The sequence below is a fragment of the Azospirillum soli genome (genome assembly GCF_017876165.1).
GTDB lineage: Bacteria > Pseudomonadota > Alphaproteobacteria > Azospirillales > Azospirillaceae > Azospirillum > Azospirillum soli.
The window spans coordinates 1-55,923 of sequence record NZ_JAGINQ010000025.1; the positions used below are offsets into that span (position 1 = coordinate 1).

General features: G+C 67.4%; 56 protein-coding genes and 1 tRNA gene. 17 read left to right on the top strand and 40 right to left on the bottom strand.

What is annotated here, in order from left to right:
• Positions 1-308: 308 nt before the first annotated feature.
• The 14 genes from J2852_RS26380 to J2852_RS26445 all read right to left on the bottom strand — a co-directional run bounded on the left by J2852_RS26380 (position 309) and on the right by J2852_RS26445 (position 9,080).
• The gene (locus J2852_RS26380; RefSeq protein ID WP_209881450.1) at positions 309-617 is read right to left on the bottom strand and encodes a hypothetical protein; all 309 of its coding nucleotides are present in this window, start codon (positions 615-617) and stop codon (positions 309-311) included.
• Positions 604-897, bottom strand: a complete 294-nt coding sequence (locus J2852_RS26385; RefSeq protein WP_209881451.1) for a hypothetical protein — start codon at positions 895-897, stop codon at positions 604-606. Before J2852_RS26385 ends, J2852_RS26380 begins: the two co-directional genes overlap by 14 nt.
• A gap of 9 nt (positions 898-906) precedes the next feature.
• Entirely contained in the window at positions 907-1,161 is a 255-nt protein-coding gene (locus J2852_RS26390) for a terminase TerL endonuclease subunit (protein WP_209881453.1), read from the bottom strand.
• Positions 1,158-2,426, bottom strand: coding sequence for a terminase large subunit (locus tag J2852_RS26395; protein WP_209881455.1), 1,269 nt, complete (start codon positions 2,424-2,426; stop codon positions 1,158-1,160). Before J2852_RS26395 ends, J2852_RS26390 begins: the two co-directional genes overlap by 4 nt.
• Positions 2,427-2,495: 69 nt before the next feature.
• Positions 2,496-2,900: a phage terminase small subunit P27 family gene (locus J2852_RS26400; RefSeq protein ID WP_209881457.1), complete on the bottom strand. Its 405-nt coding sequence runs from the start codon at positions 2,898-2,900 to the stop codon at positions 2,496-2,498.
• A 526-nt stretch (positions 2,901-3,426) separates the two neighbouring features.
• Entirely contained in the window at positions 3,427-3,849 is a 423-nt protein-coding gene (locus J2852_RS26405) for a hypothetical protein (protein WP_209881459.1), read from the bottom strand.
• A 14-nt stretch (positions 3,850-3,863) separates the two neighbouring features.
• On the bottom strand, positions 3,864-5,078 hold the full coding sequence (locus J2852_RS26410; RefSeq protein ID WP_209881461.1) for a phage major capsid protein: 1,215 nt from the start codon (positions 5,076-5,078) through the stop codon (positions 3,864-3,866).
• A gap of 32 nt (positions 5,079-5,110) precedes the next feature.
• A complete protein-coding gene (locus tag J2852_RS26415; RefSeq protein WP_209881463.1) occupies positions 5,111-5,647 on the bottom strand; it encodes an HK97 family phage prohead protease in 537 nt (178 codons plus the stop codon).
• On the bottom strand, positions 5,628-6,896 hold the full coding sequence (locus tag J2852_RS26420; protein ID WP_209881464.1) for a phage portal protein: 1,269 nt from the start codon (positions 6,894-6,896) through the stop codon (positions 5,628-5,630). The genes J2852_RS26415 and J2852_RS26420 overlap by 20 nt, the downstream gene beginning before the upstream one ends.
• 77 nt (positions 6,897-6,973) lie before the next feature.
• Positions 6,974-7,231 (bottom strand): hypothetical protein, encoded by a 258-nt coding sequence (locus J2852_RS26425; protein WP_209881466.1) that lies wholly within the window; start codon positions 7,229-7,231, stop codon positions 6,974-6,976.
• A gap of 186 nt (positions 7,232-7,417) precedes the next feature.
• A complete protein-coding gene (locus J2852_RS26430) occupies positions 7,418-8,077 on the bottom strand; it encodes a hypothetical protein (protein WP_209881468.1) in 660 nt (219 codons plus the stop codon).
• A complete protein-coding gene (locus J2852_RS26435) occupies positions 7,980-8,315 on the bottom strand; it encodes a hypothetical protein (RefSeq protein WP_209881469.1) in 336 nt (111 codons plus the stop codon). Before J2852_RS26435 ends, J2852_RS26430 begins: the two co-directional genes overlap by 98 nt.
• Before the next feature lie 64 nt (positions 8,316-8,379).
• Complete coding sequence (locus tag J2852_RS26440) at positions 8,380-8,826, bottom strand: GntR family transcriptional regulator (RefSeq protein ID WP_209881471.1); 447 nt, start codon at positions 8,824-8,826, stop codon at positions 8,380-8,382.
• The gene (locus J2852_RS26445; protein WP_209881473.1) at positions 8,823-9,080 is read right to left on the bottom strand and encodes a helix-turn-helix transcriptional regulator; all 258 of its coding nucleotides are present in this window, start codon (positions 9,078-9,080) and stop codon (positions 8,823-8,825) included. The genes J2852_RS26440 and J2852_RS26445 overlap by 4 nt, the downstream gene beginning before the upstream one ends.
• 102 nt (positions 9,081-9,182) lie before the next feature.
• Here J2852_RS26445 and J2852_RS26450 point away from each other — a divergent pair, with 102 nt between their 5' ends.
• Positions 9,183-9,737: a MerR family transcriptional regulator gene (locus tag J2852_RS26450; protein ID WP_209881475.1), complete on the top strand. Its 555-nt coding sequence runs from the start codon at positions 9,183-9,185 to the stop codon at positions 9,735-9,737.
• A 290-nt stretch (positions 9,738-10,027) separates the two neighbouring features.
• On the opposite strand, the gene J2852_RS26455 is transcribed toward J2852_RS26450, so the two are convergent.
• The 4 genes from J2852_RS26455 to J2852_RS26470 form a co-directional block, all read right to left on the bottom strand.
• Positions 10,028-10,103, bottom strand: a tRNA-Lys gene (locus tag J2852_RS26455).
• 177 nt (positions 10,104-10,280) lie between these two features.
• The gene (gene coaD / locus J2852_RS26460; RefSeq protein WP_209881477.1) at positions 10,281-10,820 is read right to left on the bottom strand and encodes a pantetheine-phosphate adenylyltransferase; all 540 of its coding nucleotides are present in this window, start codon (positions 10,818-10,820) and stop codon (positions 10,281-10,283) included.
• 23 nt (positions 10,821-10,843) lie between these two features.
• Positions 10,844-13,657, bottom strand: coding sequence for a DNA gyrase subunit A (gyrA, locus tag J2852_RS26465; protein ID WP_209881480.1), 2,814 nt, complete (start codon positions 13,655-13,657; stop codon positions 10,844-10,846).
• A gap of 144 nt (positions 13,658-13,801) precedes the next feature.
• Positions 13,802-15,157, bottom strand: coding sequence for an MATE family efflux transporter (locus J2852_RS26470; protein ID WP_209881482.1), 1,356 nt, complete (start codon positions 15,155-15,157; stop codon positions 13,802-13,804).
• A gap of 177 nt (positions 15,158-15,334) precedes the next feature.
• Between J2852_RS26470 and J2852_RS26475 the strand changes: the two genes are divergently transcribed.
• The 5 genes from J2852_RS26475 (at position 15,335) to J2852_RS26495 (ending at position 17,991) form a co-directional block, all read left to right on the top strand.
• Entirely contained in the window at positions 15,335-15,487 is a 153-nt protein-coding gene (locus tag J2852_RS26475; RefSeq protein WP_209881484.1) for an entericidin A/B family lipoprotein, read from the top strand.
• A gap of 17 nt (positions 15,488-15,504) precedes the next feature.
• On the top strand, positions 15,505-15,705 hold the full coding sequence (locus J2852_RS26480) for a hypothetical protein (protein WP_209881486.1): 201 nt from the start codon (positions 15,505-15,507) through the stop codon (positions 15,703-15,705).
• Positions 15,706-15,838: 133 nt separating this feature from the next.
• Positions 15,839-16,663 carry an FkbM family methyltransferase gene (locus tag J2852_RS26485; protein WP_209881488.1) on the top strand — a complete coding sequence of 275 codons (825 nt, stop codon included), beginning with the start codon at positions 15,839-15,841 and terminating at the stop codon, positions 16,661-16,663.
• A gap of 164 nt (positions 16,664-16,827) precedes the next feature.
• On the top strand, positions 16,828-17,457 hold the full coding sequence (locus J2852_RS26490; protein ID WP_209881490.1) for a calcium-binding protein: 630 nt from the start codon (positions 16,828-16,830) through the stop codon (positions 17,455-17,457).
• Between the two features lie 96 nt (positions 17,458-17,553).
• The gene (locus tag J2852_RS26495; protein WP_209881492.1) at positions 17,554-17,991 is read left to right on the top strand and encodes a PRC-barrel domain-containing protein; all 438 of its coding nucleotides are present in this window, start codon (positions 17,554-17,556) and stop codon (positions 17,989-17,991) included.
• 63 nt (positions 17,992-18,054) lie between these two features.
• Here the strand turns inward: J2852_RS26495 and J2852_RS26500 are convergent, their stop codons facing one another.
• From J2852_RS26500 to J2852_RS26540, 9 genes are all read right to left on the bottom strand, one after another.
• Positions 18,055-18,564, bottom strand: a complete 510-nt coding sequence (locus J2852_RS26500; RefSeq protein ID WP_209881494.1) for a histidine phosphatase family protein — start codon at positions 18,562-18,564, stop codon at positions 18,055-18,057.
• A complete protein-coding gene (gene gph, locus J2852_RS26505) occupies positions 18,558-19,253 on the bottom strand; it encodes a phosphoglycolate phosphatase (RefSeq protein WP_209881496.1) in 696 nt (231 codons plus the stop codon). Before gph ends, J2852_RS26500 begins: the two co-directional genes overlap by 7 nt.
• A gap of 13 nt (positions 19,254-19,266) precedes the next feature.
• On the bottom strand, positions 19,267-20,385 hold the full coding sequence (locus J2852_RS26510) for an ABC transporter ATP-binding protein (protein WP_246500000.1): 1,119 nt from the start codon (positions 20,383-20,385) through the stop codon (positions 19,267-19,269).
• Between the two features lie 14 nt (positions 20,386-20,399).
• Positions 20,400-22,112 (bottom strand): ABC transporter permease, encoded by a 1,713-nt coding sequence (locus tag J2852_RS26515; protein WP_209881500.1) that lies wholly within the window; start codon positions 22,110-22,112, stop codon positions 20,400-20,402.
• A 79-nt stretch (positions 22,113-22,191) separates the two neighbouring features.
• Entirely contained in the window at positions 22,192-23,538 is a 1,347-nt protein-coding gene (locus tag J2852_RS26520; RefSeq protein WP_209881502.1) for an ABC transporter substrate-binding protein, read from the bottom strand.
• A gap of 389 nt (positions 23,539-23,927) precedes the next feature.
• Positions 23,928-25,271, bottom strand: coding sequence for a sigma-54-dependent transcriptional regulator (locus J2852_RS26525; RefSeq protein WP_209881504.1), 1,344 nt, complete (start codon positions 25,269-25,271; stop codon positions 23,928-23,930).
• Positions 25,272-25,291: 20 nt separating this feature from the next.
• A complete protein-coding gene (locus J2852_RS26530) occupies positions 25,292-27,748 on the bottom strand; it encodes an ATP-binding protein (protein ID WP_343206826.1) in 2,457 nt (818 codons plus the stop codon).
• Positions 27,745-29,151: an ABC transporter substrate-binding protein gene (locus J2852_RS26535; protein WP_209881506.1), complete on the bottom strand. Its 1,407-nt coding sequence runs from the start codon at positions 29,149-29,151 to the stop codon at positions 27,745-27,747. Before J2852_RS26535 ends, J2852_RS26530 begins: the two co-directional genes overlap by 4 nt.
• 158 nt (positions 29,152-29,309) lie before the next feature.
• Entirely contained in the window at positions 29,310-29,792 is a 483-nt protein-coding gene (locus J2852_RS26540) for a single-stranded DNA-binding protein (protein ID WP_209881508.1), read from the bottom strand.
• A 362-nt stretch (positions 29,793-30,154) separates the two neighbouring features.
• Here J2852_RS26540 and uvrA point away from each other — a divergent pair, with 362 nt between their 5' ends.
• The 5 genes from uvrA to J2852_RS26565 all read left to right on the top strand — a co-directional run bounded on the left by uvrA (position 30,155) and on the right by J2852_RS26565 (position 37,678).
• Positions 30,155-33,007, top strand: a complete 2,853-nt coding sequence (gene uvrA / locus J2852_RS26545) for an excinuclease ABC subunit UvrA (RefSeq protein ID WP_209881510.1) — start codon at positions 30,155-30,157, stop codon at positions 33,005-33,007.
• Between the two features lie 135 nt (positions 33,008-33,142).
• Positions 33,143-33,349 carry a hypothetical protein gene (locus J2852_RS26550; RefSeq protein ID WP_209881512.1) on the top strand — a complete coding sequence of 69 codons (207 nt, stop codon included), beginning with the start codon at positions 33,143-33,145 and terminating at the stop codon, positions 33,347-33,349.
• A gap of 189 nt (positions 33,350-33,538) precedes the next feature.
• Complete coding sequence (locus J2852_RS26555; RefSeq protein ID WP_209881514.1) at positions 33,539-34,015, top strand: SRPBCC family protein; 477 nt, start codon at positions 33,539-33,541, stop codon at positions 34,013-34,015.
• Between the two features lie 101 nt (positions 34,016-34,116).
• Complete coding sequence (gene trmFO / locus J2852_RS26560; protein ID WP_209881515.1) at positions 34,117-35,475, top strand: methylenetetrahydrofolate--tRNA-(uracil(54)-C(5))-methyltransferase (FADH(2)-oxidizing) TrmFO; 1,359 nt, start codon at positions 34,117-34,119, stop codon at positions 35,473-35,475.
• Between the two features lie 130 nt (positions 35,476-35,605).
• Complete coding sequence (locus J2852_RS26565) at positions 35,606-37,678, top strand: methyl-accepting chemotaxis protein (RefSeq protein WP_246500001.1); 2,073 nt, start codon at positions 35,606-35,608, stop codon at positions 37,676-37,678.
• Between the two features lie 101 nt (positions 37,679-37,779).
• On the opposite strand, the gene J2852_RS26570 is transcribed toward J2852_RS26565, so the two are convergent.
• Together J2852_RS26570 and J2852_RS26575 are read right to left on the bottom strand one after the other, a co-directional pair.
• Positions 37,780-39,108, bottom strand: a complete 1,329-nt coding sequence (locus tag J2852_RS26570; RefSeq protein WP_209881519.1) for a hypothetical protein — start codon at positions 39,106-39,108, stop codon at positions 37,780-37,782.
• A 392-nt stretch (positions 39,109-39,500) separates the two neighbouring features.
• Positions 39,501-40,355, bottom strand: coding sequence for a phytoene/squalene synthase family protein (locus J2852_RS26575; protein ID WP_209881521.1), 855 nt, complete (start codon positions 40,353-40,355; stop codon positions 39,501-39,503).
• A gap of 123 nt (positions 40,356-40,478) precedes the next feature.
• Here J2852_RS26575 and hpnC point away from each other — a divergent pair, with 123 nt between their 5' ends.
• The 4 genes from hpnC (at position 40,479) to J2852_RS26595 (ending at position 44,223) form a co-directional block, all read left to right on the top strand.
• Positions 40,479-41,351, top strand: a complete 873-nt coding sequence (gene hpnC / locus J2852_RS26580; protein ID WP_209881522.1) for a squalene synthase HpnC — start codon at positions 40,479-40,481, stop codon at positions 41,349-41,351.
• A 13-nt stretch (positions 41,352-41,364) separates the two neighbouring features.
• Positions 41,365-42,258 carry a presqualene diphosphate synthase HpnD gene (gene hpnD / locus J2852_RS26585; RefSeq protein WP_209881524.1) on the top strand — a complete coding sequence of 298 codons (894 nt, stop codon included), beginning with the start codon at positions 41,365-41,367 and terminating at the stop codon, positions 42,256-42,258.
• Positions 42,207-43,547, top strand: a complete 1,341-nt coding sequence (hpnE, locus tag J2852_RS26590) for a hydroxysqualene dehydroxylase HpnE (RefSeq protein WP_209881526.1) — start codon at positions 42,207-42,209, stop codon at positions 43,545-43,547. Before hpnD ends, hpnE begins: the two co-directional genes overlap by 52 nt.
• Positions 43,548-43,617: 70 nt before the next feature.
• Positions 43,618-44,223 (top strand): superoxide dismutase, encoded by a 606-nt coding sequence (locus tag J2852_RS26595; protein WP_209881528.1) that lies wholly within the window; start codon positions 43,618-43,620, stop codon positions 44,221-44,223.
• A 67-nt stretch (positions 44,224-44,290) separates the two neighbouring features.
• Here J2852_RS26595 and J2852_RS26600 read toward each other — a convergent pair whose 3' ends face one another.
• From J2852_RS26600 to yajC, 4 genes are read right to left on the bottom strand one after another with little or no spacing between them, the layout of a single operon-like run.
• Positions 44,291-44,668 carry an Mth938-like domain-containing protein gene (locus J2852_RS26600; RefSeq protein WP_209881530.1) on the bottom strand — a complete coding sequence of 126 codons (378 nt, stop codon included), beginning with the start codon at positions 44,666-44,668 and terminating at the stop codon, positions 44,291-44,293.
• A gap of 35 nt (positions 44,669-44,703) precedes the next feature.
• Positions 44,704-45,648: a protein translocase subunit SecF gene (gene secF, locus J2852_RS26605; RefSeq protein ID WP_209881532.1), complete on the bottom strand. Its 945-nt coding sequence runs from the start codon at positions 45,646-45,648 to the stop codon at positions 44,704-44,706.
• 13 nt (positions 45,649-45,661) lie between these two features.
• Entirely contained in the window at positions 45,662-47,260 is a 1,599-nt protein-coding gene (gene secD / locus J2852_RS26610) for a protein translocase subunit SecD (protein ID WP_209881534.1), read from the bottom strand.
• 36 nt (positions 47,261-47,296) lie between these two features.
• Positions 47,297-47,725 (bottom strand): preprotein translocase subunit YajC, encoded by a 429-nt coding sequence (yajC, locus tag J2852_RS26615; RefSeq protein ID WP_246500002.1) that lies wholly within the window; start codon positions 47,723-47,725, stop codon positions 47,297-47,299.
• A 220-nt stretch (positions 47,726-47,945) separates the two neighbouring features.
• Here yajC and J2852_RS26620 point away from each other — a divergent pair, with 220 nt between their 5' ends.
• Positions 47,946-48,806, top strand: coding sequence for an ATP-binding protein (locus J2852_RS26620; RefSeq protein ID WP_246500003.1), 861 nt, complete (start codon positions 47,946-47,948; stop codon positions 48,804-48,806).
• On the opposite strand, the gene J2852_RS26625 is transcribed toward J2852_RS26620, so the two are convergent.
• The 4 genes from J2852_RS26625 to serS are packed head-to-tail and all read right to left on the bottom strand — an operon-like array spanning position 48,763 to position 52,785.
• A complete protein-coding gene (locus J2852_RS26625) occupies positions 48,763-50,073 on the bottom strand; it encodes a peptidoglycan DD-metalloendopeptidase family protein (protein WP_209881537.1) in 1,311 nt (436 codons plus the stop codon). The genes J2852_RS26620 and J2852_RS26625 overlap by 44 nt on opposite strands.
• Complete coding sequence (locus J2852_RS26630) at positions 50,070-50,735, bottom strand: protein-L-isoaspartate(D-aspartate) O-methyltransferase (protein WP_209881539.1); 666 nt, start codon at positions 50,733-50,735, stop codon at positions 50,070-50,072. Before J2852_RS26630 ends, J2852_RS26625 begins: the two co-directional genes overlap by 4 nt.
• Positions 50,732-51,514: a 5'/3'-nucleotidase SurE gene (surE, locus tag J2852_RS26635; protein WP_209881541.1), complete on the bottom strand. Its 783-nt coding sequence runs from the start codon at positions 51,512-51,514 to the stop codon at positions 50,732-50,734. The genes J2852_RS26630 and surE overlap by 4 nt, the downstream gene beginning before the upstream one ends.
• Complete coding sequence (gene serS, locus J2852_RS26640) at positions 51,514-52,785, bottom strand: serine--tRNA ligase (protein WP_209881543.1); 1,272 nt, start codon at positions 52,783-52,785, stop codon at positions 51,514-51,516. Before serS ends, surE begins: the two co-directional genes overlap by 1 nt.
• Before the next feature lie 200 nt (positions 52,786-52,985).
• On the opposite strand from serS, the gene J2852_RS26645 reads away from it, so the two are divergent.
• Positions 52,986-54,152 (top strand): GGDEF domain-containing protein, encoded by a 1,167-nt coding sequence (locus J2852_RS26645; protein ID WP_209881545.1) that lies wholly within the window; start codon positions 52,986-52,988, stop codon positions 54,150-54,152.
• Between the two features lie 24 nt (positions 54,153-54,176).
• Here the strand turns inward: J2852_RS26645 and tatC are convergent, their stop codons facing one another.
• Genes tatC through J2852_RS26660 form a run of 3 tightly spaced genes read right to left on the bottom strand, consistent with a single transcriptional unit; the run spans position 54,177 to position 55,834 of the window.
• Positions 54,177-54,992 (bottom strand): twin-arginine translocase subunit TatC, encoded by an 816-nt coding sequence (gene tatC, locus J2852_RS26650; protein WP_209881547.1) that lies wholly within the window; start codon positions 54,990-54,992, stop codon positions 54,177-54,179.
• A 37-nt stretch (positions 54,993-55,029) separates the two neighbouring features.
• Positions 55,030-55,524, bottom strand: a complete 495-nt coding sequence (tatB, locus tag J2852_RS26655) for a Sec-independent protein translocase protein TatB (RefSeq protein WP_209881549.1) — start codon at positions 55,522-55,524, stop codon at positions 55,030-55,032.
• Positions 55,525-55,573: 49 nt separating this feature from the next.
• On the bottom strand, positions 55,574-55,834 hold the full coding sequence (locus J2852_RS26660) for a twin-arginine translocase TatA/TatE family subunit (protein ID WP_209881550.1): 261 nt from the start codon (positions 55,832-55,834) through the stop codon (positions 55,574-55,576).
• Between the last annotated feature and the right edge of the window lie 89 nt (positions 55,835-55,923).

Consider the following 55,923-nt stretch of genomic DNA (forward strand, 5'->3'; position numbering starts at 1 on the left):
GCAGATGGCCGTTATCTTCGGCGACCGGTTCGCAAGGGCGATGAACGCCTGAAACTGAAATCCGCCCCGCCGAGCACGAAATTCCGGATACTCCCGATTGACGGAACGAAAAAGATATACGCGACTGTTTTTTAGTTTTGCTCAGCATCCTCACCCTGGATAGCGGCCCGCCATGCCTTCCGCTGGCGGGCCTTATCATAAGCCTTTCTACTCCACCCATTAGGATGCGCTCAACACCCCCTTCCCCGAAGAACGCATCCACGGCCCGCCGGAGCGCGATCTACGACGTGCCGAGCGCGCAAAAAACGTTATGGGACCAACTGCGCTACCCTTCCCGTCGCCCGTTCGGCAACCTCCACCGAGATTGCCGCCCAGACCTTCGCCGGCAGATCCAGTGCTGGTTTCCATTCCCCGGTGCGCGGGTGCCGGTAGGTGGGTACCGTGATATCCGCCTGTCCGCCCTCCGCCCGACGCATGGTGATGCCCTCGATCAGGACGTGAACGCCCGCGATGTCGATCAGCACCGACGCAACGGCCAGGATCGGGCCACGGCCGAACCGCTCCACCGCCACCACCTCATATTCGACCGTCACGCGGTCGGAATCAGCAACGTCCATGATCGCCCCCACCGGTAAGAGCCGGTGTACCAGCGCCAGCCGGGCGGCGTGCACCACCTCGACGCGGCGTTGCTGGCGCGGAGCACGCCTGTTCACCGTTGAGGATCGCAAGCTGTTCCTCGACATGGCGCAGCAGGTCCGCCACCGGTTCCCCCCGGTTCATGGCCGTGACCAGCTGGGGGTGTATACGGCGCAGCTGCGCAATCTCCACCGGGGTCGCGCCGTCCGCGTAGATCAGCGCCAGCGGGCGCGGCGGGGGCGGCTTGATCGGAATAGACATGGGTCAACCTCATATCAGCAGCAGCCCACCAGGGCGGGCGTCGGTGTCGTAGATGCTGGGGGCGTTCTCTTCGGCCATGACGCGGCCAACGGCCATGGCGGCGGCCACCGCGCCGTCAATGCGGCCCGTGGACCGTTCCTTACTGAACTTCTCGTTTTCGGCGTCGTCCTTCACGGCCCGCAGGTTGGCGAAGCACATCCGCAGAACGGGGTTGCCGCCGTGGTGGAACTGCCCGCCCAGGATCGCGCGCTTCAGCTCCTTCACCGCACCGGCCCGGCCATGCTGGCGAAGCCCTGCCCGAACTCCGCGACCGTCAGGCCCTCGCGCTGCAACGCCGTAGTGACGGCGGTGCTGTTCCAGCGGTCGATTGCCACCTCTTGCAGATCGAACCGCTTCCCCAGCCCCACCGTGTAGGCGATCACCGCCGTATGGTCGACTCGGTTCCCTTCCGTGACGGTCAGGAACCCTTCATCCCGCCAGCGCACATAATCGGCCCGATCCTTCTCCGCCTTCTTCGCCAGGGAGGCTTCCGGCAGAAAGAACATGGGCACCACGTCATAGCTGCGGTTGCCGTCCTCCCCGCTGGGGAACACCGCCACCACCGCCGTCAGGTCCTCGACGCTCGACAGGTCGACCCCAACCCAGCACGCCCGGCCCTCCAGATCGGCCAACGCCGCCAGGGGTTCGGCCTTGTCGTAAAGCACCGGGTCCAGCCAGGGGTTCGCCGCGCCCTCCTGCCAGAGGTTGAGATGAAACCTCTTGAAGTCCGCGAGGTCGGCGGGGAAGTGCTCGATCCGCCGCGCCTTGATGCGCAGTTCCTCCAGCGATAGGAAGCCGGCGGCCAGCGCCGGGTTTGCCTTGAACCACTCCGCCTCGTCCTGCCAATCGGCGTCCGGATCAGCAGCAAAGATGATCGGCGCAAAGGTCGGGTCCTCCACCTCCCCACGGGCCACGGCAAGGCTGTGCCGCCACAGGTCAAAGGCCAGCCCGCCAGCACCTTCCCCGGCGGTGGAAATCACCACCGTCAACGGCTCGTCGCGCTTGACCATGGAATCTCGCACCACGCCGAACAGCTTCCGGCCCTCCACCGCCGGCCATGCGTGCACCTCGTCCGCCAGAAAGAACGAAGCGTTCATCCCGTGTTTCGAGTAAGCTTCGCTGGAAATGGCCTTCAGCTCGGAGCTGGTCCGGCGGTGCGTCAGGCGCTTGCGGCTTTCCGACGCGCGCACCCGGCGCAGCAAGGCCCGATCCTGCTTCACCATCTCGTGCGAGTGCTTGAAGGCAATGCCGGCGTTCTCGCGGTCGGCGGCGGCCTGGATCACCTGCCCACCCGGCTCGGACATCGGCCCCATGAAGTGGGCAAGGCTCAAGGCGCTGGCCAGCGTCGTCTTGGCGTTCCCTCTTGGGATCCAGATGCAGGCCAACCGCACCAGCCGCCGGCCGTCGCGCGTGCTGGGGCCATAAATGCGCCGGATGATCGCTTCCTGAAACGGGTTCAGCAGGAACCGAGCACCAGCGAACCCTCCCACAGTCGCAGCATCCGCACGAACCTGCACACCCGGTCGGCGCGGCCGGTCGGGTCCGGGTAGAGCGCCGGATCAGGGCAAAAGGTCGGCGTCCCAACCATCGTCGTCCCCTTCGCCGGTTCCGCCCTTCACGCCGCGGCGGTGCGGCGTCAAGCCCAGTTCCGCAGCGAGTAGCCGGGCCTCGCGCATCGCGCTCCCCTGCATGCGGAAAGCTGGGTGCGCCTTTGGTCCTTTGTCCGTGGAGACGGTGCGCCCCTCCACCTTCATGATCTCCTCGAACTCCCGAACCTGCCCGACGGCGATGCAGTACGACTCCAGCGTTGCCAAGGTGTCGTCCGACAGAAGCCGGCGCTCGTGCAGCTCCTTGGCCGCGCGCTTCCATTCCTTCTTGGCGTGCGGTGCCAGCCAGGACGGCGGCGACGGACAACGCTTCGGCGCGTCCTCAACCTCCACCGGGGCGGACTTCCGACCCTTCACAGGAGAAAATCCCATTTTCCGGGCGAGTGCGCGCAGGACCACCCACCGGTCCCGGCCCTCTCTGCCTGAAATTCCGAACCCCCTCCCCCCTCAGGCGCAACATTGTTGCGGGTTTGGCCCGGCTGCCACGCTCCCCGGTCCTGCCCCATGCTCTTCCTGTTGTGGCAATCGTGGTGCATCGGCTGCCAGTTGGAGCGGTCCCAGAACAGCTTTTGGTCGCCTTTGTGCGGGGCCTTGTGGTCAACCACGTCGGCGCGCTGGCCGCAGCCACAGGCGCACAGGCGGTTCCTTGGCAGGGCGAGGAAGGCTTTGCTTTCCCGCTCCCACGCGCTGGTGTAGCCGCGCTGGCGAGCGCCGCCGCGCCGCTGGTCATAGTCCTTCGCACACAAGGGGCAGCGCTTCCCCGTGTAGGGAGGGTGCCCAGGTCGTGGGCAGTGCTTGGGCGGGGCGTAGGGCATGGCGGATGCTCCCTGCCGTCCGCCACCCCACCACGGTCAGGCTGTGGCGGGGCGGGACGGGTCTTGCGTCAGGTCGGCGGGTTGGCCGTGGGCATGTGCGCCGGATGCCCCAGCACGGCCAGGACGCCCACGTCAGCGGCGGCACCGTTGCCGGCCGGCGTGATGGTGATCCGGACGAACTGGCGATAGCCGACGTAGCCCAGCTTGCGCGTCTTGCCGTCGTCCGCATGGGTGAAGCCGGCCAGCCCCAGCGAGCCAAGGAGCTGGTCACCGGGCACGGCCACCGCGTCCGACAGGTTCGGGGCGTCCCCGTGCTCCACCGTGACGGCGAACGTGGCGTCCGCGTCGGCGATGGTGCCGATCATCGGGACGAAGGTCAGGGAGCCATAGCCGGCGGTATCGATGATGGCGGACACCAACGCCGTGTTGTCCGTGACCCGCGTCGGCGGAATGGCCGTGATCGGGTGGACGTGGTTCATCAGGTCGCGCATGGTCGGTGCCTCCCTTACTCGGCCGCCTGGATGACAAGCTTGCGGATCGCCTCGGCCTTGCCGACACCACCGGCAACGCGGCGGCGGCCATGGAAGCGGGTCATGCCCTTGTGGGCCACGGTGAACGGGTCGCGCAGCAGCGACAGGGGCACGCGGTCGAAGATGCGGTAGCCCTGCATGAAGTCGCCGAAGGCGATGGGGCACGCGCCGGCCGCGATGCTCGGCATGTCCGGGCACTCGCACACCGGGCGGCCCAGGATCGTCGGCGGGGTGTCCGCCTTGAAGCCGTCCGACCACAGGTATTCCCCGGTGGCGGTCTTCAACTTGCGCACGGCCGCCGTCGTGGTGCTGTTCATGTGCCACACGGCGTTGGCGCGGTACGGCGACGGCAGGGCGTAGAACAGGTCAATCAGCCCGTCCGCCGTGATCTGCGAGGCGTGCCCGCTGCGGGTGGTCAGAATGGCCTTGTCGTTCATGAAGCCCATCGGCTTCTTGACGCCGTTGCCGATGACGAAGGCCCCGCCTTCCTTGGCCCCGAACTCTTCGCCGAACTCGAACGCCAACAGGGCGTTGATGTCGAAGGCCGAGTCCTCCAACAGCGCGTTCGGGACATCGACGTAAGCCGTGATCTCCGCGACGGGGTATTCCGCCGCGCCGAAGCTGACGGTCGTTTCCTGCCGGTCCTCGGTATCCCCGGTCCACGTCGCGGTCATGCCGCCCGTGCGCTTGGGCAGGATCGCCGTGCCGGCGCCGATGCCCCGCACGTTCGCCACGGCGCGGACGGGGGAGAACAGCACCACGTTGCGCTGAAGCTCGGGGATGAACTCCGCCGGGGCCAGCACGCCGCCGTTGGTGTCATCGGACACCCGCAGGGAGCGGGTCTCTTCGGCGGTCATCTGCTCACGGCCCCGGCGGACGAACGCCTCAAAGGCGCGGGTCTCGGGGGCCGGGCCGTTGTTGCCGCGCTGCTCCGTGCCGCCTCCGCCAGCGCCAGGGCGACGAAGCGCGCGCTCAATGGCGTCCATGCGGGTGCGCAGCTCGGTAACGCCGGCCTCGGTGCCGTCGAGGCGCTGAGTCGCGGCCCCGGTGAACTCGTCCAGCGCGGCGCGGATTTCATCCGCCCCACCGCTGGCCATGGTGTCGTTGCCGGTGCCCTGTTCCTCGCGGGTCTCCCAGCCGCAGCGTGGGTCGATCTGGCCCAGCGCCAGCGCCGCCCCCACCGCCGTCATGGCACTGCTCCGGGTGTTCGTCAGGTGTCGCATTACTCCGTGCCTCCAATGAGTGCCGCAGCGCGGCGAAGGTGTGCCGCCAGACCTGCCGGGCCGGCGGCGGTGCGAACGCCCGTGATCCGCGCCTTCACATTCGAGGGGCGGACGACGGGAGAGATTTCGATCAGTTCGGCGGCGGTAATGGCGCGGGTGCCGTCCGCCAGGGTGCGGGCCGTGAGGGTGCGGAACCCGACCGACAGCCCGTCCAACGCCCCGGCCTTCATCAGCGCGTGCGCCTTGGCTCCGCCAGGAGCCTCAAGGACGAGCTGGCCGCGCACGAACAGGCCCTTGGCGTCCTCACGGACTTCCAGCCAGACGCCGATAGGTTCGTCGGGGTCGTGCTGCCACAGCATCAGCGGGCGCGTGCCGGCCTTGGCGTGCTCCTTCAGGGACGCGGCGAAGGCCCCCGGCATGAACACGGTGCGGTAGCTGTCCACCACGCCGAACACCGCGCCGTAGCCGGTGAAGGTGCCCGGCGCTTCCCCCTCGGTCGCGAAGCGGATTTCGATGTCACGCCGCTGCGTCGTCATCGGCGGCCCCCTCTTCCTTGTCGGTGGTGCCGGCGGCGTCCCCGGTCGGGGCCGGCGCGGTGTTGACCGGGCGCATGAAGGTTTCCCCGCCCTGGTAGCCGGGGCGGTTCTCCATCGCGCGGGCCTCGTTGGGGTTCAGCACGCCGCTGTTGATCGCCTTGCTGTATGCCTCGTAGCGCTTGGCGATTTCGGCGCGGGCGAGGTCATCCACCAAGAACTCGAAGTAATATTCCTCGCGTTCGTCTTCGGTCAGAAGGGAAAGTGCCAGCGCATCGCACCACAGTTTCAGAATAGGAAGGATGCAGTAGGTCAAGAACTGTTGACCCATCGCCTCCGCATTGTTGTGCGTGGCGCGATCCAAATCGTTCAGCATGTGAAGCGGGATGCGCCAGAAGCGGCTTATCTCCGCGATCTGGAACCGGCGCATCTCCAGCGTCTGCGCATCGACGGAAGACAGCTGCGTTTGCTCAAACTTCATGTCCTCTTCGAGGATCATGGTTTTTCCAGCGTTCGCACCGCCGACGTACCAGTTCGTGAACTGTGCTCGCAGCCGCCTCCAGGCGGCTTCACCCAAGGTCTTGGCATGGCGAAGGATACCGCTTGGCTTCGCACCGCGACCGAATAGGCCAGCACAGTGAGTCTCCAGCGTCAGGGCAAGCCCGATGGCCTCCCGTGCCAGCGTGACCGTGGATGCGCCCCGGTAGGTGTCCAGACCCACGCCCCGGACGTGGAAGATTTCGGCCCTGGTGTAGTCGCGCGGCTGCCCGTTCGGAGGCGTGTGGGTGTAGACCGGCTCCAGGGTCAACGGGTCCTGCTTCACCGCGACCAAGCGCGAGTCCAGCGGGATCAGCTCTTCCGCCAGTCCGGCCGCGTTCCGGTTCACGAAGGCGAAGGCGTTTCCGGCGGTGGCGAAGTGCGTGCCGAGGATCAGCCGGAATTCGCTGGCCGGGGTCCAGGCGTTCGCGGCCTTAGCGACCAACCTGTAGGCGGGATGGTCGGTGGCGCGCTCGCGGTCGTCATCGCCCTTCTTCCGGTACAGGTGAACCGGGAGCTGCGCCAGCGTCTCGGCAACGATCTTGATCGAGGCGAACGCAGGCGAGCACTTCAGGGCGGTTTCCGGAGTGACGTTCTCACCCGAAACAGTCGGCCCCAAGCCACCAAGCACGAAGGCGACGAACGGGTTATTCAAGTCGAAGGATTCGCCCCTCGTCTCTTCCGCTCTTCCCTTGCCTTTGCTGAACTTCCACACGTTTGCCGCCCGGTTAAGCTGTAGCTCAGGGGCAAGCGTGATGACGATCCACTGAAATCAAAAGGGGGTATTTAATTTCAGTAGAGTGCGTCGCGGTCAGCGGTCGTGAGTATTTCGAAGATGCGCCGGCGACTGTTCGGAAACCGCAGGTCCATCTTCAGGATCTGCCACAGCAAGGCGGCGGTCGGCTCATCCGGCGGCGTGTCGAGGTCGCGGTGATGCAGCCACGCGGCGGCGGTGTAGCGCTGGTGCACGTTGGCGATCCGCTCAGCCGCTTCCCAGGCGGACAGATCGGGGAACCTCTCGCGCCAGAGACGAAGTATCAGGCGCGTCACGCTGGCGCTTCTTTTCGACTTTCCACCACGGCTGCTGCCCTGGTCCGTGGTCGAGGTGCAAGGCCCTCTCGATTCCGCACTCGGGATCGGAGAGGTAGACGCCCAGCCGGGCGCGCAGCCATTCGATGTCCGCCGGACCGGCGGTGCCCATAGCGATGCGCTTGAGGATCATAGGGGCCGGCGCGGTCATCGGCGCCCTCGGCGCATCTCGTCCGATGCAGAGTCGAGGTCGGCATAGGCCCGGCGCAGCAGCTCCTTGGTCGCGGCAGACAGCGTGCGCGGGCCGGCCGGGCGATCCTCTTCGCGGTCGGGGCGCGCCGGCTCCTTCACTTTGCCGCCCTTTGCGATCACGCTCAGCCGCTCCCATTCGAGGCGCAGCCGCGCCCGCTCTGCATCGAGGACGGGCGCCAGCTCGGCCCAGCCGGGCCACCACTCGAACCGCCGTACGACGCGCAGCAACAGGTCGTGATCGTCGAACAGCACCGCCGGGTATCGCTCCCGCACGATGTCGGAAACGGCCGCGGTCAGCTTGGTTGCCGGGGGCAGGTTGCTCCCGTTGAGGCGCGCAGCGAAATGCGCAACCCAGCGCTGGGCAAGGTCGACGTCAACTGGCCCGGAGTGGACCCGCAGCACCCCCAGCGCGTGCACGGCTTCGCGCCGCAGTTCCTCCGACACGACGCGAGGGGGCACCCACGGCGCCGGGCGTAGCTCATAGCCGTTCTCCGTCACCACGCCAGCGGTCGGGGTTTCAACCGCCGCCGCCAAGGTCGCGCTCCAAGATCTCGGCGAAGATGCCGCCGGCAGGCTGGCGGCCTCGGCGATGTCCTTGACGGTCGTGGTGCTCATGGTGGGTGCCCTCTGGCATGGGTCGGGTGCGGCTGGCGATGGCGTCGGCTATGGGCAGGTCGAAGTAATCCAGGCTGCCCGGCGGCCCCTGTGCGCCCCGTCGCGCCATGACGCGTTGGACGGTGGGATAAATGTCGAGTTCGGGGTCGGCACCGTCGGCAAGCCACTGCTGGACACGGCCATAGCTGCCAAGCCAGCGGGGATCATCGTGAACGCCTACAAGCCGCAGCACCTGCATGCCGACTTCGACCAGCCGTGCCCGCGCGTCAGCAGCAGGAGGATCTTCTTTCCCTTGATTCTCTTCATTGTTCTTGGTCCTCTTTCGGTCCCTCTTCGGTCCCGTTCGTGGTCCAGCTTCGATCCTCCTTCGGCTCAGAAGGATGCCCAAGGCCTTGATATACCGCGTAATTTACGATCCTGATTATGGTCCCGGCGCGGTGCGGACAGCGGTCCAAAAATCGCTCGATGATACCTTCATCGAGCATGCGTTGAAGCAGCGCCCGGAGGGTGTTGCGGTGCAGGCCGAAGTCCTCCGCAAGCTCACGCTCGGCAATCAGCAGTTCGCCAACGCCCAGCGTCACCGGGCCAAACTTCGTTGGGATGCGCGTCTCGCGCCATTGTGCAGCGGCGATCATCCAAGCGAAGACGCCGGCTTCCTGCTTGCTGCGAAAAGCGGGGTGCTCCCAGAGCCGCCGGTATTGGCGCGTATATCCACCGTCGGGATTTATCTTCAACTCGCGCGCAATCACGCGGAGGCTCCCGCCTCCGCAAGAGTGCCGTCGAGGCTGGCAGCGTCACGCGCCGCCACTTGGGCCGTGACCCATCCCTCGACTTCGCTCTCAAGCCAAGCGACACGGCCAGCCCCGAGAGATACCAGCCTAGGGAATTTTCCGTCGCGTTCGAGTCGATAGATAGTGGCCCGCGAGAGGGTCGTACGGTCCTGAACCTGCTTCACAGCCAAAAGGCGGGGGGCGGGCATGATGGCGCTCCAGACGACGATCATATAGCGTTATGGTAACACATAGCGTCACTCAATGAAGAATGGCGTTACTAACGCATCGCGTCAACTTTATTGTTCGCGTCAGAGTTTGGTCGGGAGAATCGAATGTTCACCATCGCTGGCTTGGCGCGTCGAACCGACTTGCCCCGCCGTATTGTTCAGTTCTGGGCTGACAAGGGGGCCATTGTTGCCGCAAAGACGGAAGGCGATGCGCCGCGCCTGTTCTCGACACAGGAATTGCGGATTGCCCGCTTGCTGGCGCAGCTCCATAGCGTTGGAGCATCCATTGCGACGATTCGAACGTTTGCTGGCGCGATCCGGATTACGCTGCAAGATGCTGAGTACCAACGCGAAGGCCACACGGCTGAGACGATCGATACAGCGCTCTCTGGCGAGCCTGCTTGGCTGATCGTTTCGTTTCCGAACAATGCCGGAGACGAGCGGAGCGAAAACGCCCTAGGCGGCGTCACCAGTTCTTTTACCGAGTTCGACGGCGGCGGAGGCTGGGATTGGACCTACCGGTTCACCAAAGACGAAACTGAGGTTGGAGCGGTCGTGACGCAAATGACCAGCGTCTACCCGACGCGTCCAGTCGTCGTGTTCAATCTCACCCAGGCGCTCTACTACCGTCCGAACGCGGCAAAGATGGAAGACGAGTAAGGCTGGCCGCCTGAGGGTTCTAGACTTCTTCCCTCTAAAGCCCGGTCCAGCCGGCAGTGACCGAGAGAACACCGGCAGCTCGCGGCTGGTACTCCATCCAGCGCGGCGAGCATAGGCCTCCAGGCAGAAAGAAAGGGCGCTCCACCGGGGCGCCCTTCCTGTTTGCGTCCTTGCGTGCCCCACGCCCCTCGCACATTCAAGCCTGCACGCCGCTGTGCCCCATATGTGCCCCAAACGGAAACGGGGCCGCCGAAGCGACCCCGTTACGAAGGCTAGAGCCTTGAAAAGCTTGGTGATCCGGGTGGGACTCGAACCCACGACCACATGATTAAAAGTCACGTGCTCTACCGACTGAGCTACCGGATCAGCTCTCGCGAAACTGTGGCGGGCGTGGGTGGTGGGCAAGCGCCTGACCACCGGTTACTTCTCGCCGCCAGCGCGGAACGGGCGCACCATAGGGGGGAGCGCTCCGCCGGTCAACTACAGGGTTGACCATAGCGCACAAAAATTGCCCGTCTCCCTACAGCACCCCAATCAGGATCGTCACTGCTTTAGCGTCTGTACCGCCTTGCTGGGGTCGGCGGACTCCCGCGCGAAGCGCTCGGCCAGATGCTCCGCCACGCGGCCACTGACGAAGTGGCGGATGTCGCCGCCAAGGCGCCCGATCTCCTTCACGAAGCGCGAGGAGATGAACTGGTGCTTTTCCGAGGCCATGAGGAACATGGTCTCAACCTTCGGATTCAGGCGGGCGTTCATACCCGCCATCTGGAACTCGTATTCGAAGTCCGAAACAGCGCGCAGGCCGCGGATGATGACATTCGCGTTCACCTCGATCGCGAAGTGCATCAGCAGCGTGTCGAAGGCCCTCACTTCGATGCTGGCACCGTTGTTCAGGGCGGCCAAGTCCTCGCGCACCATGGCGACCCGCTCGTCCGTCGAGAAGAGCGGGCCTTTGCCGGCGTTGCGGGCGACGCCGACGATCAGGTGATCGACCAGCCGCGAGGCACGCTGGATGATGTCCAGATGCCCGTTGGTGATCGGGTCGAAGGTGCCGGGATAGACACCGATGCGGCGCTTGGCCATGGGAGTACCCTTCCGCCCTTTTCTCAGTCGCTCACGCTCTCAGAGCCGCCGTCCGCAGCACCGCCATCGGATGCGCCGCCGTCCACAGCGCCGTTTTCAGCGACACCGTTCTCGGCAACACCGTTCTCGGCGGCGCCATTGCCGTTCCCGTTGTCCTCCTCCTCCTCGATGGAGGCGACAGAGACCACACGTTCGTCGGCGCCGACGCGGAACAGGGTGACGCCCAGCGTCTTGCGGCCGGCGATTCGCACGTCGTGAATCGGCATGCGGATGACCTGGCCGCCGTTGGTGACCATCATCACCTGATGCGTCTCCTCCACCGGGAACGCGGCGACGATGGCGCCGTTGCGCTCGCCCATCTCCATGTTCCAGATGCCCTGGCCGCCACGGCCGGTGACGCGGTACTCGTAGGACGAGGTGCGCTTGCCGTAACCGCGCTCGGTCACGGTCAGGATGTACTGCTCAAGGCGCTTCAGCTCCTCGTAGCGCTCCTGGGTCAGCGTGACGGCCTCGGCCGGGACCTCGTCGGCCTCCGGCGCCGCCTCGCCTTCCATCTCCACGCCTTCCTCGCGCTTCTTTTTGAAGTAGGCGGCGCGCTCCTCGGGGCTGGCCTCGACGTGGCGCAGCGTGGTCATGGAGATGACCTCGTCGCCCTCGGCCAGCCGGATGCCGCGCACGCCGGTCGAGGTGCGGCCGGCGAAGACGCGCACGTCGTCCACCATGAAGCGAATGCACTTGCCGCCGCCGGTCGCCAGCAGGACGTCGTTCTGCTCCGAGCAGGTGCGGACGGCGATCAGGCGCTCGCCCTCCTCCTCCAGCTTCATGGCGATGAGGCCGTTGGAACGGATGTTGGCGAAGTCCGACAGGCGGTTGCGGCGCACGTTGCCCTTCGACGTCGCGAACACGACGTGCAGGTCGGCCCAGGCCGCCTCGTCCTCGGGCAGCGGCAGGACGGTGGTGATCGTCTCGCCGTCGATCAGCGGCAGCAGGTTGACGAAGGCCTTGCCGCGCGCCTGCGGGTTGCCCAGCGGCAGGCGGTAGACCTTCAGCTTGTAGACCATGCCGCGCGAGGAGAAGAGCAGCAGCGGCGTGTGCGTGTTGGCGACGAACAGGTCGCTGACCGCGTCCTCCGCCTTCATCGACATGCCGGACCGGCCCTTGCCGCCGCGCTTCTGCGCCCGATAGGTGGAAAGCGGCACGCGCTTCACGTAGCCGGACTGGCTGACGGTGACGACCATGTCCTCGCGCTGGATCAGGTCCTCGATGTCGGCCTCGAACTCCAGCTCCTGGATCTCGGTGCGGCGCGGGTTGCCGAACCGCTCCTTCATCTCGATCAGCTCGTCGCGCAGGATGCCCAGCAGCTTCGCGCGGTTGGCCAGCGTCTCCAGATAGTCGGCGATCTGGTCGGTGACGTCCCGCAACTCGGCGCCGATCCGGTCACGCTCCAGCCCGGTCAGGCGGTGCAGGCGCAGGTCCAGGATGGCCTTGGCCTGCTCTTCCGACAGGCGGTAGGTGCCGTTGGCGCCGACGCCCCGGCCCGGCTCGTCGATCAGCTCGATCAGCGGGGCGACGTCCATGGCCGGCCACTCGCGCGCCACCATCTGCTCGCGCGCCCAGGTCGGGTCAGGCGCGCTGCGGATCAGCGCGATCATGGCGTCCAGGTTGGCGACGGCGACGGCCAGGCCGACCAAGGTGTGGGCGCGCTCGCGTGCCTTGCCCAGCAGGAATTCGGTGCGGCGGGTGATGACCTGCTCGCGGAAGCGGACGAACGCCTTGATGATGTCAAGGAGGTTCATCAGCTCCGGACGGCCGCCGTTCAGCGCCAGCATGTTGACGCCGAAGGAGGTCTGCAGCTGGGTGTGGCGGAACAGCTGGGCCAGCACCACGTCCGGCACGGCGTCGCGCTTCAGCTCGATCACCACGCGGACGCCGTCGCGGTCCGACTCGTCGCGCAGGTCGGAAATGCCCTCGATGGTCTTGTCGTTGACGACCTCGCCGATGCGCTCCATCAGCTTGGCCTTGTTGACCTGATAGGGGATTTCCGTCGCCACGATGGCGAAGCGGTCCTTGCGGATCTCCTCGATCTCGGTCTTGGCGCGCAGGATGATCGAGCCGCGCCCGGTCTGAAGCGCCGAGCGGCTGCCCGAGCGGCCGAGGATCAGGCCGCCGGTCGGGAAGTCCGGACCGGGGACGATGTCCATCAGCTCGTCGAGCGTGATGTCGTTGTTGTCGATGTAGGCGCAGCAGGCGTCCACCACCTCGCCCAGATTGTGGGTCGGGATGTTGGTCGCCATGCCGACGGCGATGCCGCCGGCGCCGTTCACCAGCAGGTTCGGGAAGCGCGCCGGGACGACGGTGGGCTCGCGGCCCGAATCGTCGTAGTTCGCCTGGAAATCGACGGTGTCCTTGTCGATGTCGTCGAGCAGCGCCTCCGCCGCCTTGGCCATGCGCGCCTCGGTGTAGCGCATGGCCGCCGCCGGGTCGCCGTCCATCGAGCCGAAGTTGCCCTGCCCGTCGATCAGCGGCAGGCGCATGGAGAAGTCCTGCGCCATGCGGACCATGGCGTCGTAGATCGCGCTGTCGCCGTGCGGGTGGTATTTACCCATCACGTCGCCGACGATGCGCGCCGACTTCTTGTAGGGCTTGGTCGAGTCGTACCCGCCCTCCTTCATCGCGTAGAGGATGCGCCGGTGCACGGGCTTCAGCCCGTCGCGCACGTCGGGCAGCGCGCGGCTCACGATCACGCTCATCGCGTAATCGAGATACGAACGCCGCATCTCGTCTTCGATCGTGACCGGCGCGATGTCGGAGGCGGGAGGAAGGGGGGTCGTGCTCAAGGAGACAAACTCGTTCGGCTGGCTTCTGCGGCGCTCAGGCATTGCGCACGGCCCAACGGACCGATGCGACTAATATAGGTACTGCTACCAGCTTTCGCATGTGCACACAACGCCACCAGCCGTCGCATTTCCGGTCAAGACAGTTCAGCGACGGCTCAGAAGCGCAAAGCGCAGCGAAAGTATGGTCACCGATACCACACTGGCGATCAGAATTCCCTCGAAAAGACCACGCTCGCCCCGCTCCATTACGAACGCGAGAAATGCGGATACGGGAATCATCACCACCGCGTACGAAATGAAATGCAGCGCCGTGGGGATCCAGGCGTCGTGCCGCCCGCGCAGCGCGTTCGCCATCACCACCTGCCCGCCGTCGGCCACCAGCACCCAGGCGGTGAAGGCGATCAGCGGCGCCACCCGCACCAGCAGATCCGGATCGGCGGTGTAGATGGCCGCCAGATGCTCGGGCACCGCTAGGTACAGCACGCCGACTCCCGCCAGGATCACGCTGGTGACGCCAAGCCCGGTCCAGCCGGCCAGCACCATGTCCAGCCGGTCGCCGCGCCCGTAGGCGACCCCGACCCGCACCGCCGTGGCGGAGGCCAGCCCCACCGCCGCCATGAAGGGCAGCGCCGTCAGGTTCAACCCTACCGTGTAGGCGGCGAGCGCCATCGGCGAGATCATTCCCGCGAACAGGCCGAGCCCGGCAAAGGCTCCGCTCTCCACCGCGAGGCTCAATCCAGCAGCGTAGCCGAGGTGGCGCTGCTTGTGGCTCTCGCGCCACCACGCCCCCACCCGCTCCCGCACGCCCCAGCGCTCGTGGTCGCTCATCCACCACGCGTAGGCGAACAGCCCCAGCCCCATCATCCAGCGCACCGCCGTGGTCGCCCAGGCCGAGCCGACGGCGCCCATGGCCGGAAAGCCGAAATGCCCCCAGACCAGCGCCCAGGCCAGCAGCGCGTTGACCAGATTGCCGATGATCATCGCCACCATGCCCGGCAGCGGCCGCTTCAGCCCCTCCAGGAAAAAGCCTGTGGCAACGTACAGCATCATGCCCGGCGCCCCGTATCCGAGCACGGCCAGCACCGCACCGCCGCCGGCCGCCAGGTCCGGCGACTGCCCGGTCAGGCGGAAGAACGGCTCCCCCGCCAAGGACACCAGCGCGAACAGGAGACCCAGCAGCAGGCAATAGGGAATCGAGCGGCGCCACACCCGCCCGCACTCCTTTTCGTCGCCTGCGCCCAGGGCGTGGGCGGTCATGGCGACCACGCCCATCAGCAGCCCGACGCCGGTGCCGACCATCAGATTCGCCGGCAGATGCGCCAGCCCGTAATAGGCGAGTTCCTGGGCGCTGAACCGGCCGACGATGGCGGTGTCCACGGCCATCATCACCACCAGCCCGGCGCGCGAGATGATCACGGGGGTCGCGAGCCGCAGCAATTCGCCCACATGGGCGCGCAGGCGGTCGGCAATGCGAGAGGCGGGAAGCGTGCTTTCGGTCATCGAGAGGATCGTTCGTCCGGGCGGCGGGAAAGCCGGCCATCTTGACCGCGCGGCGTACCACGTCAAGTGGTAGCGTGCTCTCCGTTCGCTCCGTTGCAAAACGCGCCGGAGGTCCGGAACCAACGAAGGTGGCGTGGCGTTGACAAAGCAACATCATCCACTGAGGAGTTCGGGGCCATGACCCGTGCGATCCGGTTTCCTGCGCGCGAAATCGCGCTTGCCAGCTTCGTTCTGGCCTTTGCCGCCTTGCTCGCCGGCTGCAACACGGTGGAAGGCATGGGGCAGGACGTGAAGGCGGGCGGGCGCGCCGTCGAACGGGCGGCCGAGTAAAGGCGGGGACGGGAACCATGAGCGATCCGATGTATCCCGGCGTGAACCCGGGCGGTCCGGGCGAAATCCCCGCCCCCACCACGCCGACCACGCCGACTCCGGACCAGCCGAGCACGCCCGATCCCTACCCCGTGCCGGACAACCCCAGCGTGCCGCCCGAAGTACCGCCGCCGGCTGAGCAGCCGATGCCGGGCGAACCGCGGCCGACGCGGGCCTGATCCCGCCGGCCTGATCCCACCCGCATGATCCCGCCGAACGGCCCTCTTCCACCCATGGTGGGAGAGGGCCGTTGCGTCCTGCAACCGGGGCGCCGATAGTCTCCTTTCCGCCCACGCGAAGGAGACACGCCGGATGAGCGCCGATGCCGCTGATGTTCACGATCTGCCCGGCGGCTTCGGCCGGATTCGCGACTGCCGCCACGGGCGGATGATCTTCAATCCGAACGATGTCTATGTCGGCCGCAGCCTCGACGTGTACGGCGAGTATTCGGAGGCGGAGGCCAACTTCCTGCGCTTCCTCGTCCGGGCCGGCGACACGGTGGTGGAGGCCGGCTCCAACATCGGGGCGCTGACCGTCGTGCTGGCCCGCGCCGCCAGCCCCACGGGCTGGGTCATCGCCTACGAGCCGCAGCGCATCGCGTTCCAGATGCTGTGCACGAACATCATGCTCGGCGGCTATGCCAACGTCGAGGCGCGCCCGGCCGGGGTCGGCGCGGCGCCGGGCATCATCGCCGTGCCGCAGCTGGACCCGACGCGGCCGAACAATTTCGGCGGGCTCGGGCTCGACACCGCCGGGCAGGACGGCCTGCCGGTGCCGGTCGAGACCATCGACGGGCTGAACCTCCCCCACTGCCGGCTTATCAAGGCGGACGTGGAGGGCATGGAGAGCGCCGTCCTCGCCGGAGCCGCCGAGACCATCGCGCGCTGCCGCCCCTTCCTCTATCTGGAGAACGACCGGCGCGACCGCTCGCCCGCGCTGATCCGGCAGGTCTGGTCGCTGGGCTACCGGCTGTGGTGGCACCTGCCGGTCTACTTCAACCCCAACAACTTCCGGGGATGCGCCGAGAACCTTTTCCCCGGCGAAGGCGCCTTCAACGTCTTCTGCGCACCTCGCGAACTGGACATTTCGGTCTCATCCCAGGAGATCACGTCGGAGGAGTCCTGGCCGGCTTCCTGACCGCCGCCCGATCCGTCGAAATTCGAACCATTCTGGAAGCAGACCGAAAACAATCCACGTCGGATTGTGGTAAAATTCGGCCGCGGTGACTCTGTCGTTTTTTCACCCTCAATCTTCGCCTATTTTGTCGTTAACGTTTCATTAACCAAAAGGCGGAGAGGAACATGGCCAAGTTTTGGGGAACGACCAGCAACGACTGGTACATGGGCACCAGCGCCGCGGATGAAGCGTACGGCGGGGCCGGAAACGACTCGCTCCAGGGCGGCGCCGGCAACGACACGCTGGACGGCGGATTGGGCAACGACTGGCTCGGGGACCCGTACGGCGGCGACGCGGGCAACGACCGCATGTATGGCCGGGAAGGCAGCGACCAGCTGTTCGGCGGGGCCGGCAACGACTGGCTCGACGGCGGCTCCAGCAACGACACGGTGAAGGGCGGACGCGGCAACGACACGATGGTCGGCGGGTCCGGCGACGACTGGCTGGTCGATACGCTGCGCGACGACGGCGCCGACCTGTTCCTGCCCGGCACCGGCAACGACCACATGGTCAGCTACTTCGACCAGACCAGGGACATCTTCCGCATGCAGGCCGCCCCTGGTGGGGCGTTCGGGCACGACGACATCGACTATTTCGAGAAGGGCATCGACCGGATCGAGTTCCAGGGCTACGCCGCCAGCGGCATGACGATGGCGACGACATCGTCCGAAACGATCTTTTCGTTCCAGGACGGATCGTCGCTGACGGTGGACAGCATCGGCCTGCAACTGAACAGGGACTATTTCTTCGTTTAATCCGGGAGCGGGGCTGGAGACGTCTTCGGCCCCGCCGCGCACCCCTTCGCCCTTCCGCCGCGTTATAGCTGCACCACCGCGACGGAGGAACGGAGCATGAGCACAGCTTTTTACCGGTTATTGGCCGTCGGCGCGCTTGTCGCCCTGGGCGCCTGCGCGGAAGTCGGCGACGCGCCGAGGCCGATGGCGTCCATCACACCGCTCGAACTCGTCGGACTGTCCGTTCAGTCGGGCGACCGCATTCTCGGAACGGTGGAAGACGTGGTCCTCTCCCCCGACCGGCGGGCGGAACAGGTCGTCGTGGCCAGCGGCGCTCCGGTCTATCCGACCAAGCGTCACGCGGCGGTGGACACCGGCCATTTGCGCTACAGCAGCGAGCGCCAAGCCCTCATCCTCACCGGCATGACGGCGGAGCAGTTCGCAGCGCTTCAGGAGGGCGGCGCCGCGCCCCTGACGGCGGGAACCCCGGTGGTGCCGATGTCGTCCACGGGCTCCACCAACTGGACCGGGGTCACGACGGTGCCGCCCCGTTGATTCGAAGACCGACAAACGAACAGCGCCGCGAGGGGCACTCGCGGCGCTGTCGAACCGGTTGGCTCACCGCGTCAACGTGACGGGCACCGCGTTGGGCGGCCAGAGCGTATCCGGGTCCACACCCATCCAGAGACACAACGCGTGCCAGGTTCCCGCGTGGGCCACGACCAGCGGGGGCCGCCCGTCCGCCGGAACAGGCAACCCGTCCAATGCGACGGCGACACGGGCCTGGAAGGCGGAGAGACTCTCGCCCCCCGGAACCTCTTCCCGCAAAAGATCCGCCGGAACGGCGCCGCCTTCCAACGCCCCCCAGCGCCGTTCTTCCAGGCCGGGGACGGTGGTCACCGCGAGGCCCAGCGCCGCGCCGATAACGCGCGCGGTCTCCAGCGCGCGCCGCTGCGGGCTGGCGTAGATCGCGGCGACGGGGTTTCCCTGGGCGACCAGCGCCGCCGCCGCGGCACGGGCTTGCTCCCGCCCGCGCTCGGTCAGGGACACATCGAGCGATCCGGCCAGCCAGCCGCCGACGTTGCTTTCCGTTTCGCCATGACGGCAGAAGACAACGCGGCTCAGCATGCGGAGGTCGCCGACAGCGCCTCCATCAGGTCGCCGAAGCGCTCCAGAATGCCATCGTGGGGAAGGCTGTCGAGCGGCACCCGCGCGTAGCCGTAGCGCAGCACGAGAACCCGCGCCACGCCGGCGGCGCGGGCGGCGGCTACGTCATGCTCGTTGTCACCGACGAACACGGTCTCCTCCGGCCGTACGCCCATACGGTCGAGCAGGCCGAGCACCGGCTCCGGCGAGGGCTTGCGGCTGGGGAAACTGTCCCCGCCGACCACCGCCGCGAAGCGGTCCGCGATGCCCAGGTCGGCCAGCAGCCGCCGGGTCGCCCCCATCGGCTTGTTGGTGCAGACCCCAAGCGTCAGCCCGGCGCCGGCCAGCGCCGCCAGCGTGTCCGCCACGCCGGGATAAAGCGCGCTGTGGGCGCTGGGATCGGCCTCGTAAATGGTCAGGAAACGGCAGAGATGCGCCGCCGTTTCCTCCGGGCCGGGCAGGTCGCCGGTGGCGGCCAGAATGCGTTCCACCAGCTTGGCCGCCCCGTCGCCGATGAAGGAGCGCACCGCCGGCAGATCGACCGGGGGGCGGCCCAGCTCGGCCAGCAGGGCGTTGGACGCGTGCATCAGGTCGGCGGCGCTGTCGACCAGCGTGCCGTCCAGATCGAAGGCGACGGCGCGGAACGGGATGCGGTTGGGAAGACTGGTCACCGGAATGCAGCTCCTATCGGCGCAGGAAGCGGGCCTTGTCAGCCGCGAAGTCGAGGTTGATGGGGCCGTCCGGCGGCAGCAGCGCGTCGCCGGCCTGGTGCGGGGCGTCGACCTGCACCTGCTGCCCGCCGATGTCCACCGCGTAGCGGATCGAGGCGCCCAGGAACTCCCGGTGCCGGACCACCCCCATCAGCCGGACATGGCCATGGCGCGGCGCCCCGCCGTCCTGACGGATGAACAGGTTCTGCGGGCGGAACATCAGCTTGCCCTTGGCCCCCGGCTCGATGCCGTGCGGCAGCGGGATCGGCGAGGCGCCGCCGATCACGAAGGCCGTGCCGCCGCCGTCCATCGCGCGCACCTGTCCTTCCAGCACGTTGGCGGTGCCCAGGAAGCCCGCGACGAACAGGTTGGCGGGGTGATCGTACAGCTCCTGCGGGGTGCCCACCTGCTGCACGATGCCGTCGTCCATCACGGCGATGCGGTCGCAGATGGTGTTCGCCTCCTCCTGGTCGTGGGTGACGAAGATGGTGGTCAGCCCCAGCTTGCGTTGAAGGCTCAGCAGCTCCTGCCGCATCTGCACGCGCAGCTTGGCGTCCAGGTTCGACAGCGGTTCATCCAGCAGCAGCACCTTCGGCTCGATCACGATGGTGCGGGCCAGCGCGACGCGCTGCTGCTGGCCGCCCGAGAGCTGCGACGGGCGGCGGTCGGCAAGATGCTTCAGCCCGACGAGGTCGAGCGCCGCTTCCACCCGCCGCTCGATCTCCGCGCGGGGCACGCGCCGCTCCTCCAGACCGAAGGCGACGTTGCGGCGCACGGTCATGTGCGGCCACAGCGCGTAGCTCTGGAACACCATGCCGACATCGCGCTTGTGCGGCGGCAGGGCCGAGATGTCGCGCCCACCGATCGTCACCTGCCCGCGCTGCGCCGTGTTGAAGCCGGCGATCAGCCGCAGCAGCGTGGTCTTGCCGCAGCCGGACGGGCCGAGGAAGGCGAAGAACTCGCCCGGCCGGATGTCCAGATGGATGTCCTTCAGGACGCGATGGCTGCCGTAGGACAGGTCCACGCCGTCGATGCGGACGCCGACGCTCTCCATCCCGGCGGTCAGCGAGGCGGGGGAAAACTGTTGGTTCATGATGGAGGCTCCCCTCAATGGTCCTGGCCGCGCTCGCGACGGCCCCGCTCGATGATGACGTGCGACAGGTAGGTGCCCAGACCGACGATGATGACGGCGAAGATGCCCAGCGCCGCCCCCGGACCGCGCCCGGCCGCTGACTGCATGTAGACGTAGAGGCCATAGGCCAGCGGCGCGTCGCTTTGCGAATGGACCAGCATGATGGTCGCCGACAGCTCCACCGCCGCGGTGGCGAAGCTGGTGACGAAGCCGGCCAGGATGCCGCCGGACATCAGCGGCACGACCACCCGGCTGATGGTGCGCAGCTTGGTCGCGCCCAGATTCTCGGCCGCCTCCTCCAGGGAACTGCTGACCTGCTGCAATGCCGCGGTGCAGGCGCGCAGCGCGTAGGGCAGACGGCGGATCGCCAGCGCGAAGACCAGGATCAGCCAGAAGCCGGACAGCGGCTGGCCGGTGAAGGGCATGGGCACGTCGTAGAAGCTGCGCAGATAGCCGATGCCCAGCACCACGCCCGGCACCGCCAGCGCGGCCATCGCCACATAGTCCAGCCATTGCCGGCCCGCCAGCTTGGTGCGCAGGACGAGATAGGCGATGGCCGTGCCGATCACCACGTCCAGCAGCGCCGCCAGCGAGGCGTAGAGCAGCGTGTTGGTGATGTACTGCCCGCTTTCCACGAAGACGGTGTCGTAATGCTTCAGCGTGAGGGCGTCGGGGAAGGGGCTGAAGGACCAGATCGTGGCGAAGGACAGCAGCGTCAGGCCGATGTGCGGCGCCAGCACCAGCACCAGGATCAGCAGCACGACCCCATAGGCGGCCACCATCTCCAGCGGCTTCATGCGCCGCCGCGCCAGCCCGCCGCCGCCGCGCTGGACGGTCGCGTAGTCCTTGCCCTTCATCGCCAGGGCCGACACCCACAGGGCCAGCAGGGAGCAGACGATCAGCACCACCGAGATCACGTAGCCCATCGGGTCCGAGATGCCGATGGAGGAGATGCGCAGGTACGCCTGCGGCGCCAGCATGTCGTTAACGTTCAGCAGCAGCGGCGTGCCCAGGTCGTCGAACACCTTGATGAAGACCAGCGACGCGCCGGCGACGTAGCCCGGCATGGCCAGCGGGAACACGATGCGGCGGAACAGCCGGAAGCCGTGGCAGCCGAGGTTCTGCGCGGACTCCTCCATCGCCCGGTCGATGTTCTTCAGGCTGGCCGACAGGTTGATGAGGATGAACGGGAAATAATGGATGCTCTGGACGAAGATGACGCCGTTCAGCCCCTCCATGAAGGGAATGGAGAAGCCGAAATGCTCGCGCAGCAGCAGGTTGACCGTGCCGTTGCGCCCGAACAGAAGCTGCATCGCCACCGCGCCGATGAAGGGCGGCATGATGAGCGGGATGATGCCCAGGCTCTGGATCAGGACGGCGCCGCGGAACTCGAACCGCGTCGTCAGATAGGCCAGCGGCAGCGCCAGCAGGCTCGCCACCACGACCGACATGGCGGACACGTAGAAGGAGTTCCAGAACGACCGCATGAACAGGTCGTTGCGGAAGAAGTCGGCGAAGTTGACCAGCGTGAAGGCCCCGGTCGTCTTGTCCTGGAAGGCGACGAAGATGACCTGGACCACCGGCACGACGAGGAACAGCAGCAGGAACAGCGCGATCAGAACCGCCGCCACCGCCGGCCCCGGCCGCACGCGCGCGAGGCCTTCGCGCGAGAGCGCAAGAGACGTCATGGATCAGCCCAATGTATCGGGAGAGAAGATGGGGCGCCCGCGCGGGGCGCCCCCCGATCATGCTCGGGTCAGGCGCGGCTCAGCGGGCCAGCACCAGGGCCTCTTCGGCCTTCTTGCGGGCGGCGGCGTAGTTTTCCTTCGCGAAGGCGGCCCACTTCTGCTCCACCTGCGCCTGACGCTCCGGCACGGCGTCGGTGGCGCTCTTGCGCTCCACCGTGAAGGCGCCAGCCAGCTGCGGGTCGGCGGCCTCGGCGGCGGTCACCGGCATGGCGGCCACGAGGTCGCGCGCCTCGGCCACCAGCGCCTTGCCCTTCTCGTTGGGCTTCTTGGCGAGCGCGGCCTCGGCCTGATGGATGGCGCGGGTCGCCGCCTTCAGGTCATCGAGCTGGAAGGTGATGAGCTGGTCGAACAGCGCGTCCACCACGTTGTAGCGGGCCTGCGACACCTCGACGTCGAAGTTCACCGACGCGCCCAGCGACTTGTCCTTGAACGGATTCGGATAGTCGGCGGGCGCCTTCGCGTAGGTGGCCGGGTTGACCGGCAGTCGGCGGATCGCCGGCTGCAGCAGCACCTCCTGCCCTTGCGGCGACAGGACGAAGTCCACGAAAGTCTCGGCGGCCGCCTTGTTGGGGGCATTCTTCACGATGCCGATGTTGGCCGGCACGATGGTGGTGACCGTGGGATACGCGAACTCCACCGGGAAGCCGGACGCCTGGGACGACAGCGCGAAGAAGTCGATCACGATGCCGATGCCGAAGCTGCCGGAATTCACGCCGTCCGGCACGCCGAAGCTGCGCTCGGTGATGGTGCGGTAGTTGCCGGCGATTTCCTTGTTGGTCCGCCAGCCCTTCTCCCAGCCCTCGCCCTGGAGGATGGTCTCGATGGTCAGGTGCGTGGTGCCGGACCGCGACGGGGCGGAAATGGCGACGTGATCGTAATAGATGGGCTTGGCGAGGTCCGACCACTCCTTGGGCGCCGGCAGGTTGTTGGCCTTCATGTAGCGGGTGTTCCACATGATGCCGTAGCCCGAAGCGGCGAAGCCGGCGTACATGCCCTCCGGATCGTTGACCGGGTAGGCGCCGACCTTGTCCGGGATGCCTTCCACCTTCGGCTTGTAGGCTTGCAGCAGGTTGGCGCCCTTCAGAACCTCGAACGCGTCGGGGGCGGAGGCCCAGAACAGGTCGGTGCCGTTGTTCGACGCCGTTTCCTGGAGATACTTCACGCCCGCGTTGGTGTTGCGGTTCAGGATCTCCACCGTGACCTTCGGATGGGCCTTCTGGAAGGCCTGCTGGAAGGCGCTGGTCAGATCCTTCGGAAAGGAGGTGACGACGACCAGCTTGCCCGAAGGATCCTGGGCAAAGGCGGCGGTGCTGGAGGCGAGCATGACGGCCAAGGCGGCCGCAACGCCGTGCAGCGTGCGAGACATAGGATGACTCCTCCCGTTGGTTTTTCTGCACGCTCCTTCAGCAATCGGCATGCCAAAGGCATTTCAGGCGAAATGCCTGGAGCTGCGCCGGGCGGATGGGTCATTCCGGTAACGTTGGGCGGATGCGATGGGTAACGCCGGGCACACGAACAGCCAGTGAAGCAAAGCGCCTCTGCAGGGCAATCAGACGAAGGGAACTGTGTCCAAACTTGGAACAACTGTCATTCCCGCGAAGGCGGGAATCCAGTGCGCGCGGACGCGCGCCTTATGAGTCACCCCGATTCATGTCGCCGCTATCGCGGCTCTCGCTGGATTCCCGCCTTCGCGGGAATGACGGAAAAACTCGACGATAGGTATATACGCCTCAATTGATCAAACTGGGCACACCATCACTCCTCGGCGAAGTCGCCGCGCTGGAGGCCGTGGTGGCGCATCTTCAGGTACAGGGTCTTGCGCGTGATGCCCAGCTTGTCCGCCGTCTCGCCGACCCGTCCGCCGCATCGGGCCAGCGCGTCTTCGATAAGCTGCTTCTCGATGCGATCCATCTGCTCGGCGAGCGGCTCAATCCCTCCACCGGCCGTCCCGGTCATGGGATTTCCCGCCAAGCCGTCGCCCAACCCCAGGACCATGCGCTCCGCAACGTTCCGCAGCTCACGGACGTTGCCCGGCCAGCCATGAGCGGCCAAACGGGCGAGCACCGCCGCGTCAGCCGGTGGGGCCGGGCGGCGCGCGCGGGCCGACGCCGCGTCGAGGAAATGACGCAACAGCAGCGGCACATCCTCCCGCCGCTCGCGCAGCGGGGGAAGCGGCACGGTCACCACGTTCAGGCGATAGTACAGGTCCTCGCGGAACTTGCCCTCCCCCGCCAGCCGCAGCAAATCCACCTTGGTGGCCGCGACCACGCGCAGATCCAGCGGGATCGGCTGGTTGCCGCCGATCCGCTCGATCACCCGCTCCTGCAGCACGCGCAGCAGCTTCACCTGAAGGTGCATCGGCATGCTCTCGATCTCGTCGAGGAACAGCGTGCCGCCGTCCGCATGCTCCAGCTTGCCGATGCGCCGGCCCTGCGCGCCGGTGAAGGCGCCGGGCTCGTGGCCGAACAGCTCGCTTTCAATGATGCTGTCGGGCAGAGCGCCGCAGTTCAGCGCGACGAAGTTGCCGGCCCTCCGCCGTCCGGCATCGTGCAGGCTGCGGGCGACCAGCTCCTTGCCCGTTCCGGTCTCGCCGAACAGCAGGACATCCACCTCCGCGTCGGCCAGGCCCGCCACGGCGGCGCGCAGCCGTTCCACGGCGGGGGACCGGCCGATGATGCGCGCCTCCAGCGAGCCGCCGTCGGCAAGCCGCGCCCGCAGGCTGCGGTTCTCCAGCACCAGCCGCCGGTGCGCCAGCGCGCGGCGCACCACCTCAACGAGATGGCCGGGCTCCGCCGGCTTCTCGATGAAGTCGTAGGCGCCCTCGCGCACCGCCCGCATGGCCATAGCGATGTCGCCGTGGCCGGTGACCAGAACGACCGGCACCTCCGGGTCGGCGGCGCGCACCCGTTCCAGAAGGGCGAAGCCGTCCAGGCCGGGCATGCGCACGTCGGTCACCACCACGCCCGGCCAGGATGGGCCGAGCGTGCCCAAGGCGCCTTCCGGACGGGCCGTCGCCTCCACCGCAAAGCCTTCCAGCTCCAGAGTCTGGCGGCTGGCGTCCAGCACTTCGTGGTCGTCGTCGATCAGCAGAACGGTCATGCGATGTCACTCAGGCGGGATTAAGGGCAGGCACGGTTCAGGGTCAGCAGGAAGGCGGTTCCGCCGGGACCGGTCTCGGCCACCGAAAGGACGCCACCGAAGTCCCGCACGATGTTGTAGGAGATCGACAGGCCGAGGCCGAGTCCCGTGCCCACCGGCTTGGTGGTGACGAAGGGGTCGAACACCTGCCCGGCCACCGTCGCCGGGATTCCGGGACCGGTGTCGCGCACCATGATGCGCACGGTGTCGCCCGCCTCTTCCGCGCCGATGGTAATGCGGCGCAGCGGGGCGCCGGCCACGGCGTCCAGCGCGTTGCTCAGCAGGTTGACCAGAACCTGTTCCAGCCGCACCTCCTCCGCGCGGACGCGCAGCGGTTTTCCGGCCGAGTCTACCGGCGGATCCACGATCAGCTCCACCGCCTCCTCGCGCAGCCGGTTGCCGAACAGGGACAGGGCGCCCTGCACCACCGGCGCCAGCTCCACCGCGTCCAGCCGGGCGTCGGGGCGGCGGGCGAAGCGCTTCAGATGGTTGGTGATGTTCGCCATGCGGGCGGTCAGGTCGGCGATCTTACCAAGGTTTCCGTCCGCCTCACCGATCCGGCCAAGCTCGATCAGCTTGCGCCCGTTGTGCGCGTAGGAGCGGATCGCCGCCAGGGGCTGGTTCAGCTCGTGCCCCACGCCGGCGGCGAGCTGCCCCAGCGCCGCCAGCTTGCCGGCCTGCACCAGCTCCGCCTGCGCCTCCCGCAGGTCGCGTTCGGCGCGCTGGTGTTCGGCGATGGCACGTTCCAGCCGCGCGTTGGTGGTGCGCAGGTCGGCGGTCCGCTCCGCCACCGTGCGTTCCAGAATCTGCTGCGCCTCCACCCGCTCCGTCATGTCCGTCAGGGTGACGATGAAGCGTTGCTGCTGGCGCCGCCGGAACGGGCGGATGCCCACCTGCACCGGCACCGGGCGCCCGTCCGGACGCCGCCCGGCGGTCAGGATGGACAGGGCCGGCGCCGCCTCGTCCGGTGCCTCGCGGGCCTCCCGGAAGAAGTCCTCCACGCGCCGCGCGCCGCCGGGTTCCAGGCGCCCCGCCAACCGCTCGTCCTCGAACCCCACCGGCGCGGCGATCAGCGCGGCGGCCAGCGGGTTGACGAACTCGATCACACCGTCGGCATCGGTGGTCGCCAGCCCGGCCTGGGCGTTGTCGATGATGGCCTGGGCGTTGGCCTCCTCCACCGCGATGGCGGTGTCGCGGAAGACCAGCAGGGCGGCGGCCATCTGCGACAGCTCGTCGTTGCCGCCCAGCGGAATGTCCGCCTTCAGGTTGCCGGCGGCGATCTCGTGCGCCGCGCTGCCCAGCCGCGTCAGGCGGGAGATGATGCTGCGGTTGACGTACAGCCACGCGACCAGCACCGCCACCAGCAGGCTCACCAGCGCGCTCGCCAGCAGAGCCGAGCGCCCCTCCGCGATGGCCTGGGCCGACCGCGCGGCGGCGGCGCGGGAGGTGCTTTCCACGGCCTGCGCCTGCCGGGCGATCAGGCCGTTCAGCCGGGCCACCAGTTCCCGGTTGTCGGCCAGCAGCGCCTGCCCGCGATCCGCCGCCGCCAGCTCCGCGCGGCGCAGCTCCGGGATGCTGCCGTCGCCACGGGCCAGCTCCAGCAGGCGGGCGACCACCTGCCCCAACGACACGCCGTCCGCCCAGTCCTTCAGCGTGGCGAGATCGTGTTGCAGCCGGTCGGCGGTCTCCTCCAGGAAGCCCGCGTTGTCGTCCAGCGCTTCGGCGGTGGCGAGCGTCGCGGCCCGCGCGATCAGCCCGACCGCGAGGTTGCCGTTCGCGCCGATCTGAAGCACCGCCTCGCTCCTCCGGCTCTCCTCGCGCAGGATGCGGACCGCCTCGGCGGACCGGGTGCCGGCCTCGACGAGGTCCAGCGCGCTCCGGATGTTGAAGCGGGCGTCCGTAACCAGCGGCTCGATGTCGTCGAGGAAGTCGGCGTGCAGCCAGCGCAGCCGCTCGATGTTCTCCTGGTTGCGGCGGGCCAGCGCCAGCCGGTGCCGCACCGTCGCATCAAGGTCGGTCAGGTTGCGGTGAAGCGCATCCACCATCGGGCGCAATCCGGGAACCCCGCGCTCCCCTTCTTCCGCCAGCACGCGGAGCGCGGCGAGGCGGCGGCCCAGCGTGTCGCGGATGGCGCCCAGCTCCTGCTCCGTTTGTGCGTTGGCGAGGATCGGCGCGGTGGCGATGATGCCGCCCCCTTCCTCCGCCAGCCTTGCGGCAAGACCGAGGGCGGGCAGGTGGCTTTCCGCAAACTCGTCCAGCGTACCGCCCAGCCTGTCGTAGGACAGCCAGCCGAGCCCGCAGGCGACCACCGACAGCGCCGCCACCGCGACGAAGGCCAGCAGAAGCCGCGCCCGGATGCCGAACCGCACGGGGCCGGGGTGCACAGAGGCAGGGCGCACCGGGTCATGGGCACGCCCGGAAACGGTCTCCACGGTCACGGCCACCCTCCTTCGCCGCCGGCCACGCGCAGAATGATGAGCGCGCGTTCCGCCAGGGCCAGCGCCTCGTCCAGCCGCTGCCGGGAGAAGGCACGCCACGCGGCTTCCAGCTCCGCCTGCCGGCTGGACACGGGAAGCCCGCGCGCCGGCCGACGCAGCGCCATGGAGAAGGCGGGGTCGGCGGCCTCCGCCGCGGAGACGGGGACGGCGGTGGCCGCCGCCCGCGCGGCGCGCAGCAACTCCGCCGCGACCGGCTCGTGGCTGGCGGTGCCGTAGAGTGCGGACACGTAGAGTGCCGAAAGGCGCGCCTCCCCCTCGTGGATCAGTTGCCAGACCCGGTTCAGCGTCTTCACCCGGAAGGTCACCAACTCATCGAACAGCAGGTTCACCAGCTCGTAGCGGGCGCCGGACAGGGCGCGGTCGAACAGGAACAGGTCGTCCCCCGTCTCCGTCCGGTAAGGGTCGGGATAGCCGGCGGGAGCCGCCGCGTAGGCGTCGGGCCGCACCGGCAGGCGCTGGATGTCCGGGCGGACCAGCAGGGCCTGACCGGCGGGCGACAGCAGGAAGTCGATGAAGGCCCCCGCCCCTTCCGGATTCGGCGCGCCGCGCAGCAGCGCTACGCTGGCCGGAAGGAACAGGCTGTCGGCGGGATAGGCGAAGCGCAGGTCCTCCTCCCCCGACCCGGCGGACTGTCCGAGGAAGTCGATGCTCAGCCCGACGCCGAAGCGCCCCTTGGCAACGCCGTCCACCACGCCATAGCTGCGCGCCGTCACGGTGGCGAGATTGCCGGCGATTTCCAGCCACGTCGCCCAGCCGCGCTCCCATCCCTGCATCTGCAACACGGTCTCGACCATCAGGTGCATGGTGCCGGAACGCGACGGGGCGGTGATGCCGAGGTGCCTGGCATAGACGGGGCGGCGCAGATCCTCCCACCGCTTGGGCGCCGGCAGACCGTGACGGTCCAGGTAGCCCTGGTTCCACAGCAGCCCGTAACCCGACAGCGCGAAGCCGAGATAGGCGCCGTCCGGATCGTTGATCGGCTGGTTCCCGACCGTCGGTGGCGCCCCCGTCGGGCGCGGGGCCACGGGCTCCAGGCGCTTGGCCGCCTTCAACACCTCGAAGGCGTCGGGGGCGGACGCCCAGAAAACGTCCACGCTGTCGCCCCCCCGCTCCTGCAACTGGCTGATCGCGGCGGTGGTCTTCGTGTTGACGATGCGCAGACGCCATTGCGGGTGCGCAGCCTCGAACGCCTCCCGCACGGGTTCGTAAAAGCCCTCGGGAAAGGAGGTCAGCACGGAAACGGCGGCACCCGTCTCTCGCCCGGCCGCAAATTCCGGCGGCAGGAACGGGAACAGCAGAAGAGCGGCAACGAGGCCCCTGGCGAGAGCACGCAATCCGGTCATGGCGGATGCCAATGTGCGGGGGCCGCCGTTCCTTTGTCCAACGGTTCCGTCAAATCCCACACCGGTGACTTCACGACACCGCAACGACAACGGGCGTCAGGCCAATAACCTGACGCCCGTTGCTTCACGTTGGTTTGCCAAACGCTTTTATGGTCGGGTTAGAACGGGATCTCGTCATCGAGGTCCTCGTGCCGGGGCGGAGCACCGCCGCCGCTGCGGCCACCGCCGCCTCCGCCGTAACCGCCACCACCGCCGCCGTAGCCGCCTCCGCCGCCACCGCGCGATTCGTAGCCACCGCCACCACCGCCGTAACCGCCGCCTTCGCCGCCCTCACGGGCGCCGCCGGTGAAGTCGATTTCGTTGACACGCACCGAGAGACCGGCGCCACGGGTGCCGTCGCGCTTCTCATACTCGCGCAGCGTCACCTCGCCGGAGACGACGACCTGCTTGCCCTTGGTCAGGTGCGGGGCCAGCGACTCGGCGCGACGGCCCCAGATGGAGCAATCGACCCACTGGGTCGTCTTACGCTCGCCAAAGCCCACGTCGTTGGCGACGCGGAAGCCCAAAACCTTCTCGCCGCTCTGCGTGGTGCGCAGTTCGCCATCCGCGCCCAGGCGTCCCGTAAACGTCCATACATTCATCGCACGCGTCTCCTACCGCGGGTGTCCCAGCATCCTGTCCGGCCCGTTCGGGCGCCCGGCGGAAGGGCGTCCAGATGCCGAGGGTTCCTGTTCGCAGGGCCGGTTTGGTGTTTTCCGCCTGGAGCGATTTGCCTCCCCGCGCCGGTACACCCGCCCGGCCGGCGCAAAAGAGAACACTCCGTGAACAAAATATAGCAGAGTGGATGCCGGAGCGAAACTGTTTCCTTTGCCGTCGTCCACCTTTCCCCAGCGAACCGGACGGGGTGTGCGGCGCGGCGGTGGCAAATCGGTCGCGCCTCCCTCATATCTGTCCGGGCTTCCTGCTGCTTCCCTTCCGTATGAGTTTCAGCTAAGAACACTCCATGAACAAGCACATCAGCGTCCGCGGCGCGCGGGAACACAACCTCAAGAACGTCGATGTGGACCTGCCGCGCGACGAACTGATCGTCATCACCGGCCTGTCGGGATCGGGCAAATCCTCGCTCGCCTTCGACACGATCTACGCCGAGGGACAGCGCCGCTACGTGGAGAGCCTGTCGGCCTACGCGCGTCAGTTCCTGGAGCTGATGCAGAAGCCGGACGTCGAATCGATCGAGGGGCTGTCACCGGCCATCTCGATCGAGCAGAAGACGACCTCGAAGAACCCGCGCTCCACCGTGGGCACGGTAACGGAGATCTACGACTACATGCGCCTGCTCTGGGCGCGGGTCGGCATCCCCTACTCGCCCGCGACCGGCCTGCCCATCGAGAGCCAAACGGTCAGCCAGATGGTGGACCGCATCCTGGCGATGCCGGAGGGCACGCGCCTGCTCCTCCTGGCCCCCTTCGTGCGCGGCCGTAAGGGCGAGTACAAGAAGGAAATCCAGGATCTCCGCAAGCGCGGTTTCCAGCGCGTGCGCGTCGATGGCACCATGCACGAGATCGACGAGGTTCCGGCGCTCAACAAGAAGCTGAAGCACGACATCGAGGTGGTCGTGGACCGCATCGTCGTGCGCGAGGGGCTGGGCAACCGGCTGGCCGATTCGCTGGAAACGGCGCTCGGCCTCGCCGATGGCATCGTGTTCGTGGAGAACGCCGATTCGGGCGAGCAGACCGTCTTCAGCCAGAAGTTCGCCTGCCCGGTGTCCGGCTTCACCATCCCGGAGATTGAGCCGCGCCTGTTCTCCTTCAACAACCCGTTCGGCGCCTGCCCCGCCTGTGACGGTCTGGGCAGCAAGATCTACTTCGACCCCATGCTGGTCGTGCCGGATGAGCGGCTGTCGCTGAAGAAGGGCGCCATCGCTCCGTGGGCCGGTTCCTCGTCCCAGTATTACGTCCAGACGCTGGAGAGCATCGCCAAGCACTTCGGCGTCAGCATGGACACGCCGTGGGAGGACCTGCCGGAAAAGGTGCGGCAGACGATTCTCTATGGGTCGGGCGGCGCGTCGATCACCATGACCTACGACGACGGGCTGCGCAGCTACGAGACGCACAAGGCGTTCGAGGGCATCATCACCAATCTGGAGCGCCGCTACCGCGAAACGGAAAGCGCCTGGATGCGGGAGGAACTGTCCAAGTACCAGTCCTCCCAGCCCTGCGAGACCTGCAAGGGCGCCCGCCTGAAGCCGGAGGCGCTGGCCGTCAAGGTGCGCGGCTGCCACATCTCCGAAGCCGCCGAGATGTCCATCGCCGACGCGGCGACGTGGTTCAGCACGCTGAACGACCACCTGCGCCCGAAGGACAAGGAGATCGCCTACCGCATCCTGAAGGAAATCAACGAGCGGCTGGGTTTCCTGAACGCGGTCGGTCTGGAGTACCTGACCCTCTCGCGCGGGTCCGGTTCTCTCTCGGGCGGCGAGAGCCAGCGCATCCGCCTCGCCTCGCAGATCGGCTCGGGCCTGACCGGCGTGCTGTACGTTCTGGACGAGCCCAGCATCGGCCTGCACCAGCGCGACAACGACCGCCTGCTGGCGACCCTCAAGCGGCTCCGCGACCTCGGCAACACCGTGATCGTGGTGGAGCATGACGAGGATGCCATCCGCTCCGCCGACTATCTGGTGGACATGGGGCCGGGCGCCGGGCAGCACGGCGGCACCGTGGTCGCCCAGGGCACCCCGGCGGAGGTGCAGGCAAACCCGGCCAGCGTCACTGCGCAGTTCCTGAACGGCACCCGCTTCGTCCCCGTCCCCGACCAGCGCCGCCCCGGCCACAAGGGCCAGTTCCTGGAGGTCAAGGGTGCGCGCGCCAACAACCTGAAGGACGTGTCGGCGCGCATCCCGCTGGGCACCTTCACCTGCGTCACCGGCGTGTCAGGCGGCGGCAAGTCCACGCTGATCATCGAGACGCTGTACAAGGCGGTGGCGCGCAAGCTGATGGGGGCCCGCGAACATCCGGCGGAGCACGACGCGCTGACGGGGCTGGAGCATCTGGACAAGGTCATCGACATCGACCAGTCGCCCATCGGCCGCACGCCGCGTTCCAACCCCGCGACCTACACCGGCGCCTTCACGCCGATCCGCGACTGGTTCGCCGGCCTGCCGGAGGCGAAGGCGCGTGGCTACGGCCCCGGCCGTTTCTCCTTCAACGTGAAGGGCGGGCGCTGCGAGGCCTGCCAGGGCGACGGCGTCATCAAGATCGAGATGCACTTCCTGCCGGACGTCTACGTCACCTGCGACGTCTGCCACGGCAAGCGCTACAACCGCGAGACCCTGGAAATCCTCTACCGGGACAAGAGCATCGCGGACGTGCTCGACATGACCGTCGAGGAAGGCAAGGAGTTCTTCAAGGCCGTCCCCGGCATCCGTGACAAATTGGAGACGCTGGAGCGGGTGGGCCTCGGCTACATCCACATCGGCCAGCCGGCGACGACCCTGTCCGGCGGCGAGGCGCAGCGCGTGAAGCTGTCCAAGGAGCTGAGCCGCCGCGCCACCGGCCGGACGCTCTACATCCTAGACGAGCCGACCACCGGCCTGCACTTTGCCGACGTGGAGAAGCTGATGGAAGTGCTCCACGCGCTGGTGGACCAGGGCAACACGGTGCTGGTGATCGAACACAATCTGGAGGTCATCAAGACCGCCGACTGGATCATCGACCTTGGCCCTGAAGGCGGCACCGGCGGCGGCGAGCTCGTGGCCGAAGGAACGCCGGAGGACGTGGTGAAGGTGGCCCGCAGCTACACCGGCCAGTACCTCGCCCCCTACCTGAAGGCGAAGCCGAAAACCCGAAAGAGGGCATGAGGCCAAAGAGCGCCAAGGCCAAAGGGCGTCACAGGGGGCCGGGATTTCCCCGGCCCTTTCCCTTCCTGGCGGAAACAAACGCGCGCCACGGGCGTTCCCCTCCCACAATTCGCTCAACAGGAGGGAGTTTCCCCCATGACCAAGACGATGCTGTCCGGTGTGGCGCTGGCCTTCGGCGCGGCTCTGCTCGTGTCCGCCTGTGGTTCCGATGAAACGACCCGCAGCACCACCACGACCACCACCACGACGGCCCCGGCAACCTCGGGCTCCACGGTCGTGACCCCGCCGGCCTCCGGCTCAGCGACGACCATCGAGCGCAACACGACGACCAAGACCTACTGAGGCCGCACGAAGCGCCAAGACGATCACGGCCGGCCGCCCGCGCACCAGCGGGGCCGGCCGTTTCATTCGCCGCCGCCATGCCCTTATTCCATCGTCTAGTTCCCCTACAACCTCCAGCGTTTCTATCCTTCCATGCGCAACGCATCGAACGATGCGAATGGCGACGATCAACGCGCGGGAGGAAGTTCAATGCTGAAGATGTTCGCGACGGCTGCCGCACTGGTGCTGACGGCCGGTTCGGCCCTGGCTACGGAAGTCACTGAATCCGTCATCCTGCCGGTGCCGGTGGAGAAGGTCTGGCAGCAGATCGGCCCCTTCTGCGGCCTGAGCGACTGGCACCCGGCGGTCGAAAAGTGCGAACTGCGCCGACAGGCCGGCGCGCAGGAACGCGTCATCACGGTCAAGGGCGGCGGCATGATCGAGGAGCGATTGCTGGCCTCCTCCAAGGACGCGCACCGGATCAAGTACAGCATCCTGTCCAGCCCCCTGCCGGTGAAGGACTATGTCGCCACGGTGTCCGTCAAGCCGGCGGAGAAGGGTTCGCGCGTGGTGTGGAAGGCCAAATTCACACCGAATGGCGCCAGCGACGATGAAGCACGCAAGATCATCGCCGGCATCTTCACTTCGGGCTTCGACGGGCTGAAACAGAAACTCGCCGCCAAATAACGCCAAGGGCACGTTCGCGATTCCGGCCGGGCGCGCGGTATCACCTTGCCGAGCGGATGGCGTCGGTCTACTTGTTCGCCAACTTTCTGAAAGTTGCTGACATGACCGACACCACTCCCCGTCCCGTTCACGTCATCGGCGGCGGCCTCGCCGGGTCCGAGGCTGCTTGGCAGCTCGCCTCCAGCGGCGTGCCCGTCGTGCTGCACGAGATGCGCCCCGTCCGCCCGACCGAGGCGCACAGCACGGACAAGCTGGCGGAACTGGTCTGCTCCAACTCCTTCCGGTCGGACGATGCGGAGTACAACGCGGTTGGGCTGCTGCACGAGGAGATGCGGCGCTGCGACTCGCTGATCCTGCGCTGCGCCGACGCGCACAAGGTGCCGGCGGGCGGCGCGCTCGCCATGGACCGCGACGGCTTCGCCGGCGCGGTGACGGAGGCCATCGCCTCGCATCCACGCATCACCATCCAGCGCGAAGAGATTGCCGGCCTGCCGCCGGAGGATTGGGACAGCGTCGTCATCGCCACCGGCCCCCTGACCTCCCCCGCTCTGGCCGAAGCCATCCGCAGCTTCACCGGCGAGGAGTCGCTGGCCTTCTTCGACGCCATCGCGCCCATCGTCTATTTGGAAAGCGTGGACCTGTCCAAGGCGTGGTTCCAGTCCCGCTACGACAAGCCCGGCCCCGGCGGCACCGGCAAGGACTACATCAACTGCGCTTTCGAGAAAGACGAATACCGCGCCTTCATCACCGCGCTGATCGAAGGCGAAAAGGTCGATTTCAAGGAGTGGGAGAAGAACACCCCCTACTTCGAAGGCTGCCTGCCCATCGAGGTGATGGCGGAGCGCGGCGTGGACACGCTGCGTTACGGCCCCATGAAGCCGGTCGGTCTGACCAACCCGCACAAGCCGGAACGCCGCCCCTACGCCGTGGTGCAGCTTCGCCAGGACAACGCGCTGGGCACGCTCTACAACCTCGTGGGCTTCCAGACCAAGCTGCGCCACGCCGAACAGCTGCGCATCTTCCGCATGATCCCCGGCCTGGAAAAGGCGGAGTTCGCGCGGCTGGGCGGCCTGCACCGCAACACCTTCCTGAACAGCCCGCGCCTGCTCGACGGCGCGCTTCGCCTGAAGGCACAGCCGCGCATCCGTTTTGCCGGGCAGGTCACCGGCTGCGAGGGCTATGTGGAGAGCGCCGCCGTCGGCCTGATGGCCGGCCGCTTCGCCGCCGCCGAACGGCTGGGCCGCGAACCGTCCGCCCCGCCGCCGACCACGGCGCTGGGCGCCATCCTCGGCCACATCACCGGCGGCGCGAACGCCGAGACCTTCCAGCCCATGAACGTCAACTTCGGCCTGTTCCCGCCGGTGGACGAGCGCATCCGGGGCCGCGAGCGCAAGCTGGCCTACACCCGCCGCGCCTTGACAGACCTGGAAGGCTGGCTGAAGGAGGCTACGCCTTCCTGAGAGTGAGAAGGTGAGTGCGTTTGTCACACCCTTGGTAAAGAGTCCATACAACTTTCGTTAACGGTTCCTCGGGAACACTCCCCCAACCAACGAACACATGTTTCGCCAGGGTGGGGGAATGTTGAAGTCGATGTCTCTGGTGACCAAGCTGCTGCTGGTCATCGCCTTGGTCACCATCGTCGGCCTGTCGGCCGGCATCGTCGCCATCACGGCCAAAAGCGGTTCGGAGATCGAGACGGTCGCCTTCCGCGAGGGCGACGAGATCGGCCATCGCTACGCCGAGTTGGTGCAGCGCCAGTTGAACGACGCCATGGACACCAGCCGGTTCATCGCATCGTCCCTGGTCAGCCTGAAGGCTGCGGGGTTGACCGACCGCAACACGCTGAACGCCTGGCTGAAGGGGATCGCCGAGGCGAATCCGCAGATTCTCGGCGTGTGGGTGGGGATGGAGCCCAACGCGCTCGATGGCCGCGACGCCGACTTCGTCAGCACTCCGGGATCGGACAAGACCGGGCGTTTCCTGCCCTACTGGAATCGCGGCTCGGGAGCGGTCGCTCTGGAGTCGCTCGTCGGCTATGACGATTCCGGCGCCGACGGTGCCTATTACCAGCTGTCCAAGCGCACCAAGCGCGAGGTGGTCGTTGAGCCCTACTCCTACGAGGTCGCCGGCAAGAAGGTGCTGATGGTCTCCATGGTCGTTCCGATCATCGAGAACGGCCGTTTCATCGGCAACGCCGGCGTGGACGTGTCCACCGACGGCATCTGGTCCATGCTGAAGACGGTGCGGCCGTTCGAAACAGGCTCCGTCTTCCTGATCTCCAACCAGGGCGTCTGGGCCGCCTACTCCAACGCCGACCATCTGGGGAAACCCATCGAGAAGACCAACGCCCGCCTGGAAGCCGCCAAGGCCGCCGTGCGCGAAGGCAAGCCGTTCGAGCATTTCTCCGTCTCGGCCAGCCTTGGGACGGAGGTGAAGCAGCTGTTCATCCCGGTGCTCATCGGCACCAGCGGAACGCCCTGGTCCATTCTGGTCAACCTGCCGCTCGACAAGGTCGAAGCGCCGGTGATCGGCTTGCGCAATCTCACCATCGCCGGCGGGCTCGCCCTTCTGGCCGTGCTGCTCGCGTCGCTGTGGATCGCCAGCCGGCAGGTGATCGGCAAGCCGCTTCAGCGGACCATCGCGACGCTGAACGCGGTCACCTCGGGCAATCGCGGCGTCGCGATCACCGATCTGGACCGCGCCGACGAGATCGGCTCCATCAACAAGGCGCTGAAGCTGTTCCAGGAGAACAACGCCCGCCTCGCCGAGATGGAGGAGGAGCGCCACCGCGAGGAGGTTCGCGCCGCCGAACGCCGCAAGCGCGAACTGGCGGAGGTCGCCGACCGCTTCGAAGCGACGGTCGGCGGCGTCGTCCGCAACGTCTCGGTCCAGGCGAACCAGATGCGCTCCAACGCGCAGGGGCTGTCCTCCATCGCCGAGCAGACCGACCGTCAGGCCGTGGCGGTTGCAGCCGCCGCCGACGAGGCCAGCGCCAACGTGCAGACCGTGGCCGCCGCGACCGAAGAGTTGTCCTGCTCGATCAGCGAGATCAACGAACGGATCAGCCACTCGTCCCGCATGGCGACCGACGCGGTCGGTGAAGTGGAGCGGACCAACGTCACCGTGGAAGGCCTCGCCGCCGCCGCCCAGAAGATCGGCGACGTGGTCAGCCTGATCCAGGGCATCGCGGGGCAGACCAACCTGCTGGCGCTGAACGCCACCATCGAGGCGGCGCGGGCCGGCGAGATGGGCAAGGGCTTTGCCGTCGTGGCGTCGGAGGTCAAGAACCTCGCCAACCAGACCGCTCGGGCGACCGAGGAGATCTCGGCCCAAATCGCCGACATGCAGACGGTCAGCACCAACGTGGTCAGCGCCATCCAGGCCATCGGCCACACCATCGTCAGCATCAACGAAACCATCACCGCCATCGCCGCGGCGGCTGAGGAACAGGGTGCCGCCACCCGGGAAATCAGCCGCAACGTCCAGCAGGCGGCGACCGGCACCCACGACGTGTCGGCCAACATTGTCGGCGTGACCAAGGCGGCCGGCTCCACCGGCGCCATGGCCGGGCAGGCACTGGACGCGGCGGCCGAGCTGACCCGTCAGGCCGACCAGTTGCAGAGCGAGGTCGAACGCTTCGTAGCGACCATCCGCGCGGGGTAAAGCCGCTGCGCAACCCCGGTCGGGGCCGGACAGGACCGGCGGAGTGCGTGGCCGGGTTTCAATCGAAGGCGTTTGGTGGAAGCCATCAAACGCCTTCGATGTCAGACCCAGCCGGGCAGCTTCGAACGCAGGTTGGTGTAACTCCAGGCCTCCATCACGCTGACCGTGACCGCGAGCAGGCCAACCGCCACGGCGGTGGCTCCAACCTTGACCCTGCGGTTGAACGCGGCTCTACGCCGCGCTTGGGCTTGGGCTTCTGCCACCCTGTTGTTGTAAATGCCCCTCACCGCGTCGGGTGAGCGCAAAGTCATCGTTATCGGATTGGCGAATCCGCCGCTCGCGACTTGCGCCTCATGGAAGCTCTGCCCACGCTTGAGGCCATACATCTGGAAATACCAGCGCGGATCGGAACTGGCGTTTCCCACGGGATCGCCGTCCGCGCCCCGCGCGTAGTTCTCCAACGTCACGACGTCGTTGCCGCTTTTCGCCACGACGCCGCCGAAGTGATAGGACCACCGGGGTGTGAACGATCGCCCGCTTGCAAGGTCCTGCACCTTGCCGTTCGCCCCCTCTGCGGCGATGGACAGCGTGACGAACGCTTCGCCAACATCCGGCGCGGCATGCTGGTTGAGACGCAGCCGGCGCAAATGGGCATTTAGCCCCTGCCCGCCGCCTCTCAGCGCATTCGCATATTCGACGGCCACCCGATCGATGATGGCCCGCCGCCGTCTGTGCATGTCTTCGCCCAATTCTATGTCGGCAAGGCCGACGACATTGCTGGCCTGCCCACCCATCAGGGTGGCGACCAGCTCGGCGATTTGGAATTGCACATCGGAGGCCTGGGTGGGCGAAACGTGCTCACGCCGGTTTTCAGCATAGGCAGCAAAGCTGGCCAGTTCGTCCGCGCCATTCGGGACCATTCTTCCCGTCGTGGCTCCATTGTTCCCGCTGGTCACCATGCCGGAGATGTTGTTGCAATTCTGGGGCATGCGCGCCCTGTACGCTTTCGGCGTCTTGCCGCCCTTCGGCTGTGGATAGACGCCCTTGAGCGTCTTCTCCACGCCCTGCTGGGTCACAACTTTCAGCGTCCGCCCGTTCTTGACGAGCCTGTAGGCTGAATTCGTCATACCCTGCTGCGAGGCCGCCAGCACGGCGTCGGTCGCGAAGAAGGTTTTCGGCTGAAGTTTGACGAGAGTGCTGTCCTCGATGGCAATCTGACCATCGTCCGAGACCCTCAGCGCGGTCGTTCTGGCGAAATGGAGGTTCGCCTCTGCATCCTTGGCGGACGATTCCAGAAAATTGCCTGCGTAAGCGACCTGACTGACGAACGCCCCCTCCTTGTCGATGACCGCGTAGGGCGCCTTTCCCTTCTTCGGCCCCCGGCCGACGTAAACCTTGCCCCGGCCGATGGTGAAATAAGGCTGCACCACGCCGTGGCCGGACGGAGCCGGGGGAACTGGTGGCGACATCCGCGACGGAAGGGACGATGCCAATGCGGTGCTCGGAGTCATCGCGTTGGGACGAGCCTGTGCCGCTTGATGGACCGACCGCCCCGGCAGGGGTTTCGCCTGCACCGGCTGACCGGCCTGTGCGGTCGGGGTCCACCGGACGGGTGCATGCGACGGGCCGACCTGGGCTGGGCGTCCAGGCGCTTGAGGGGGCGCTGGATGGGGTAACGGTCTGGCGGGAGGGCGTGGCGGCATGGCGTCGACGGTCCTTCCTGATCGTCCGCAAGGCAAGCAATCAGCCACCAACATACACCGAAATCAGCAGCGCGAACAGGGTACACGCAGAACGCGCAGATTTGTTTTTTCAAACACCCTCAATACCGGCCACGCACCGCCGCCCAGCCGAGCTTCGCCTGCCGGAAGGGGTTGGGCATCATGACGCGCGGAGCGAACACGTCGTGTCCCTCCTTGGCGATCACGTCCAGATAGGTGTCGGCCAGCACCGCCGGCAGCAGGGCGGGCAGGGCCGCCTTGGGCACCTCGCGCCGCAGCGCGCGGGCTTGCGAGAGATGCTCCCGCGCGGCCTCCCCCACGTCCCGGATCACCGGGCGCAGCTCCGGCGTGGAGCGCAGTTCGAACAGGTCGCCCGGCTTGGCCCCGTGCGCCCGCATCCGGTCGTCGGGAAGCAGCTGGCGATGGTGGCGCGCGTGGAAGGGCACGGCGCGCAGGATGCCGGTCAGTGCGTAGGCGATGCCCACATGGCGCCCGGCGCGCTGCGCCGCCTCGTCGCGCACGCCCAGCACCTCCAGCGCCAAATGAATCAAGGGAGCGCCCGTTACCTCGGCGTAGTTCACCAGGCATTCCAGATTGGCCGGCGGGCTGTCGTCCAGATCGGCCTCGCGCGCGTCGATCAGCCGGTCGAAATGGGCGCGGCTCAGCCCATGCTCCTTCGCGGCGGCGGCCAGCGGCTCCATGACCGCGTGCTTGGGCACCGGCCCGCCCTCGTAGACCGCCTCGACGCCGTCGCGCCAGAATTGCAGACGCATCTGGCCCAGCACCGGTTCGGTCACCACCTCGCGGGTCTTGGCGATCTCCAGGTTGAAGGCGTACAGCGCGAACAGCGCCTCGCGCCGTTCGGCCGGAGCGAACAGGCTGGTCAGAAAGCGGTCATTGTCATATTTCCGCACCTCCTGTCCGGAATAGGACAGGTCGGGTGTCGCCTTCGCCATGTGATGCCTGTTGGGAAAAATGGGGGTGGAACGGTTTGGGACCGGGGCAAAAGCCGGCCGCGCCTTATATTAGGCAGACAAGCTCTCCACGCCAGCCCCGACGCGCAGCAGGCACGGAAACTCATGGCCGATTTCAACGTCGCCCCCACCAAGCCCCGCAAGCCCGGCCCGATCGCCCGCAAGGACGCCGGATCGGAAAACTTCCCCGTAGCGTCGCGCCTGCTGCCGAAGCACCTGCGCCCGCATGTGATGGCCTTCTACCGGTTCGTGCGTCTGGCCGACGATATCGCCGACGACCCGGATCTCGAACCCGAAACCAAGCTGGCCTATTTGGAGGCGCTGGAACGCGCGCTCACCTCCGGTCAGGCGAAGCACGCCTACCTGAAGCCCGCGCTCGACCTGCGCGCCAGCCTTCAGACCACCGGGGTCAGCGACCGCCACGCCCGTCAGGTCCTGCGCGCCTTCCGGCGCGACGCGGTGGGCGCGCGCTGCCACACCTGGAGCGACCTTCTGCTCTACTGCCGCTTCTCGGCCAACCCGGTCGGGCGCTACCTGCTCGACCTGCACGGCGAGGGCGTCGCGGCCGGTCCGGCGGCGGACGCGCTGTGCTCGGCCCTTCAGGTGCTCAACCATCTTCAGGACTGCCGGGACGACTGGCTGGAACTGGGGCGCTGCTACATCCCCCTGGCCTGGTTCGAGGAGGCCGGCATCAGCGTGGAACGTCTGGTCGAGCCGCAGGCCGACGCCAAGCTGCGCGCCATCTTCGACCGCACGCTGGAGCACACCGATCGCCTTCTGGAGCGGGCCGCCCCCCTGCCCGGCCTGATCCAGCACCGTGGCCTGCGCATGGAGGCCGCCGTGATCCTCAGCCTTGCGGAATCGCTTGCGCAACGGCTCCGGGTGCGCGATCCCATGAAGAAGCGGGTGGCGCTGGGCGCTCATCACAAGATGCTCGCCGTGGCGCGTGGGTTGGCCCGTGGCCTTGGAGCCAAATAGACAGGGAAGAAGCATGACGCAGCCGCTGCTGGATTCGGCATCGACGGAGTCCGCCGACACGCCGGCGGCGGTGGCGGAGCGTTCCGGCAGCACCTTCTACTGGCCCATGCTGCTGTTGCCGCGGTCCAAGCGCGCGGCGATGTTCGCCATCTACGCCTTCTGCCGCCGGATCGACGACATCGCCGACGAACCCGGCGCCCCGGCGGACAAGCGCGCCGCGCTCGACGAGTGGCGGCGGGAGATTCGCAGCCTCTACGGCGGGGGCGCGCCGACCAGTTCGCTCGCCGCTGCCCTGAAAGGCGCCATCGAGCGTTACGGCCTGCCGCGCGGCGAGCTGGAAGCGCTGATCGACGGCATGGCTATGGACATTCCAGGGGATTCCGGCGTCGGCATGCAGGCCCCCGCCCTGCCCACCCTGCGGCTCTATTGCCGGCGGGTAGCCGGGGCCGTCGGCATGCTGGCGATCCGCGTCTTTGACCGGGCCGACGCCTCCACCGAAGCCTTCGCCCTGGCACTGGGGGAGGCGTTGCAACTGACCAACATCCTGCGCGATCTGGCCGAGGACGCCCAGCTCGGCCGGCTCTACCTGCCCCGCGAGTTGCTGGACGAGGCCGGCATCGGCACGTCCGATCCCGACGCCGTGCTGGCCCACCCCAACCTGCCCATCGCCTGCGAAGCCCTGGCCGATCTCGCCGAGGCCCGATTCGCCGAGGCGCGGCGTGCGGTGGATTGCAGCCGGCGCGGCTCCCTGTGGGCGGCGGTCGCCATGATGGTGCTGTACCACCGTGTCCTGGTCCGGCTGCGCGCGCGGGGCTGGCGCGACCTGAACGGGCGCGTGCGCGTGGGCAAGCGTGAATGCGCCTGGGTGGCGATGCGCTGCGCGCTCGGCTATCCTCCAGCGTTGTGAACACGATCCACATCGTCGGCACCGGTCTGGCCGGCCTTGCCGCCGCGACCCGCCTGACCGCCGCCGGCCAGAGTGTCGTTCTGTATGAGAGCGCGCCGCAGGCGGGCGGGCGCTGCCGGTCCTTCTTCGATTCGACGCTCGGCTGCACCGTGGACAACGGAAGCCATCTGGTGCTGAGCGGTAACCGGTCCCTGCTCGGCTACCTGGACCGGATCGGCGCCCGCGATCGCCTGACCGAGTTGCGCCCGGCGACCTTTCCATTCCTCGACCTGCGATCCGGCGAGCGCTGGACGCTCCGCCCCGGCGGACTCTGGCTGTTCGATCCGGCGCGCCGTGTGCCCGACAGCCGGCCGGCCGATTACCTGACCGCATTGAAAGCCGTCGTCGCGCGGCCCGACGCGACGGTCGCCGACGTTCTGCCGCCGACCGGCCCGCTGTACGAGCGGCTGTGGCACCCCCTCGCCGTGTCGGTCATGAACGGCGCGCCAAATCGCGTGTCCGCCCGCCTGTTCGGCTCGGTGCTTCGGGAAACCCTTCTGCGCGGCGAGGCGGCCTGCCGCCCCCTGATCGCGGAGCACGGCCTGTCGACCGCCTTCGTGGAACCGTCCCTGGCATGGCTTGAACAGCGAGGCGTCAGTATCCGGTTCGGCGCGCGGTTGGACGGCCTGGAGACGGTGGGCGGCCGCGTCGCGGCCCTGTCCGTCGCCGGCACCCGCGTGGAACTGGCGGAAGGCGATTCGGTCATCCTCGCCGTGCCAGCCTGGATCGCCGAAAAACTCGTGCCCGGCCTGACCGCCCCACCGCCCGGCCGGGCCATCGTCAACGCCCATTTCCGGCTGGACCAAGCCCCCGCCCTGTCCTTCCTTGGTCTGATCGGCGGCACGGCCGAATGGCTGTTCGGCCGAGGAAACATCGTGTCCGTGACCGTCAGCGACGCCGATGCCCTGGCCGAACAGCCAGCCGACCTCATCGCCGCGCGTCTGTGGGCCGATGTCGCGCGCGCATTGAGCCTGACCGCTTCCCCACCGCCCTTCCGAGTCGTCAAAGAAAAGCGCGCCACGCCCGATCAGGCGCCCGAACACGCGGCCAAACGCCCCGGCCCACGCACGGCCTTCAGCAATCTCGTGCTCGCCGGCGATTGGACGGAAACGGGGCTGCCAGCCACGTTGGAAGGGGCCGTACGCTCGGGAGAGCGGGCGGCGGAAGCCATCCTTTCCCCGAGGTTTAACACTTTTGCGCGGCTCGGCCTTTTTCCGGCCTTCACTTTGTTGCGCCGCAGGCCTATTTGAGCCAACGGAGGCGCTGCGCCGTCAAGGCTCGGCCCGAGAAGGGACATTCAAAGAAGAGAGGGTGACTCAAATGGCGTTCGAACTTCCGCCGCTCCCGTACGCGTACGATGCTCTGGAGCCGTTCATGTCGTCGCAGACGCTCCACCTGCACCACGACAAGCACCACCAGACCTACGTCACGAACCTGAACAACCTGACGAAGGACACCCCGCTCGCCAACGCCAGCCTTGAGGACGTGGTCCAGCAGAGCTACGGCGACCCGGCCAAGCAGGGCATCTTCAACAACGCCGGTCAGGTGTGGAACCACACCTTTTACTGGCAGAGCATGAAGAAGAACGGCGGCGGCGCCATTCCGGGTGAGTTGGAGAAGCGGCTGATCGCCGATTTCGGCAGCGTGGACAAGTTCAAGGAAGAGTTCTCGAACGCCGCCATCACGCAGTTCGGCTCGGGCTGGGCGTGGCTGTACGTTGAGGGTGGCAAGCTGAAGGTCACCAAGACCGCGAACGCCGACACCCCGCTGGCCAAGGGCCTCTTCCCGCTGCTGACCGCCGACGTGTGGGAGCATGCCTACTACGTCGATTACCAGAACCGCCGCGCGGACTTCGTGAAGGCGTTCCTGGAGAGCCTGGTGAACTGGGAGTTCGTCGCCGAGCGCCTGTCCAAGGCCCCGGCCTGATCCTTATCAGGTCACCAAAACGAAAAGGACCCCGAAAGGGGTCCTTTTTTGTTGGTGTGCTTCCAGATCAGATCGGCAGCAGCGCCGCAGCCACCCGCCGCGCCTCAGCGAGAAGGACGTTGTAGGTGCGGCAGGCAGCACCCGTGTCCATCACTTCGACCACCAGGCCAGCGTCGCGCAACCCTTGCCTAAGAGCCTTAGGCATCAGCTGCATCTTTGCGCCGGAACCCAGCAGCAGCAGCTCCACCTTGGGCTCCGCCCCGATCACCTGGACGAAATGCTCCACGGTGAGGGTGGCGAAGTCGGTTGCCTCCCAGGGCTCCGTGCGGTCGGGCAGCACGATGACCGAACCGGTCCGCCACTGCCCCGACACACAGAACTGTCCATCCCCATACCCGTCGATGACCTGCCGGTCCGACGGGATGATCGGCGTGATGTCCGCCATTTACCCGTATCCCTTGCCGTTCAAAGCCCTGTGGTTCAGGGCGTTGCGGCCGGGGCCGCCTCGACCGGGGCGCCACGGCGCAGCCGGTTCTCGCCCAGGAACAACAAGATGGGGGCGGCGATGAAGATCGACGAGGAGGTCGCCAGGAAGATGCCGAAGATCAGCACGAGGCCGAAGTCCTGCAACGCCTCGCCGCCGAACAGCGCCAGCGGAATGATCGACAGCAGCGTGCACATGGAGGTGCCCAACGTGCGGTTCAGCGTCTCGTTGATCGACCGATCGATCAGCTCGCGCAGCGGCATCTTCTTGTAGATGCGCAGGTTTTCGCGCATGCGGTCATACACGACGACCTTGTCGTTGATCGAGTAACCCATGATCGTCAGGATCGCCGCGATCGCCGTCAGATTGAACTGCATGCCGGTGACCGCGTAGAAGCCAACGATCTTGGTCACGTCGAGCAGCATGGTGACGACCGCGCCGACGCCGAACTGCCACTCGAACCGGAACCAGATGTAGATGAGCATCGCCACCGCGGCGAGGCCGAGCGCCAGCATGCCGTTGAAGAACAGTTCACTGCTGACCGAGGCGCCCACGGCCTCCACGCGGCGCACGGTGGTGCCGGGAATTTCCTTGGCGAGCGTGGCGCGCACCTTGTCGGCCGCCACCTGCTGGGCCGCGTCGTCGCCGGGCTGGCGTTCCAAACGGATCAGCACGTCCTGGGGCGAGCCGAACTCCTGCAGCGCGACCTGCCCCATGTTCAGCGCGTTCAGCGTGTGGCGCAGCTGGCCGAAATCGGCCGGGGCCGGGGTGCGCGCCTCGATGACGATGCCGCCCCGGAAGTCGATGCCGTAGTTGAGGCCCGGATAGAAGAACAGGACCACCGAGGCGATCGACAGCAGCGCCGACACGATCAGGCCGGCGTGGCGGCCGCGCATGAACGGGATCTTGGTGTCGTCGGGAACCAGACGAAGCCGGAACATGGAAGAAGCCTCCTCAGACCGGCAGGGCCGCCGGCCGCGACTGGCGCAGCCAACTGACCATCATGAGACGCACGAGCACGGTCGCGGTGAACAGCGAAATCAGGATGCCGAAGGTGATGGTGACGGAGAAGCCCTTGATGGCGCCGGTGCCGAAGATGAACAGCAGCGCCATCTTGATGACCGTCGTCAGGTTCGAGTCGATGATGGTCGAGTAGGCACGGGTGAAGCCGGCCTCCAGCGACCCGAAGACGCCACGGCCCTTCCTCGTCTCCTCGCGGATGCGCTCGTTGATGAGGATGTTGGCGTCCACCGACAGGCCCAGCGACAGCAGGATGCCGGCGATGCCCGGCAACGTCAGCGTGGCCTGGAGCATCGACAGGGCCGCCACCGTCAGCACGATGTTGATCAGCAGGGCGAAGCAGGCGAAGGAGCCGAACAGGCCGTAGGCCGCGATCATGTAGACGCAGACTGCGACGAAGCCAACCACCACCGAGATCAGGCCGGCACGGATCGAATCGGCGCCGAGGTCGGGGCCGACGGTCCGCTCCTCGATCACCTTCAGCGGCGCCGGCAGGGCGCCCGCGCGCAGCAGAACGGCGAGGTCGTTGGCGCTGGCGGCGTTGAAGCTGCCGCTGATCTGGCCACGGCCGCCGGTGATCGGTTCGCGGATCACCGGTGCGCTGATGACCTTGTTGTCGAGCACGATGGCGAAGGGCCGGCCGACGTTGGTCTTGGTGATGTCGGCGAAGCGGCGGGCGCCGACGCCGTCGAATTCGAAATTGACCACCCACTCGCCGGTCTGCGGGTTGGTGCCGGCGGTGGCGTTCTTCAGGTTGGCGCCGTCCACCTCGACCTTCTTGCGGACGACGTAGGCGGTCTGGTTGCGCCCGCCTTCCACCGACGGCAGCACTTCCGAGCCCGGAGGGGCGCGGCCCGTGGTCGGGTCGGCGTTCATGTCCACCAGCCGGAAGGTCATCTTGGCGGTGGTGCCCAGCAGGCGCTTCACGCGGTCGGGGTCCTCGACGCCGGGCAACTGGACCAGGATGCGGTCGGTGCCCTGGCGGGCGATGGTCGGCTCGTTGACGCCGGTCTCGTCGATTCGGCGGCGCACAATCTCGATGGACTGCTCCACCGCCTGGGTGGCGCGGTCGCGCAGCGCGGCCTCGCTCAAGGTAGCGGCGATCGTGGTGCCGTTGACCGTCACGTCGAGATCCGGCTGACCGCCACCCAGCGCGCCGCCACCGACGCGGTTGGCAAGCCCGCGCAGGGCCTTCGCCGCGTCCTCGGCCTGCGCCGGGTCGCGCAGCTGCACGGTGATGCCGCGCTCGCCGGGGTTGATGGCGGTGTAGCCGACGTTGGCGGTGCGCAGCGCGGTGCGGGCCGAATCGACCAGCCCGTCGACGCGGTCACGGATGACCGCGCCCATGTCCACTTCGAGCAGCAGGTGGGAGCCGCCGCGCAGGTCGAGGCCGAGGTGGATTCGGCTGTTGCCGTACCACGCCGGCAGACTCGACAAGGTCTCGCGGCTGAAGAAGTTCGGCAGCGTGAGAATGGTCCCGAGCACGCAGATCGCGATGATCAGGTAAATCTTCCAACGCGGAAAATACAGCATACGTCAACCAGTCCCGTTCGCTACCGTGGGTCGCCGTTACTTGCGGCCCGCAACCTTGGCTTCGTCGGCCTTCTCATCCTGGGCCGTCTTGTCCGTCGTGGTGGTGCCGCCGGTGCCGCCGCCCGTGCTCCCCTTGCCGCCGGCCGGCTCGGTCTTGGCGAGCACGAGGTTCACGGTCGAGCGCAGGCAGCGCACGCGCACGTTCTCGGCGATCTCGACCTGCAGCTCGTCCTCCGGGCCAACCTTGGTGACGATGCCGATGATGCCGCCGCCCGTCACGACGCGGTCGCCGCGGCGGATCGATTCCAGCATCGCCTTGTGCTCCTTCATCTTCTTCTGCTGCGGACGGATCAGCAGGAAGTAGAAGACGACAAAGATCAGAATCAGCGGCAGAAACTGCACGATCATGTCGGCGCCACCGGCGGCGGGCGCGGCGGTCTGTGCATAGGCCGTCGAGACGAACATCTGGAGCTCCTTGTGGTTGGTCCCGCAGCGCCTTCCTGCGCTTCGGGACGCCGCGACTATAACGGGCCGCGCCCGTGATGCAACGGGATACGGAAAAAGGGGCGGCCGCTTGTGCCGGTGCCCTCATGTGATACCGTGCGCTTGCGACGAAAAAATGGCCGTGCCAGCGGCCCGTTTCCATGAAAATTTGCGTGAAGCCTGGAAAGCCATGACGAGTGCCATGACGATCGACACCCAACTGCTGCCGCTGCTCACCCGTATCGCCGAGGCGCTGGAGCGACTGGCCCCGCCCACTCAGACCCCGATCGACCTCGCTGCCGCCGACGCCTTCGTCTGGCACGCCGACCCCGACCGGCTGGAGCCGGTGCCCGTTGTGAACCGGGTTGAGATCGGCCTGCTCCAGGGCGTGGAACGCCAGCGCGACATCCTGCTGGACAACACCCAGCGTTTCGCCGGCGGCCTGCCGGCGAACAACGCGCTGCTGTGGGGCTCGCGCGGCATGGGCAAAAGCTCGCTGGTGAAGTCGGTGCACGCGGCCGTGGCCCAGGAGAATCCCGGCGCGCTGGCCCTAGTGGAGATCCACCGCGAGGACATCCCCACCCTGCCCCGCCTGCTGGGCCGCCTGAAGGACAAGCCGCGCCGCTTCATCCTGTTCTGCGACGATCTGTCCTTCGATCATGACGACGCGCACTACAAGTCGCTGAAGGCCGTGCTGGAGGGCGGAATCGAGGGTCGGCCGGAAAATGTGGTGTTCTACGCCACCTCCAACCGCCGTCACCTGATGCCGCGCGACATGATCGAGAACGAGCGCTCCACCGCCATCAACCCGGCCGAGGCGGTGGAGGAGAAGGTCTCCCTGTCCGACCGCTTCGGCCTGTGGCTGGGCTTCCACAACTGCGACCAGCCGACCTACTTCGCGATGATCGAGGGCTACGCCAAGCGCTTCGGCCTCGACGTCCCGGTCGAGCAGCTGCACGCCGAGGCCGTGGAATGGTCGGTGACGCGCGGCAGCCGGTCCGGCCGCGTCGCCTGGCAGTTCATCCAGGACCTTGCCGGCCGCCTGGAGAAACCGCTTCGCTGACCCGCGCGGGCTCCATCTGGTCGCGAGGATCCACGGCCTGGGAGCCCTTGCGCAGCTCGAAATGCAGCTGCGGGCTGGTCACCGATCCGGTCTGCCCGACCGTGCCGATGGCCTGCCCGCGCTTCACCTTCGCCCCGCGCTCCACGTCGATGCGGTCGAGGTGGGCGTAGGCGGTGATGAAGCCGTCCGCGTGCTTGACCAGCAGCAGGTTGCCGAATCCGCGCAGTTCGTTGCCGGCGTAGGCGACCACGCCGTTGTCGGCGGCGACCACGGCCGTGCCCTTGGCAGCGGCGATGTTCAGGCCGTCGTTGTGCATCCCGTCCGGCTTCGGCCCGTAGGCCGAGATCAACTTGCCCTTCACCGGCCACAGGAAGCGCCCGGCCCCGCGCGGTGGCGGGTTGGCGTCGGGTTTGGGCGGGGTGACGGCGGCCACCTCCTGCGCGGGCGGAGTCGGCGCGGCGGCGGAAGTCTGGGCTGGAGCTGGGGTTGACGTTGGCGCCGGGGCGGGAATCGGTTCCGCCGCGATGGAGGGCTTCTGCCCCGGCAGGCGGAGCGAGGTCGGGGCCTGCCCCGGCTGGTAGACGCCACCGGGGGCTGCCGGCGCGGCCGGTACCACTTCCGCGACGATGCTTGGCTTGGCCGAGGGGACCGGCACGGTCACGGTGGAGGCCGGCCCCGAAACGGACGATCCCGGAGCGGACGAAGGCGCCGACGCGGGGGCGGCGGAGGGTGGCGGAAGCTCCGTCGCCTGGACGGACCCGCGCGTCACCTGCTTGGCCGGCGCGGTCATCACCACCGGACCGGCGGAAGACGCCGTGGACGGGGAAGCCCCGGCCACCGCGATGGCACCGCCGGAGGTGTTTCCACCCGGCAGGCGCAGGGGCTGCCCGACCTGCACCGCGTAGGGCGGGCTCATATTGTTGATGCGGGTCAGCTCGCTCTGATCCACGTTGAACATGCGCGAGATGCCGTAGAGCGTATCGTTCCTCTGGACGACATACTGGCGCGTGCCGGGCAGAACCAGACGCTGCCCGATCTCCAGCGTGTAGGGCGGGGTCAGCCGGTTGACCTCGATGAGGTCGCGCAGCGGCACGTTGTAGCGGCGCGACAGCGTGTAGGCGGTGTCGCCGCGCGTGACGATGATGGCGCCGCCGACCGAATCCGGCGACACGCCCACGTTGGTGACGGGGGCCGGAGCGCCGGTGCGCTGGCAGGCGGTCGCGAGTGGCAGCAGCAGAAGCGCCGCGAACAGCAGCCGGCCGTTCACGCCGAACGGGCCGGCTGATCCGTTTCGGACGGCGGGTCGGACAGCAACGGTACGAAGCGGACGGGCCACAGATCCTCCCGAGTGAGACCGGTTTCGGTCCGCCGGATGCGGACCACCCGCTCTTCGCGGTAGCCCCCACCCAACGGGATGACCATGACACCACCAACGGCGAGCTGATCCGTCAAGTCCTTTGGCGCGTCCGGCCCACCGGCGGCCGTGACCAGTATGCGCTCGAACGGCGCCTGCTCCGGCCAGCCCTTGGTTCCGTCGCCGTGCCGCGTCGTGATGTTGTGCAGGCGAAGCGCCTGGAAACGCTTCTCCGCCTCGTCCAGCAGGGGCTTCAGCCGTTCCACCGTGTAGACGCGCCGGACCAGCCGCGACAGGATCGCCGCCTGATAGCCGGAGCCGGTGCCGATCTCCAGCACCTTCTGCCGGTCGCTCAGTTCCAGCGCCTGGGTCATCAGGGCGACGATCAGCGGCTGGCTGATCGTCTGGCCGAGATCAATGGGCAAAGCCGTATCCTCCCAAGCCTGATCCTGGAAGGCGTCGGGGACAAACAGGTCGCGCGGTATCCGTTCGATGGCGGCCAAAACCTGGGTGTCGGTCACGCCGTTGCGGCGCAACGCCATCAGCAAACGGATCTTACGCGCATTGACTGTCACGCAAAGGCCTGTCTGAGCGTCTGGAGCGTCGGGGTGTGCGTCAGGTCGAGATAGATCGGCGTCACCGAGATGCCACCCGAGAATACCACATGAATGTCGGTATCGGGAGCCACATCGGCCTCCCCGCGCAGCGTGCCGATCCAGATGTATGGCTTGCCGCGCGGATCCACGCGTTCCAGCAGCTCGTCGCCGATCTTGCGCTTGCCGTGGCGGACCACTTGGATGCCGGTCACCTCCTCGGCCTTGCGGGCCGGGAAGTTGACGTTCAGCAGCACGTTCTTCGGCCAGGCGACGGTGACCGCCTTGCGGACCACGTCGGCGCCCCACGCCTCGGCCGTCGACCAGTCGATGGGGTTGCCGTTGTCGTAATGCTGGCTGAGCGCGATGGCCGGCACGCCGAGCAGCGTCGCCTCCATGGCGGCGGCGATGGTGCCCGAATAAGTCACATCCTCGCCGATGTTGGAGCCCTGGTTGACGCCGGACAGGACGAGCGTCGGGCGCGCGTCCTTCATCACGTGGTTGACGGCCAGCAGCACGCAGTCGGTCGGCGTGCCGTCCACCGTGTAGCGCTTCTCGTCCAGCTTGCGCAGGCGCAGCGGCCGGTTGATGGTCAGCGAATGGCTGGCCGCCGACTGTTCCATCTCCGGCGCCACGACCCACACGTCGTCGCTGAGCGACCGGGCGATCTTCTCCAGGACCTTCAGCCCCTGGGCGTGGATGCCGTCGTCGTTGGTGACGAGAATGCGGGTCTTCGAGAGGTCGAGCGGAAGTTCAAACATCAAAGGGAAATCCTCTCCAGGCCCCGCATGTAGGGCCGGAGCGCTTCGGGAACCAGGATCGAGCCGTCGGGCTGCTGGTAGTTCTCCAGAACCGCGATAAGGCAGCGCCCGACCGCGACGCCCGATCCGTTGAGGGTGTGGACGAACTGCGTCTGCTTCTCGCCCTTCGGCCGGCAACGCGCCTTCATGCGGCGCGCCTGGAAGTCGCCGCAGTTGGAGCAGCTGGAGATCTCGCGGTACATGTTCTGCCCCGGCAGCCAGACCTCGATGTCGTAGGTCTTGCGGGAGGAAAAGCCCATGTCGCCGGTGCACAGCGTCACGACACGATACGGCAGGCCGAGGCGCTGCAGGATCGTCTCGGCGCACTGGGTCATGCGCTCGTGCTCCGCCTCGGACTGGTCGGGGGCGGTGATGCTGACCATCTCCACCTTCCAGAACTGGTGCTGGCGGATCATGCCGCGCGTGTCGCGGCCGGCCGACCCGGCCTCGGCGCGGAAGCAGGGGGTCAGCGCCGTGTAGCGGCAGGGCAGTTCCTCCGTCGCCACGATCTGGTCGTTGACGAGGTTGGTCAGCGGCACTTCCGAGGTCGGGATCAGGTAGTGGTCCGAAACGGTGGTGCGGAACAGGTCTTCCTCGAACTTCGGAAGCTGGCCCGTACCGAACAGGGCGTTGTCGCGGACCATCAGCGGCGGCGCGATCTCGGTGTAACCATGCTCGGCCGTGTGGATGTCCAGCATGAAGTCGGCGAGCGCGCGTTCAAGCCGCGCGAGCGCCCCCTTCAGAACGGTGAAGCGCGCGCCGGACATGCGGGCGGCCGCTTCGAAATCCATCAAGCCCAGCGCCTCGCCCAGCTCGAAATGCTGCTTGGCGTTCTCGATGACCTTCGGCTCGCCCCAACGGCGGATCTCGACGTTGGCGGTCTCGTCCGGGCCTTCCGGAACGTCGTCGGCCGGCAGGTTCGGGATGGTGGCGAGCAGGCGGTCCAGCTCGGCCCCCAGCGCCTTTTCCTCATCCTCGACCTGCGGCAGGCGCTCCTTCAGGGTCGCCATCTCGTCCAGCAGCGGCTGGGCGTCGCGCCCCTCGCGCTTGGCGAGGCCGACCTGCTTGGACACCTCGTTGCGGCGGGCCAGCATCTCCTGCGCCTGAGTCTGGGCGGCGCGGCGGCGCGAATCGAGGTCCAGCACCACCGGCGACATCGGTTCCAGGCCCCGGCGGGCAAGGCCGCGGTCGAAGGCATCGGGGTTCTCACGGATGGCGCGAAGGTCGTGCATGGCTCACGGCGAAACGGATTGGTGGGAGGCTGTTTATAGTCTCCCGACCGGGTAAGGTCCAGTGGTGCCGCCGTTTTAGCCCTTTTCCGGGTTGGTTCCCCCTCGTCCCGCCGCCGTTCATCTCAGCGTTGGCCATTTATCGTTGGCCGAAGCGTTTCCCTTTGGTGCACAAAGCGAACCCATCTCCCGCCCATCCCGACATGCCCCTCGATTCCCGCACCCTCGTCGTCGTCCTGGTCTGCATCGGGAGCCTGCTCGGCACCGCCGCCCTTCTGACCTGGCGCGCGCACCGCCACATCACGGCGCTTGCCTATTGGGCCATGGCCGCCATCACCGGCGTGATCGGAATGGCGTTCATTGCCCTCTATGGCGTTTTGCCAACCCCCATCGTGGTGCCCGTCAGCAACGCCGCCGTGCTGACGACCTACGTGCTGATCTGGTTCGGCGTTTACAGCTTCGACGGGCGGCCGATCCCGCTCCGTGCGGGCTTGACCACGCTGATCGTCCTGACGGCGGGCAACCTGTGGTTCCTGTTCGTTACTGACGACATCGCCGCGCGCATCCTCATCGGATCCGCCGGGATCGCCGGGTTTTCCATTCTCTCGGCAATCGAGCTGGCACGCCCGAGACGTTCCGAACCGCCGCGTCTGGCGAAGCGCATGACGGCGCTGGTGTTCGCCCTGCACGCGGCCTTCGTCACGGTTCGGGTCCTGATGATGCCGGGCGCCGGCCCGCTCGAGTCCGTGCTGTCGCCGAACGTCCTGCAAAGCATTGTTTTTCTTGAGGCAATCCTCGCCGTCACGGCCTGGAGCTTCGGCTTCCTCGCCATGACCAGCGAGCGGCTTCAGGCCGACCTCGACCAGCTGGCCACCTACGACCCGCTGACCGGGGCGCTCAACCGCCGGGCCTTTCTGGAACAGGCCGACCGGGAACTTGCCCGCGCGGAGCGCGCCAAGGCGCCCCTGGTCCTGCTCCTGCTCGACCTCGACCATTTCAAGCGGATCAACGACGAGTACGGCCACATGGCCGGCGACGCCCTGCTGCAGGCCTTCGCGGCGACGGTCACCGCGCGCCTGCGTCAGTCCGACCTGTTCGGCCGCTACGGCGGGGAAGAATTCTGCCTTCTGCTGCCCGACACGGACCCCGTGGGCGCCAAGGTTCTGGCGGAGGCCCTGCGCGGCGACGTCGAAAGGCGGTCGGTCGACTTCAACGGCAACCGGCTGGCCGCCAGCGTCAGCATCGGCATCGCCGAATGCCAAATGGGCGCCAGCCTGAACGCGGCCTTCGCCGACGCCGATGCGGCGCTCTACACGGCCAAGCGCAACGGCCGCAATCAGGTGGTTCTGGCGGAACCGGCGGGGGCCTGACAGCTACCCACCGGGCGACCGGCCTTACTCCGCCGCGTCCTCGCCTTCTTCCTGGGCGCGCTTCTTCTCGATGGCGCGACCGATCCAGATGGAAACCTCGTACAGCGCCAGCAGCGGAATGGCGAGGCCGACCTGGCTGATCACGTCCGGCGGGGTCAGCACGGCCGCGACGACGAAGACGAACACGATCGCGTGGCGCCGCTTGGACGCCAGCGTCGCGGTCGACAGCAGGCCGGCGCGGACCAGCAAGGTCAGCAGCACCGGCAGCTGAAAGGCGATGCCGAAGGCGAAGATCAGCTGCATGACCAGCGACAGATACTCGCCGACGCGCGCTTCGAACTCGATGGGCAGGACCGAGGCATCGCCGCCGGGGTGGAATTCGAACCCCAGGAAGAAGCGCCACGCCATCGGGAAAATGAAGTAGTACACCATCGCCCCGCCCAGGAAGAACAGGACGGGCGTGGCCGCCAGGAAGGGCAGGAACGCCTTGCGCTCGTGCTTGTACAGGCCCGGCGCCACGAACATCCAGATCTGGCTGGCTACGATGGGGAAGGACAGGAAGCAGCCGGCCCAGAAGGCGACCTTCAGGTAGGTGAAGAACGCTTCGGTCAGGCCGGTGTAGATCATCCGCCGGCCCTGCCCCGCCAGAATGTCGGCGAGCGGCTGGACCAGGAAATTGTAGATCTTGTCGGAGACGGCGTAGCAGAGCAGGAACGCCACGACGATGGCGATCACCGAATACATCAGCCGATTGCGCAGCTCGATCAGATGATCGATCAGCGGCATCTTGCTTTCTTCAAGCTCTTCGTCGATGTGGTCGGTGTCGGTCTGGCCGGTCATGTGCGTCTCGCCCGACACAGGGGTCAGGTCTGGGGGGTCAGGTCTGCTTGTTCGTCGTCTGCACCGCGACCGGCTCAGCGGCTGGAGCCGTGGCGGCCGGGATCGCGGATGCGGGCGACGGGTTGAACTCCACCGGCGGGGCCGGCGGCGCGGGGGCCGTTACCGGCGGTTCCGTGGCGGTCTGCGGCTGGGGACGGGACGGCGCGGAGGCCTCTTCCGACGGGCTGCCGGGGTAGCCGTTGGCGCCGCCGATGTCGAAGGCAGCCTTCAGGTCGCCCTTCGGGTCCACCGTGTCCTCGACCATCTTCTGAAGATTCGCGTCGCGGACCTTCAGGGCCTCCTTGCGCAGCTCGTCCAGTTCCGCCTCGCGCATCATGTCGTCGAGGTGGCCCTGGAAATCGCGCGCGACGAGGCGCGCCTTCCGCACCCATTTGCCAAGGGTGTAGATGGTCTTCGGAAGATCCTTCGGGCCGATGACCACAAGGGCCACGACCGCGATGACCATCAGTTCCGACCAGGCGATGTCGAACATGACTCTTCGGCCCTCAACAGGCGGCGTGCGGGTGCGGAACGCCGACCGGTCAGGTGCGGGCCGCCTCGTCCTTCTTCACGCCCTGGTCCGGGGTGGCCGGATGGGCCGTCGGATGGGCGGGCTGGTTCGGCAGAACCTTGGCGTCGGCGGCGGGAGCGGCAGCGTCCTCGCCCTCGTCCTTCAGGCCGGCCTTGAAGTTCTTGATGCCCTTGGCGAGGTCGCCCATCACCTTCGGCAGCTTTCCAGCGCCGAAGAGAACGAGGACGATCAGCAGAACGATGAGCCAATGCCCGATGCTAAAAGATCCCATGACACACTTTTCCTGAGCGGCTTCCCCGTCGGCGGGGCGGCACTATGGCAGAAAGGCTCCCCCACCGCAACGTTCGGCCGGGAGGAACC

Excerpts from the sequence above, each read along its gene's own strand:
- J2852_RS26380 (WP_209881450.1), bottom strand. The coding sequence starts at position 617 with ATGGACGTTGCTGATTCCGACCGCGTGACGGTCGAATATGAGGTGGTG.
- J2852_RS26385 (WP_209881451.1), bottom strand. The coding sequence starts at position 897 with ATGTCTATTCCGATCAAGCCGCCCCCGCCGCGCCCGCTGGCGCTGATC.
- J2852_RS26405 (WP_209881459.1), bottom strand. The coding sequence starts at position 3,849 with ATGCGCGACCTGATGAACCACGTCCACCCGATCACGGCCATTCCGCCG.
- J2852_RS26410 (WP_209881461.1), bottom strand. The coding sequence starts at position 5,078 with ATGACGGCGGTGGGGGCGGCGCTGGCGCTGGGCCAGATCGACCCACGC.
- J2852_RS26415 (WP_209881463.1), bottom strand. The coding sequence starts at position 5,647 with ATGACGACGCAGCGGCGTGACATCGAAATCCGCTTCGCGACCGAGGGG.
- J2852_RS26430 (WP_209881468.1), bottom strand. The coding sequence starts at position 8,077 with ATGAGCACCACGACCGTCAAGGACATCGCCGAGGCCGCCAGCCTGCCG.
- J2852_RS26435 (WP_209881469.1), bottom strand. The coding sequence starts at position 8,315 with ATGCAGGTGCTGCGGCTTGTAGGCGTTCACGATGATCCCCGCTGGCTT.
- J2852_RS26445 (WP_209881473.1), bottom strand. The coding sequence starts at position 9,080 with ATGATCGTCGTCTGGAGCGCCATCATGCCCGCCCCCCGCCTTTTGGCT.
- J2852_RS26450 (WP_209881475.1), top strand. The coding sequence starts at position 9,183 with ATGTTCACCATCGCTGGCTTGGCGCGTCGAACCGACTTGCCCCGCCGT.
- coaD (WP_209881477.1), bottom strand. The coding sequence starts at position 10,820 with ATGGCCAAGCGCCGCATCGGTGTCTATCCCGGCACCTTCGACCCGATC.
- J2852_RS26470 (WP_209881482.1), bottom strand. The coding sequence starts at position 15,157 with ATGACCGAAAGCACGCTTCCCGCCTCTCGCATTGCCGACCGCCTGCGC.
- J2852_RS26475 (WP_209881484.1), top strand. The coding sequence starts at position 15,335 with ATGACCCGTGCGATCCGGTTTCCTGCGCGCGAAATCGCGCTTGCCAGC.
- J2852_RS26480 (WP_209881486.1), top strand. The coding sequence starts at position 15,505 with ATGAGCGATCCGATGTATCCCGGCGTGAACCCGGGCGGTCCGGGCGAA.
- J2852_RS26485 (WP_209881488.1), top strand. The coding sequence starts at position 15,839 with ATGAGCGCCGATGCCGCTGATGTTCACGATCTGCCCGGCGGCTTCGGC.
- J2852_RS26490 (WP_209881490.1), top strand. The coding sequence starts at position 16,828 with ATGGCCAAGTTTTGGGGAACGACCAGCAACGACTGGTACATGGGCACC.
- J2852_RS26495 (WP_209881492.1), top strand. The coding sequence starts at position 17,554 with ATGAGCACAGCTTTTTACCGGTTATTGGCCGTCGGCGCGCTTGTCGCC.
- J2852_RS26500 (WP_209881494.1), bottom strand. The coding sequence starts at position 18,564 with ATGCTGAGCCGCGTTGTCTTCTGCCGTCATGGCGAAACGGAAAGCAAC.
- J2852_RS26510 (WP_246500000.1), bottom strand. The coding sequence starts at position 20,385 with ATGAACCAACAGTTTTCCCCCGCCTCGCTGACCGCCGGGATGGAGAGC.
- J2852_RS26515 (WP_209881500.1), bottom strand. The coding sequence starts at position 22,112 with ATGACGTCTCTTGCGCTCTCGCGCGAAGGCCTCGCGCGCGTGCGGCCG.
- J2852_RS26520 (WP_209881502.1), bottom strand. The coding sequence starts at position 23,538 with ATGTCTCGCACGCTGCACGGCGTTGCGGCCGCCTTGGCCGTCATGCTC.
- J2852_RS26525 (WP_209881504.1), bottom strand. The coding sequence starts at position 25,271 with ATGACCGTTCTGCTGATCGACGACGACCACGAAGTGCTGGACGCCAGC.
- J2852_RS26535 (WP_209881506.1), bottom strand. The coding sequence starts at position 29,151 with ATGACCGGATTGCGTGCTCTCGCCAGGGGCCTCGTTGCCGCTCTTCTG.
- J2852_RS26540 (WP_209881508.1), bottom strand. The coding sequence starts at position 29,792 with ATGAATGTATGGACGTTTACGGGACGCCTGGGCGCGGATGGCGAACTG.
- uvrA (WP_209881510.1), top strand. The coding sequence starts at position 30,155 with ATGAACAAGCACATCAGCGTCCGCGGCGCGCGGGAACACAACCTCAAG.
- J2852_RS26550 (WP_209881512.1), top strand. The coding sequence starts at position 33,143 with ATGACCAAGACGATGCTGTCCGGTGTGGCGCTGGCCTTCGGCGCGGCT.
- J2852_RS26555 (WP_209881514.1), top strand. The coding sequence starts at position 33,539 with ATGCTGAAGATGTTCGCGACGGCTGCCGCACTGGTGCTGACGGCCGGT.
- trmFO (WP_209881515.1), top strand. The coding sequence starts at position 34,117 with ATGACCGACACCACTCCCCGTCCCGTTCACGTCATCGGCGGCGGCCTC.
- J2852_RS26565 (WP_246500001.1), top strand. The coding sequence starts at position 35,606 with ATGTCTCTGGTGACCAAGCTGCTGCTGGTCATCGCCTTGGTCACCATC.
- J2852_RS26575 (WP_209881521.1), bottom strand. The coding sequence starts at position 40,355 with ATGGCGAAGGCGACACCCGACCTGTCCTATTCCGGACAGGAGGTGCGG.
- hpnC (WP_209881522.1), top strand. The coding sequence starts at position 40,479 with ATGGCCGATTTCAACGTCGCCCCCACCAAGCCCCGCAAGCCCGGCCCG.
- hpnD (WP_209881524.1), top strand. The coding sequence starts at position 41,365 with ATGACGCAGCCGCTGCTGGATTCGGCATCGACGGAGTCCGCCGACACG.
- hpnE (WP_209881526.1), top strand. The coding sequence starts at position 42,207 with ATGCGCCTGGGTGGCGATGCGCTGCGCGCTCGGCTATCCTCCAGCGTT.
- J2852_RS26595 (WP_209881528.1), top strand. The coding sequence starts at position 43,618 with ATGGCGTTCGAACTTCCGCCGCTCCCGTACGCGTACGATGCTCTGGAG.
- J2852_RS26600 (WP_209881530.1), bottom strand. The coding sequence starts at position 44,668 with ATGGCGGACATCACGCCGATCATCCCGTCGGACCGGCAGGTCATCGAC.
- secF (WP_209881532.1), bottom strand. The coding sequence starts at position 45,648 with ATGTTCCGGCTTCGTCTGGTTCCCGACGACACCAAGATCCCGTTCATG.
- secD (WP_209881534.1), bottom strand. The coding sequence starts at position 47,260 with ATGCTGTATTTTCCGCGTTGGAAGATTTACCTGATCATCGCGATCTGC.
- yajC (WP_246500002.1), bottom strand. The coding sequence starts at position 47,725 with ATGTTCGTCTCGACGGCCTATGCACAGACCGCCGCGCCCGCCGCCGGT.
- J2852_RS26620 (WP_246500003.1), top strand. The coding sequence starts at position 47,946 with ATGACGATCGACACCCAACTGCTGCCGCTGCTCACCCGTATCGCCGAG.
- surE (WP_209881541.1), bottom strand. The coding sequence starts at position 51,514 with ATGTTTGAACTTCCGCTCGACCTCTCGAAGACCCGCATTCTCGTCACC.
- serS (WP_209881543.1), bottom strand. The coding sequence starts at position 52,785 with ATGCACGACCTTCGCGCCATCCGTGAGAACCCCGATGCCTTCGACCGC.
- J2852_RS26645 (WP_209881545.1), top strand. The coding sequence starts at position 52,986 with ATGCCCCTCGATTCCCGCACCCTCGTCGTCGTCCTGGTCTGCATCGGG.
- tatC (WP_209881547.1), bottom strand. The coding sequence starts at position 54,992 with ATGACCGGCCAGACCGACACCGACCACATCGACGAAGAGCTTGAAGAA.
- tatB (WP_209881549.1), bottom strand. The coding sequence starts at position 55,524 with ATGTTCGACATCGCCTGGTCGGAACTGATGGTCATCGCGGTCGTGGCC.
- J2852_RS26660 (WP_209881550.1), bottom strand. The coding sequence starts at position 55,834 with ATGGGATCTTTTAGCATCGGGCATTGGCTCATCGTTCTGCTGATCGTC.